Genomic DNA, 56,445 nt, shown 5'->3' with positions numbered 1-56,445 from the left:
AAGACACCCGAGCCCTCCGGCGTCGACCTCGCCAGGGTGGCGCTGCGTGCGGCCAAGGAACAGGCACGCGCGCGTGGGGACGCCGCGCAGCAGAAGAAGCAGGCCCGGCGCGGCGGACTGAGGTCCGGCGCGCGCGCCGATGGCCGGGATCCGCTGCCGCTCGGTTCGGCGATCAACCGTCTGATCACCGAGCGTGGCTGGGAGACGCCGGCCGCGGTGGGCGGTGTGATGGGCCGGTGGCCGCAGATCGTCGGCGACGACCTGGCCAATCACTGCGTACCGCAGCGGTACGACGAGGACGAGCGTGTCCTGACCGTGCAGTGCGACTCGACGGCATGGGCCACCCAGCTGCGCCTCATGGCCCCTCAGCTGGTCGCACGCCTCAACGAAGACCTGGGCCACGGCACCGTACGCCTCATCAAGGTGCTCGGCCCCGGAGGCCCCCCGCGCCGCTTCGGACCCTTGCGCGCGCCCGGTAGCACGGGCCCCGGGGACACCTACGGCTGAGCCCGTCGGTGTCGGTCGCTGGTGGTTGACGGCTCGAAGCGCTGAGTGCCGCTGTGAGCCCTTTGGAGCCCCGTTCCGCATATGGGGAGTCGGCCGAGTCCCGTTCAGGACGGCACATGCGGACTCAGGTACCGGCAAACCCCCATCACTGTCAGCGCTACCGGTAGACTGGAAGCTAATCCCGCCCCACTTGTGGGACGCACCGAGCAACGCTGACTATCGCTGAACGACGCAGCCGCTCCGGCCACCGCCGGGTGCTTGGCTTGTGCTGTGCCAGAAAGGGCGCTTCGTGGCCGATTCCGGCAACCCCAACGAGAACATCCCGTCCACCGCCGCCGGCGAGAACGGCGAGGCACCGCCCTCGTACGACGCCAGCGCGATCACCGTCCTCGAGGGTCTGGACGCAGTCCGCAAGCGACCGGGCATGTACATCGGCTCGACCGGTGAGCGTGGCCTGCACCACTTGGTGCAGGAGGTCGTCGACAACTCCGTCGACGAGGCCCTGGCCGGTCACGCGGACGCGATCGACGTCACGATCCTCGCCGACGGCGGCGTGCGCGTCATCGACAACGGCCGTGGCATCCCGGTGGGCATGCACCCTGTCGAGAAGAAGCCGGCCGTCGAGGTCGTGCTGACCGTGCTGCACGCAGGCGGCAAGTTCGGCGGCGGCGGTTACGCCGTCTCCGGTGGTCTGCACGGCGTCGGTGTCTCCGTGGTGAACGCGCTCTCCACCAAGCTCTCCGTCGAGATCAAGACCGACGGCTACCGCTGGACGCAGGACTACAAGAGCGGCGCCCCGACCGCGCCGCTCGAGCGGCACGAGGCCACCCAGGACACCGGCACGTCGGTCACCTTCTGGGCCGACGGCGACATCTTCGAGACCACCGAGTACTCCTTCGAGACGCTGGCACGGCGTTTCCAGGAGATGGCGTTCCTCAACAAGGGTTTGACGATCAAACTCACTGATGAGCGCGAGTCGGCGAAGGCCACGGCGGGTGCGGACTCGGCCGAGGCGACCGACGACGAGGCCGCCGAGGCCCGCACGGTCACGTACCACTACGAAGGCGGCATCGTCGACTTCGTGAAGTACCTCAACTCCCGCAAGGGAGAGGTCGTCCACCCGACCGTCATCGACGTCGAGGCCGAGGACAAGGAGCGCCTCCTCTCGGTCGAGATCGCGATGCAGTGGAACTCGCAGTACACCGAGGGCGTGTACTCCTTCGCGAACACGATCCACACGCACGAGGGCGGTACGCACGAAGAGGGCTTCAGGGCCGCGCTGACGGGCCTGGTCAACCGCTACGCGCGCGAGAAGAAGCTCCTTCGCGAGAAGGACGACAACCTCACGGGCGAGGACGTCCGCGAGGGCCTGACGGCGATCATCTCGGTCAAGCTCGGCGAGCCCCAGTTCGAGGGCCAGACGAAGACCAAGCTGGGCAACACGGAGGCGAAGACCTTCGTCCAGAAGGTCGTCCACGAGCACCTCACGGACTGGTTCGACCGGAACCCGAACGAGGCCGCGGACATCATCCGCAAGGGCATCCAGGCCGCCACCGCGCGCGTGGCCGCCCGCAAGGCGCGCGACCTGACCCGCCGCAAGGGCCTCCTGGAGACGGCGTCGCTGCCCGGCAAGCTCAGCGACTGCCAGTCGAACGACCCCACGAAGTGCGAGATCTTCATCGTCGAGGGTGACTCCGCCGGTGGTTCGGCGAAGTCCGGCCGCGACCCGATGTACCAGGCGATCCTGCCCATCCGAGGCAAGATCCTGAACGTCGAGAAGGCGCGCGTCGACAAGATCCTGCACAACCAGGAAGTCCAGGCCCTGATCTCGGCCTTCGGCACCGGTGTGCACGAGGACTTCGACATCGAGAAGCTCCGCTATCACAAGATCATCCTGATGGCGGACGCCGACGTCGACGGTCAGCACATCAACACGCTGCTCCTGACCTTCCTCTTCCGCTTCATGCGGCCGCTGGTCGAGCACGGGCACATCTACCTCTCGCGCCCGCCGCTCTACAAGATCAAGTGGTCGCGGGACGACTTCCAGTACGCGTACTCCGACCGCGAGCGTGACGCCCTGGTGGAGATCGGCCGCCAGGCCGGCAAGCGCATCAGGGACGACTCGGTCCAGCGCTTCAAGGGTCTCGGCGAGATGAACGCCGAGGAGCTGCGCATCACGACGATGGACCAGGAGCACCGCGTGCTCGGCCAGGTGACCCTGGACGACGCGGCACAGGCCGACGACCTCTTCTCGGTGCTGATGGGAGAGGACGTCGAGGCACGGCGCTCGTTCATCCAGCGCAATGCCAAGGACGTCCGTTTCCTCGACATCTGAGTCGGCCCGTACAAGCCGCACCTCGAAAGGACTTTGACCAGCAATGGCCGACGAGAACACCCCTGTGACGCCCGAAGAGGAACCCGTCGTTCCCGGTGTGGGCATGCGTGTCGAGCCCGTCGGGCTCGAGACGGAGATGCAGCGCTCCTATCTCGACTACGCGATGTCCGTCATCGTGTCCCGCGCGCTGCCCGACGTACGCGACGGTCTGAAGCCCGTCCACCGCCGCGTCCTGTACGCGATGTACGACGGCGGCTACCGCCCCGAGAAGGGCTTCTACAAGTGCGCCCGCGTCGTCGGCGACGTCATGGGTACGTACCACCCGCACGGCGACTCCTCCATCTACGACGCCCTGGTGCGCCTCGCCCAGCCGTGGTCGATGCGGATGCCGCTGGTGGACTCCAACGGCAACTTCGGGTCCCCGGGCAACGACCCGGCCGCCGCCATGCGGTACACCGAGTGCAAGATGGCGCCGCTGGCCATGGAGATGGTCCGTGACATCGACGAGGAGACCGTCGACTTCACGGACAACTACGACGGCCGCAACCAGGAGCCGACGGTCCTGCCGGCGCGCTTCCCGAACCTGCTGATCAACGGCTCTGCGGGCATCGCGGTCGGCATGGCCACCAACATCCCGCCGCACAACCTGCGCGAGGTCGCGGCGGGCGCCCAGTGGGCGCTGGAGCACCCCGACGCCTCGCACGAGGAGCTGCTCGACGCCCTCATCGAGCGCATCAAGGGCCCCGATTTCCCGACCGGCGCCCTGGTAGTGGGCCGAAAGGGCATCGAGGAGGCGTACCGCACGGGCCGTGGCTCCATCACGATGCGCGCGGTCGTCGCGGTCGAGGAGATCCAGAACCGCCAGTGCCTGGTGGTCACCGAACTCCCCTACCAGACCAACCCCGACAACCTCGCGCAGAAGATCGCCGATCTGGTCAAGGACGGCAAGGTCGGCGGCATCGCCGACGTCCGCGACGAGTCGTCCTCGCGCACCGGCCAGCGCCTCGTCATCGTCCTCAAGCGTGACGCGGTCGCCAAGGTCGTACTGAACAACCTCTACAAGCACACCGATCTGCAGTCGAACTTCAGCGCCAACATGCTGGCCCTGGTCGACGGTGTGCCGCGCACCCTCTCCCTGGACGCGTTCATCCGGCACTGGGTGACGCACCAGATCGAGGTCATCGTCCGGCGCACGAAGTTCCGGCTGCGCAAGGCCGAGGAGCGGGCGCACATCCTGCGCGGCCTCCTCAAGGCCCTGGACGCCATCGACGAGGTCATCGCGCTCATCCGCGGCAGCCAGACCGTCGACATCGCGCGCGAGGGCCTGATGGGCCTCCTGTCGATCGACGAGATCCAGGCCAACGCCATCCTCGAGATGCAGCTGCGCCGGCTCGCCGCCCTGGAGCGCCAGAAGATCGTCGCCGAGCACGACGAGCTCCAGGCAAAGATCAACGAGTACAACACGATCCTGGCCTCCCCCCAGAAGCAGCGCCAGATCATCAGCGACGAGCTCGCGGCGATCGTCGACAAGTTCGGCGAGGACCGTCGCTCCGCCCTGGTGCCCTTCGACGGCGACATGTCCATGGAGGACCTGATCGCCGAAGAGGACATCGTCGTCACCATCACGCGCGGTGGCTACATCAAGCGCACCAAGACCGAGGACTACCGCTCGCAGAAGCGCGGCGGCAAGGGCGTGCGCGGCACGAAGCTGAAGCAGGACGACATCGTCGACCACTTCTTCGTGTCGACGACACACCACTGGCTGCTGTTCTTCACGAACAAGGGCCGCGTCTACCGCGCGAAGGCGTACGAGCTGCCCGACGCCGGCCGCGACGCCCGCGGCCAGCACGTCGCGAACCTCCTCGCCTTCCAGCCGGACGAGCAGATCGCCGAGATCCTCGCGATCCGCGACTACGAAGCGGTGCCCTACCTGGTGCTCGCCACCAAGGGCGGCCTGGTCAAGAAGACCCCCCTCAAGGACTACGACTCGCCTCGCTCCGGTGGTGTCATCGCCATCAACCTCCGCGAGACGGACGACGGTTCGGACGACGAGCTGATCGGCGCCGAGCTCGTCTCGGCCGAGGACGACCTGCTGCTCATCAGCAAGAAGGCCCAGTCGATCCGGTTCACCGCAACGGACGACGCGCTGCGCCCGATGGGCCGCGCCACTTCGGGCGTCAAGGGAATGAGTTTCCGCGACGGCGACGAACTGCTCTCGATGAATGTCGTTCGTCCAGGTACGTTCGTGTTCACCGCCACCGACGGTGGGTACGCGAAGCGGACCAACGTCGACGAGTACCGCGTCCAGGGTCGCGGTGGCCTCGGCATCAAGGCCGCCAAGATCGTGGAGGACCGCGGCTCCCTCGTCGGCGCCCTGGTGGTCGAGGAGACCGACGAGATCCTCGCCATCACGCTGTCCGGCGGTGTGATTCGTACGCGAGTCAACGAGATCAGGGAGACGGGCCGTGACACCATGGGCGTCCAACTGATCAACCTGGGCAAGCGCGATGCCGTGGTCGGTATCGCTCGTAACGCCGAGGCCGGACGCGAGGCCGAGGAAGTCGACGGAGACATCGTCGTCGACGAATCGGACGGTGCCGAACCGGCCGCCGGTACGGACGAGGGCACGGACTCCTCGGCCGAGTAGCGCGAGGAGTGAGTCATCGTGAGTGGAGCCACGGGCGCCGGGGCGAATCGGACCGGCACTACCGGCACGGAAGGTGCCCGTGGCTCCGCCACTGATGCACACGACTCCGACGAGTCTCATGGATCCCAGGGGGGGACTGTGACGGACACCCGAGGGCCAGGGACCGCTGGTCAGACTGCCGACCAGTACGACGCCGCCTACGCGGCGGGCAAGGGCAAGGGCAAGGGCAAGAAGGCAGGCGGGGCGGCCGGGGCGCTGCCCGGGGAGCGACAGCCCGAGCAGAAGTCGTCCCAGCCGTACCACCCGCCACAGGCCTATCAGCAGGGCGCCCAGGCGGGCGCCGCGCGCCGGCCGCGGACCGGGGCGCGCACGACCCCGCGCACGCGCAAGGCGCGGCTCCGGGTGGCGAAGGCCGACCCGTGGTCGGTGATGAAGGTCAGCTTCCTGCTCTCCATCGCGCTCGGCATCTGCACGATCGTCGCGGCGGCCGTCCTGTGGATGGTCATGGACGCGATGGGCGTCTTCTCCACGGTCGGCGGCACGATCTCCGAGGCGACCGGCTCGAACGAGTCCAACGGCTTCGACCTGCAGTCCTTCCTGTCGCTGCCGCGCGTCCTGATGTTCACGTCGATCATCGCGGTCATCGACGTGATCCTGGCGACGGCTCTGGCCACGCTGGGCGCCTTCATCTACAACCTCTCCGCGGGCTTCGTGGGCGGCGTCGAGCTGACCCTGGCCGAGGACGAGTAGCCCTTTCGTAGCCGTGCCTCCCCCGCGCGTGGGCATCGATTTTGGGACTGGCCCCCAGGTGCGCTAATCTTCAGAGGTCAGCGCGCGGGACATACACCGCAGCGCGGCGGGGCTATAGCTCAGTTGGTTAGAGCGCATCCCTGATAAGGATGAGGCCACAGGTTCAAATCCTGTTAGCCCCACCAGCACGAAACCCCCAACCGGTCACGGTTGGGGGTTTTGGCGTTTGTGGGTGTCGCTGGTCGGCCTGTGAAGGATGGCTCTGGGTGATGGGTCAGTCCTGTGGGCGTAGGCGTGGGGCGTGGGCGGGGTCGGTCGGGTGTGAGGCTGCCGTCTGCGTCTGTCTCTTGGGGGTGTGCCGGGCTGAGGCTGGGGCTGGGCGTGTGGTGCGCCTGAGGAGGCCGGGTACGCGAGAAGACCCCCGGCCTGTGGTGGCCGGGGGTCTTCTGAGGCTTAGGAGGGCGCGTGCCCTGGGCGTGGGGCCCGGGTTACGGCTCTGAGGCGAGGCTCGGCTCATGTGCGGCGGACTCAGCCGCGGCGTCCGTGTCCGTCGGTGGCAGGTGCCGGCAGCTGGGGGACGAGCCGTGGGCCTCGGCGCGGATGCGCTGCTTCATCGTCGGGGGCAAGGACCGTTCGTACGCTGCCGCCCAGAGGGCCGTCATCGGGGCGGTCACGCACGCCGTGGCGTTGCGTGCGTTCGTGGCGTCCTGTACCGCCGTGGCCGCGGTGGCCGTCGTGGTGAATCCCAGCGCGGCGAAGAGCGCGAGGAAGGCGGTGACGATCGTGGTCCACAGCTTCATGGCCTTGTTGCCGGTCATGACCCCTCAATTCGGGTTGGGCGATTTGCGTACTTTCCTCATGATGTGTATGTGGGGTTGAGAGTGGGGGACCGACGCTCGCGTCGCGCCGATGTTCAGATCAACACCACCCGGATGGCCCCAAGGGCGCCGAGAAAGGGGCAAAGCGGCGAAACTCACAGTGGAGGGCGTCAAGGGCGGAGTTCCTGGGTCCGTTTCGACTGCTCTATAGAGGGCGGGAGTTGAGGCAGATCCAGGTCACCGATCGATATCGCTCGGTGTGTATAGTCGGGCGCCAGAAGTCCCCTACGTCAAGGAAAGACGAGGTCGCGCGGTGAAGAAGCTTCTCCTGGTCGCACTGGCCGCCATCGGCGGGCTCCTCGTGTACCGCCAGATCCAGGCGGATCGCGCCGAGCAGGATCTGTGGACGGAGGCGACTGACTCCGTGCCCACGGGTTCGTGAGTATCGACGACAGTCACTTCACAAGCCCCGGTCGCTTTTGCGGCCGGGGCTTTGTGCTGGGCGGGCATCTCTCGCGCTCCCACTACTCGCGCTCCACTCCTAGCGCTCCTACTCCTTGCGCTTGTTTTCGCTTTCGTGAAGTAGGTGCTTGCATGCGCAAATGTGAGGTTGGTGGCGCGGTTGCGCCGGTGGCCGACTCGTGGTGGTGTCCGCGGGGCGGTGGGCGGGCAGGACGGTCGGGATGGGTGGGACGGCTGGGTTCGCGGCGAGGAGTGACGCGTGATGGGGCTGAGCGGGCGGGGGGCAGCCGGGCGAGGCCGGGGCCGAGTTGGTACGGCTGCGGTCGTGGGCGCCGCGTTGTGCGTGGTGGCAGTACTTTCCGGCGAGGCCGGTGCCGCGGGGCCCACACCACGTCCGTACGCCTTTGCCGAGGGCGCCGAGATGGTCCAGGGCGCGACGAGCAACGTCGAGGGGTATCGCCTCAGACCCGGTAAGACGTACAGAAGCTCCCTCCCGCGCGTGGGACAGCGTTTCTACCGCCTGGAGCTGACGGCGGAGGAGAGCGCGTACGTCTCGGTCACCGCCGTCCCGAGGCCCGGCACGAGGGTCTCCTATGCCGACGGCGTCGAGGTGTCCGTACAAGACGCCGACGGCAACAACTGCAGCCCTCTGGAGGCGGAAGAGGCGCGGTTCGGCTCTTCGGAAAGCCCGCGTCCGATCACGGCCACAGCGGCGCGCAGGGTGAGCCCCAACGAGAAGAGCTGTGCGGGCGCCGGCACGTTCTACGTGATCGTCGAGCGGACCAGAGCCTCCAGTGCCGCTCTGGAGAACTGGGACCTGGAACTTCACGTCGCGTCAGAACCAGCCGTACGCGCGGGGAACGCGACGACCCCGCCGGAGTCGTGGGAATCCGCGCCCCCTGTACTGCCGTCCGGAGAGCGGAAGCCACGCGAGGGTGGCACGAGCTTCAACAGTGCCCGCGCGCTGGAGAACGGGGTGTGGGGAGCTGACATGCAGCCCGGGGAGACCCTCTTCTACCGCGTGCCGGTCGACTGGGGGCAGCAGATTTCGGTCGCCGCCGAACTCGGCAGTTCGGATGGCGGTGGCCTTGGGGGTGCAGGCGGTGCTGGCAGTACCGATGGCTCTGGCGGTGCTGGTGGCGTCCGCGGTGACACGGGGTACGTCTCGTCCGCCCTGGTCATGTCGCTGTCGAACCCGGTGCGTGCCCAGGTCGAAGACGCCGATACGGCGTACGACGGCAAGCAGAAGTCGACGGTTCTGGAACCGGTTCCGCCGGTCGCGTACGAGAACCGCTTCGCCCTCACCGACGAAGTCGCCGCGATGCGCTTTGCCGGCTGGCACTACCTGTCGGTCCACCTCAGCCCGGACGTCGCGGAGAAGTTCGGGGATACCCCGCTGGAGCTGACGTTGCGGGTGGACGTCGACGGTGAGCCGCGGCCGGGGCCTTCCTACGCGGGTAAGCACAAGCCCGCCGAGAACTTCGGCGTCACGGAGCGGGACACGGAGGCGGCGAGGCGCGGGGATACGGCGGCGGTCGAGGACGGTGCGAGTTCCGGTGGGGACGACGATGAGCTGATGGTGGTCGTTGCTGCCGGGGGGATCGGGGCCGGGGTTGCCCTGCCGGTGATTCTCGGCTTGTGGACGCTGATCGCGCGGCGCAGGGCGGCGGTATCGGCATCGACGTCGGCACCGACATCGGCATCGGGTGCGGTGGGCAGTCGGCGTTGAGGCGGTAGACGGACCCTTGCCCCAACCGTGTCGACCGTCAGAGCTGTGTGAGCGCCCAGATGCCGATCGTGAGGCAGGCCAGCGCTATGAGCAGCATCGGCACCGCCACCTTCGCGGGCGGGCCAGGGCGCTTCAGCGGGGTGGAGGGTGCCGTGGGCTGGGGCTGCAGAACTGGGTGGTTCAGAGGCGGAACCTGGGCGGCGTGAGCGGTGTATGGATAAGTAGAGGCGTGACCGCGAGGCGCTGAGGACGTGACGGCTTGTGCGGGGTCGTGGCGTGCGGGTGCTGTCTGGTGGTGAGGAGGAGGGGGGATGTGAGGAGCCGGCACATACGTGGGTTCGGGCGCAGGCGCGTGCACGGGCATCGGAGTGGGGGGAGTGGACGGCTGGGGAGGCTGGAGGGGTTGAAGGGGAGGCGACAGGTGGAAGCCGCTGCTGTGCATGTGCCCGGAGGTGGACGGCGTCGGCTCGGGCTCCTGACCTGACGCCGGTGCGGGGGCCCGCCCCGGGGCCGGGGCTGTGCTCGAAGTCTGAGCCGGAGCCGGAGCCGGGCTCGGGGCCGGACCAGGGCCCGGTGTACGCGCCGGAGGCATGGGCGGATGCGGAGACGGCGTCGGAGGCATGGGCGCAGACGTCGGCGGAGGGGAAGACATCGGCGGATGCGGTGTCGACGCCGTCCCCGATACGCCGGCCCCAGGAGCTCGGCGCGCATGACGAGGCGCGGAACCCGAGCGAGACGTGGACGTGCGAGGGCCGTCGGGGGTGAAACCGATGGGCAGAGGGGGGAGTTGGTCGAAGATCTCGATGAGTTCGTCGTCCGGGCCCGGCTCGGGCAGCATCTCCGCGGCCGAGGCCAGCGCCTTGCGCGCTCCCGTGGCGGTCCGGAAGCGCGTCTGAGGGTTCGGTTGGAGAAGGGTGGCGATGACCTGCCAGAGGGGCTCGGGCACGCCCTGCGGGGCTTGCGGCGTGCCGTGTTCGGCGAAGTACTCGATCAGCGCTTTGGCGTCCGGCTTGGCGCCTTCCAGGAGGTAGAGGGCGACCAGGCCGACGGCGAAGAGATCGGCGGTGAAATCCGGTTCGGCGCCCAGCATTTGCTCGGGGGCGAAGTAGCCGGGCGTCCCCACCACGTAGTCGGTCTCGGTCAGCCGAGGCTCGCCCTTGCGCATCGAGATGCCGAAGTCGGACAGGCGCAGATGCGGGCGTCCGGCGCCGGTGGCTTCCAGCAGGATGTTGGCGGGCTTGATGTCACGGTGGACGACGCCTTCGGCGTGGACGGCCGCGAGGCCGGAGAGGAGTTGGTCGAGGAGGGTGCAGACGAATCGGGGCGGCAGCGGGCCGTAGTCCCCGATCACGTGTGCCAGTGAGCCGCCGCCGATCAGGTCCATGGTGAACAGGACCTTGTCGTCGTCGGCGGCCCAGCTGGCGGGCGCGAGGACATGAGGGTGGTCGATCCGCAGGGCCTGTTCCCGTACGAACCTCAACAGGGAGTGTGCGTCGCGCTGTTGCAGGACCTTGGCGGCCACGTACCGGTGTCGTCGGTGGTCCCAGGCGCGCCAGACCGCTCCGACTCCCCCGTGTCCGATCGGGTCGACCAGTTCGTACCGGCCGGCGAAGACCTCACCCATGGTCGCGCTCCGCTCCCCTTCCGGGCCGCGCGCGGCGGCCCGGTCGACGGCTCAGCTCTGGTGCGCCTCGTAGTGGGCGACCGCGTCCGCGGTGCGCCCGGCGCCGTACACCCGGAGGAACTCTGCCAGTTCCGGGTGGGTCGGGGCGAGGGAGTCGGCGGCATCGATGATGTCGCCGGCTGCGGCGACGGAGCGCAGCAGTGACTGGATCTCGCGCACCACGCGCTTCACCGTGGGTGCGCCGGAACTGGTCGCCGTCTGCGCGGTGTTGGTGAGGACGGAGCCGCCCTGGGACTTCTTGATCTCGTCCATGCGGTCGGTGGCCTCGGCGGCGCTGACGCTGCCGTCGGCGACCTGGCCCGCCAGTTCCTGGAGGAGCTGGACGCGCTGGACGACGGCGGGGTTGCCGATCTTGGCGCGCTGGCCGCTCATCAGCTGGGACAGCATGGGCGCGGACAGGCCGAGGACTCCGGCGAGGCGTGCCTGGTTCAGTCCCAGATCATCGATGAGGCGACGGAAGAGCGCCCCCAGCGGCTCCCCGTACCAGTTCCGCTGGAGCTCTCGTGCTCTCGCGGTGGTGTCCTGCTGTGCGGCGTCCATTGCGTCTCCCCATCGCTTCCCCTAAGACCGTGGTTCGCTGCCGCGAACCACGTCGTGCATCTTACGGAGCGTGGTCGTGGACCGGGACCCCCAATCCTTTTGCGAGATCTGGGGGGTGACCCGGTACTCTGGTCTGCGATGCACGCCGGGACGTGGTTCTTCCGGTTCGATGTATCACTCGCGGGGCCTTAGCTCAGTTGGTAGAGCGCTGTCTTTGCATGGCAGATGTCAGGGGTTCGACTCCCCTAGGCTCCACATCCATAGAGCCCCTCTGACCGGTGGAAACGCTGGTCAGAGGGGCTTTTGCGTAGGCGGGCGGGCCGGGCCGTCAGGCCGGGTGTCCGGCGGTGATGTCGCCCGCGTCGTCCAGGGAGAGCGGGGGCGCCTGCTGTTCGTCGGGGCCGGCCGGGGCGTGGGCGGCGACCGGGTCGAGCAGGAAAGCGACGTGGTCGCCTCCGTCGAAGCGGTCGTGGACCGTTCCGACAAACCAAGCGAGGGCATCGGAGAGGATGACGGCCCCATCCGGCCCTTCGTGCCAGTCCAGGTCCGAGAACTTGTCCGTCCGGTCGCTGCAGAGGGAACCGAACCGCTCGGCGAGGTCGTGCCGGTGCCGCGGCAGCAGGTGGACCGCGAGGGTGCGTGCCTTCCGGGCGAGGCGGTAGGTGTGGTTGGCCTTGGAGAGCCAGACGGCGAAACGGACGGGCTCCAGGGAGCACTGGCTGGCGAAGCCGACCAGGCAGCCCGCGCGCTGCCCGTCCGCCGCCGCGGTGACCACGTACACGGAAGGGTCCGTGAGCGCGGTGAAGGCCGCCATGTCCTTGTCCGTCCCCATGGTCATGCGGTGACGCGGACGGTGGTCAGCGAGTTGTCGGCGGCGTCAGGCAGGTTCATGCCGGCTCGTACGCCGGAGGTCAGGTAGTTCAGGACGGGTTCCGTCAGGCGTTCACCGGGCAGGACCACCGGGATTCCGGGCGGGTACGGGGTGATCATCTCCGCGGCGATGCGTCCGGTCGCCTGCTCCACGGGCACATCCTGGAGGTGGGCGAAGTAGGCGTCGCGCGGCAGTGATGCCTGTTCCATCCGCAGCTCTTCCGGGCCGGGCACGTCGACACCCGGCGCGTCGGCCAGGTCGGCGGCGTGCCGGGAGAGATCGCGCAGCGCGTCGAGGAGGCGGGCGACGGTGGACTCGTTGTCGGCGTAGGTGAGCTGGGCGCTGATCCGGCGGTGGTCGAAGAGGTGCATGTCGATGTGGTGCCGGGTGCGCAGCCAGTCGGCGGCGCGGTAACCGGTCGTACCCAGCGCGGAGAGGTCGATCACGACGGGCAGTGGGTCGAGGTCGGCCGCCCGTCCGGGACCGCAGTAGTCCTGGGCGTCGTCGACGTGCAGGCCGTCGATCTGACCGATCGCCGCGCGGGTGTCGGCGGCCAGGCGGAGGGCGTCGTCCAGGAGTTGCTCGCCCTGCTGGACCATCTGCCGGCGCCAGCCGTCCAGGCCGGCGTAGAGCAGGACCGAGGGGCTGGTGGTGCCCAGCAGGTCGGCCCGGGAGGCGAGGACGGCGGGGTCGATGAGGTCGCCCTGGAGGTGGAAGACCGAGCCCTGCTCCAGGCCGCTGCCCATCTTGTGGACGCTGGTCACGCAGATGTCCGCGCCCGCGTCCATCGCCCAGGTCGGCAGCTCGTCGTGGAAGGGCAGGTGGGCGCCCCAGGCCTCGTCGACGATCAGGGGCTTTCCGCGCCGGTGGCACACGTCGGCGATGCCGTGCAGGTCGGCCGTGGAGCCGTAGGGCGTGGGGCTGGTGACCAGGGCGCCGTCGGCGTCGGGGTTGGCCTCGAAGGCGGCCTCGAACGACTCGGCCGTCGGCGGGTGGGCGATATGGCGCTCTGGGTCGTAGGCGGGGCTCACCCAGACGGGCTCGACACCCGACAGGATCAGGCCCGCGATGACGGACTTGTGGGCGTCGCGCCCGACGAGGAGACGGCGGTGCGGCGACGTCACCGTCAGCATGGCCGCCTTGACCGACAGGGAGCTGCCGCACGTGGAGAAGTAGGTGTGCTCGGCATGCACCGCGTCGGCCATCAGCCGCTGGGCGCGTTCCAGGATCTGCTGGCGGCTCAGCCGGTCGTCGAGCCCGCCACTGGCGAGTACGTCGCCGAGGAACACCGCGTCGCCGAGCACCTTGGTGACGCGGGGGTCGGCGCCGCGGGCCTGCTTGTGGCCGGGCGGGGTGAAGGCGAGCTCGTCGGCTTCGTGGTACCGCTCCAGGGCCTCCAGGACGGGGGCCTCGTCGTGGTTCAAGCTTTCGTTCGCAGCCATGCCAGGTGCAGTTCCCGTTTCAGCGGGCACCAACCCGCGACTGCGCGGGCGGCGCGGAGTGGGTCGTTGTTTCACGTGAAACACCGCGGGGCGGGAGACTGAATGGCTCCCGCCCCACGGAGCCCTACCGTGTGCGGGTCCGCTGGTCCGTGCGGGTCCGCCGGTGCACAGAGGTGACGTCTCTGTGCGGGTCCGCCGGGTGCACAGAGGTGACGTCAGCTCCGCTTGTCGGGGTTCGTGCTGTCGGCCTCCGCCTCGGCCTGCTTGGCCTGCACCTCCGGGTCGAGAGCGGCCTGACCGCTGCCGTCGACGGAGGTCAGCGGCGTGCTGTCCGGGACCTCGGTGGCCGCGGGCGGCTCGACCAGCCAGTCGGGGTTGGCCTGCTTGTCCCACCACTTCCAGGCGGCCACCGCGCCGCCCGCGAGGATGCCGACCACGGCGAGCCTCTTGGCGAGACGTCCGGCCCTGGCGCGGCGCTGGTGCTTGCGGGCCAGCCGCTGGATCTCCTTCGCCGAGACCTGGCCGCGCAGCGCGGCGAGCGCCGCGGTGCCACGGGACGTGGCCTCGTCACGGACGGGCTGTGCGGCGGCGACCGCGGACTCGATGCGGGGCCTGGAGTAGTCGGCGGCCTGACGGGCGGCCTTGCGGGTGCGGACGGCGGCTTCGTGCGCGGCGTGGTCGACCTTCGGCGGCACATGCGTGCGGGCCTGCTCGACACGGGGGGCGACGTGGGCGCTGTACTGGACACGGGCCTGCTCAGCGGCCACCCGAGCTTGCTCGGCGGCCTGCTGGGCGGCAAGCGACACCTTGGGTGCGAGCCGTACGCGCGCTTCGTGGGCGTAGTGGGTGGCCCGGTCCTTGGCCGTGTCGGCGTAAGGCGCCACCGCGTCCGCGGCGTGACGCACGCTGTCCTTGGCAGAGCCGGTCGCGGCGCGCACGCTGTCGATGCGGGTCACGGGATCCTCCTCCTCGGTGGCGTATACGTATGTCACCTTTCCACCCTTTCAACGATCATGCCTTCCGGAACACTCCGAGGCATGCAAGGGCGGGCATCCGGGTCACGGGAGCTGACGCCGGCCAGTCAATTCGATTCAATTGGTGCGAGAAGAGCTCCCGGCCGACAATGCCATGGATCGCTTCGGCGCGCGCCCAGTCGGTGGCTACTCGTCCCAAACCGGTCCGTGCGAGGATCGGGGTGTCACAGAAGACAACGGAAGGCAGATCGTGGCTGAGCAGCTTTACGCCACCCTGAAGACCAACCAGGGCGACATCGAGATCCGGCTTCTGCCGCATCACGCGCCCAAGACGGTCAAGAACTTTGTTGAGCTCGCTCAGGGCGAGCGCGAGTGGGTTCACCCCGCGACCGGCAAGAAGACCACGGACCGCCTGTACGACGGAACGGTCTTCCACCGCGTGATCAGCGGCTTCATGATCCAGGGCGGCGACCCGCTGGGCAACGGCACGGGCGGCCCGGGCTACGAGTTCGCGGACGAGTTCCACCCGGACCTCGCCTTCAACAAGCCCTACCTCCTGGCGATGGCCAACGCCGGCCCGGGCACCAACGGCTCGCAGTTCTTCGTGACTGTCGCGCCGACGGCGTGGCTGACCGGCAAGCACACGATCTTCGGCGAGGTCACCAATGACGCCGGCAAGAAGGTCGTGGACGCCATCGCGGGCGCCCAGACCAACCCGCGCACCGACCGCCCGGTCAACGACGTGATCATCGAGTCCGTGGTCATCGAGACCCGCGACGCCTGACCCACGCAACCGCGCGTTTTCGCGAGGGAACCAAACCGCCCCGCCCATCCGTAAGGAAGGGCGGGGCGGCGCGTTGCCACGTGTGCCGTCACAGTGCCTTCGTACGGAGATTGAGGGGGACCCCATGGACCAGGCGCCAGGCAGCCCGCAGGAGCCACAGGGTGCGTCGGGCCTCCCCGGCTGCTACCGGCATCCGGACCGTGAGACCGGCATCAGCTGCACGCGCTGCGAGCGCCCCATCTGCCCCGAGTGCATGATCAGCGCCTCGGTCGGCTTCCAGTGCCCCGAGTGTGTCCGCACCGGCTCCGGTACCGGTCACGCCCCGACGGCCACTCAGCCGCGCACGGTCGCGGGCGGCGCGGTCACCGCTGATCCGCGCCTGGTCACCAAGGTCCTGATCGGGCTGAATCTCGCCCTGTTCCTGGTGCAGCTGGTGGTCGGAGACCGCTTCACCGACCGGTTCGATCTGCTGGGACGGGCCTTCGTGCCGGGGTTCGGCACGGTCGAAGGCGTCGCCGAGGGGCAGTGGTACCGCCTCATGACGGCGATGTTCCTGCACAGCAGCTACATGCACATCGCTTTCAACATGCTCAGCCTGTGGTGGATCGGCGGTCCGCTCGAAGCGGCCCTGGGCCGCGTCCGCTATCTCGCGCTGTACGTGGCCTCGGGCCTCGCGGGCAGTGCGCTGACGTATCTCCTCGAAGAGCCGTTCCGGCCCTCGGTCGGGGCGTCCGGCGCGATCTTCGGTCTGTTCGGCGCGACCGCCATCCTGATGCGGCGCCTGAACTACGACATGCGGCCCGTCATCGCCCTGCTGGCGATCAACATGGTGATCACCTTCTGGTGGCCCAACATCGCCTGGCAGGCGCACGTCGGCGGGCTCGTCGGAGGCATCATCGTGGGTTACGCGATGGTCCACGCGCCCCGCGAGCGGCGGAACCTCATCCAGTACGGCAGCTGTGCGCTGGTGCTCGTCGCGGCGGTGGTCATGGTCCTCGTGCGGACCGCGGAGCTCACCTGACGTACCCGGTTGTCCACAGCGTGTGCCGGATCTTGTGCATGCTGTGGGGAACAACCGTGCCCCTTGTCGCTGACCTGGGTTTTCCCAGGAAGGACAAGGGGCGAGCGGTGGAAGAGACCCGGTGGGTCAGTCACACCGGCGTCAACCGGCCGAGGGTTATCCACAGATCTTCAGACCTTTTTCCACTCATGTGGATAGCGCTGTGGATAACTCAGGGCAGGACTTGCGTCGGGCCTGCTACTTCCACTGCGTGGAGACGCCGAATCCCGCCGCGATGAAGCCGAAGCCGACCACGATGTTCCAGTTGCCCAGCGGATCGATCGGCAGCTTGCCGTCCGTGACGTAGAAGACGACGATCCAGGCGAGCCCGATGAGGAACATCGCCAGCATCACCGGCGCCACCCAGCTGCGATTCGTCAGCTTGATGCTCGTCGCCTTCTTCGCGGGCGGCGGGGTGTAGTCGTCTGCCTTCTTGCGGATACGTGACTTCGGCACGAGGGTCTCTCCTGTCGATGCGCTGCGTGGCCGCGCAGGTAACTGTGGTCTGGCGCCTGGCGGGGCACTACAAGGAGCTGAAGCCTCCCCCGGGCGTCCGTTAGCGTAGTGCTTCCAAGGCGCTGAAGGAGATAAGGGTACGTTGAGCAATTCTGCCGACCCCCACAAAGGTGCCGGTCGTCGGCCCCGATGGCGTCCGGTTCGGGTGCTTACGGGTGCTGTTTTCGCACTCGCCGGGTTGATCTTCTTCACCAGTTTCAACACGGCCAAGGGCACCAACATCCGTACCGATGCCTCCCTGCTGAAACTCTCCGACCTCATTCAGGAGCGCAGCCACAAGAACGGCAAGCTCGACGAGTCCAACGGCACCCTGCGCGACGACGTCGAATCGCTCGCCCAGCGCGACAGCGGCGCCACCGAGGCGGACGACGCCCGGCTCAAGGCGCTCGAGGACAACGCCGGCACCAAGAAGCTCAGCGGCAAGGCCATCACCGTCACCCTCGCCGACGCCCCGCCCGACGCGACCGCCAAACTCCCCGGCTACCCCGAGCCCCAGCCCAACGACCTGGTCATCCACCAGCAGGACCTGCAAGCCGTGGTCAACGCCCTCTGGCAGGGCGGCGCCAAGGGCATCAAGGTCATGGACCAGCGCCTGATCTCCACCAGCGCCGTGCGCTGCGTCGGCAACACCCTCATCCTCCAGGGCCGCGTCTACTCCCCGCCGTACAAGGTGACCGCCGTCGGCGACCCCGACAAGCTCAGGACCGCGCTCTCGGCGTCCCCCGAGATCCAGAACTACATGCTGTACGTCAACGCGTACGGGCTCGGCTGGAAAGTGGACGACGACGGGGCGGTGACTCTTCCCGGCTACTCGGGCACAGTGGATCTCCACCACGCGAAGCCGGTGGAATGACTGTGCAATGACCGTGGAGTAGCCGCCTCTGGGGGTCCGGTGTCCGTGCGTGTGATGGTCAGGACGTTCAGCGAACTGTGCATCACCGTCGGCACGTTGATCGTGCTCTTCGTTGTGTACGTCCTGTTCTGGACCGGCGTGAAGGCCGACAGCGCCATGGACGGCCAGATCGACGAGCTCCAGGACCGGTGGGCGGAGGGCGCGGTCTCGGCAGGGACGGACGATAAGCCGACCGAGACCTCGCCGCAGACGCCCGCCCCCTACAAGGACGGCAAGGCCTTCGCCGTCATGTACATCCCGCGGTTCGGTTTCACGTGGAACAAGCCCGTGCTCCACGGCACCGGCACCGAAGTCCTCAAGAAGGGCCTCGGCCACTACGCCTCCACCGCCCGGCTCGGACAGAAGGGCAACTTCTCCGTGGCGGGCCACCGCCGCACCTACGGCGATCCCTTCAAGGACTTCCCGAAACTGCGCCCAGGTGACGCCGTCGTCCTGACCGACGGCGTGACGTGGTTCACGTACCGCATCGACAGGAAGCCGTACAAGACGCTCCCGAGCGACATCGACGTCATTGATCCCGTGCCGCGCAAATCCGGCTATGACGGCCCGGGCCGTTACCTCACGCTTACGACCTGTGAACCAGAGTGGGGCCACAGTCACCGGCTGATCGCCTGGGCGCATCTGGACGCGACCCAGCCCGTGGAGGCAGGGAAACCGGAGGCGCTGCGCCGTTAGTCTGGTGCGGTACGGCGCGGGAGGCCGGGCCGTACGCGACGGAAGGGACGGCATGTACGGCTGGATCTGGCGGCATCTGCCGGGAAACGCATGGGTGAGGGCGCTGCTTTCCTTGGTGCTCGTCCTCGCGGTGGTCTATGTGCTGTTCCAGTACGTCTTCCCGTGGGCGGAGCCCCTGCTGCCCTTCAACGACGTCACGGTGGACGGCCAGTGAGCGCCGCCGGCGGCATGAGCCGCAGCCGCATTCTCGTCGTGGACAACTACGACAGCTTCGTCTTCAACCTCGTCCAGTACCTGTACCAGCTGGGTGCCGAGTGCGAGGTGCTGCGCAATGACGAGGTCGAGCTGCGGCACGCGCAGGACGGCTTCGACGGCGTCCTGCTGTCGCCCGGCCCCGGCACCCCGGAACAGGCGGGCGTCTGCGTCGAGATGGTCCGGCACTGCGCCACCACCGGCGTGCCCGTCTTCGGCGTCTGCCTCGGCATGCAGTCGATGGCGGTGGCGTACGGCGGTGTCGTGGATCGCGCCCCTGAGCTGCTGCACGGCAAGACCTCGGCCGTCCGGCACGAGGGCAAGGGCGTCTTCACGGGCCTGCCGTCCCCGTTCACCGCGACCCGCTACCACTCGCTGGCCGCCGAGCCCGCCACTGTCCCGGCGGAGCTGGAGGTCACCGCCCGCACGGAGGACGGCATCATCATGGGTCTGCGCCACCGTGAACTCGCCGTCGAGGGCGTGCAGTTCCATCCTGAGTCGGTCCTGACCGAGCACGGCCACCTCATGCTCGCCAACTGGCTGGCGGAGTGCGGCGACACCGGAGCCGTCGGGCGATCGAGTGGGCTGGCCCCGGTGGTGGGCCGGGCCACGGCGTGACCGCGGTGGGCCCCGAGAGCGGCTCCTCCGGAAGCTCGTACGACCCGCTGACGGATCCGCTCCCGGGGCAGCACCCCTCGCCGTGGTTCCGCAGCGCGCCCGCGGAGCCCGAAGAGACCCAGGCCCAGCCGCAGCCCCAGCCGCAGCCCCAGCCTGAGCCCACGTACGACGAGCTGTACGGCGCGTACGCCCCGGAACGGCCCGCACCGCCGCCCGCGTACGAGCCCGTCCAGGACGACGAGACGGTGGGGCTGCGGACCGCCGACACGCGGCGAATAGCAGCACCGGAGCCCGAGCGTCCCACCGAAGGCAGGGCCGCCCGGCGCAAGGCCGCCAAGAAGGGCGCCAAGCGCCCCGTGGAACCCCGCCCGGGCGTTCCCCTCAGCCGCCTCGAAGCCCGCCGCGCGGAGCGTGCCCGCAGGCCGTCTCCGGGAGCGGTGATCAGCCGGGGCCTCGGCGAGGTCTTCATCACCGTCGGCGTTTTGATGCTGCTCTTCGTCACGTACCAGCTGTGGTGGACGAACATCCGTGCCCAGCAGCAGGCGGACGGCGCCAAACACGACCTCCAGGAGAGCTGGGCCAAGGGCGAGGGCAAGCCCGGCACCTTCGAGCCGGGCCAGGGCTTCGCGCTGCTGCACATTCCGCGCCTCGACGTCGTCGTGCCGGTCGCCGAGGGCATCGACAAGCAGAAGGTCCTCGACCGCGGCATGGTCGGGCACTACAACGAGGGCGCCACCAAGACCGCGATGCCGGACGCCAAGACGGGCAACTTCGCGGTCGCCGGCCACCGCAACACGCACGGCGAGCCGTTCCGCTACATCAACCGTCTGGAGCCGGGCGACCCCATCGTCGTGGAGACGCAGGACACGTACTTCGTCTACAAGATGGCGAGCATCCTGCCGCAGACCCAGCCGAGCAACACGAGTGTGATCGGACCCGTTCCGCCGGGTTCGGGCTTCACCAAACCCGGCCGGTACATCACACTGACCACCTGTACCCCGGAATTCACGAGTAAGTATCGAATGATCGTCTGGGGCAAGATGGTCGAGGAACGGCCGCGCGACAAGGGAAAACCGAGCGCGCTCGTGAACTAGAACCGTGAACGAGAACGGTGAGAACGGGGCAGATCGAGTGGCAGCCACGACCGACGACGAGAAGCAGGCAGAGGCGCCGGCTCCGCCCCCGGACCCCGCACCACTCCGGCGCGGCCGCGGCCGCATCGCCGCGGTGGTCAGCGTCTTCGGTGAACTCCTCATCACCGCGGGCCTCGTGCTCGGCCTGTTCGTCGTCTACTCGCTCTGGTGGACGAACGTCGTGGCCGACCGCGAGGCGCACCGGCAGGGCGACCAGGTGCGCGACCACTGGGCGGAAGGCCGGGGCGGCCCGGGCGGCCTCGACACCAAGGGTGGCATCGGCTTCCTCCACGTACCCGCGATGGGCAACGGCGAGATCCTGGTCAAGGCGGGCACCGACAGCAAGCTCCTCAACGACGGCGTCGCGGGCTACTACAAGAAGCCCGTCAAGTCGGCCCTCCCCGAGGACAAGAAGGGCAACTTCTCGCTGGCCGCGCACCGCGACGGCCACGGCGCGAAGTTCCACAAGATCGACAAGATCAAGAAGGGCGACGCGATCGTCTACGAGTCCCGGGACAAGTGGTACGTCTACAAGGTGTACGCGACGCTGCCCGAGACCTCGAAGTACAACGTGAAGGTCCTCGACCCGATCCCGAAGGAGTCGGGCGCGAAGAAGGCGGGCCGCTACATCACGCTGACGACCTGCACGCCCGTCTATACGTCCCGCCACCGGTACGTGGTGTGGGGCGAGTTGGAGCGGATCGAGAAGGTCGACGACAAGCGGACGCCGCCGGCGGAGCTGCGGTAGCCCGAGGACGAGCTCTCACGACGGAGCCCCGGTGACCGCTCAGCGGCGGTCTACCGGGGCTCTGTCGTGCTGCGGGCCGGGCTGGTCAGTCGTCCCAGCCGTACGGATCGCGGTGGTCGCGGTTGTCGCGGTTCGACATGCCGCCGATGATGTCGCCCCATCCGCCGTTCCCGCCGCCACCGTTGTCGCCGCTGCCATTGCCGTTGTCTCCGCCGCCGCCCGCGGTGGTCAGGTTGACCGCGGTGCCGGGCTCGGCCTGCTGACCGGCGTTCGGCGTGGACAGGACCACGAGGGCGTCGTCGTCCTGCGGGCCGGTGATCGTGCCGACCGACAGGCCCGCGTCCTCGATGGCTTTGCGCGCGTCCTTGAGCTTCTGCCCGGTGAGGGGCGGGACGGTTGCCTCTTCGGCCTTCTTGGCTACCTGGACGGTGACGGTGGAGCCGGGGTCGGCTGAAGTGCCAGCCGTAGGCGTGGTCTGGATGACCTTGCCTTCCTCGACATCCTCGCTGGCCACGTCTTCACGCTGCGGAACGAGGTTGCTGTCCTCGATCTGCTTCTTGGCTTCTTCCCAGGTTTTGCCTGCGACGCTGGGGACGACTGCCTGTTCCTTCTTCTTGGCGACGATGAGCGTGATCTTGCTGCCCTTCTGGACCTCGCTGCCAGAGGTCGGGTCCTGCTCAAGCACCGTGCCCGGATCTTCGGTGGACTCTCGGAGCTTGGTCGTGACGTCGAACTGGTACTCGTTGCCTTCGAGCTTCTTCTTAGCGTCATCAGCGTTGATGCTGATGACGTTCGGCACCGCGACCTTGGGCGCACCCGTCGAGACCGTCACCGTGATGGTGGCGCCCTTCTTGACGTCGGCGTTCACCCCCGGCTCCTGGGAACAGACGTCACCCTTGGGGAAGTTCACACACTCCTTGCGCTTGCCGACCTCCAACTTGAGGCCGACGTTCGTGGCCGACCTCTTGGCCTCGGTCTCGGACTCACCGATGAGCTTCGGGGCCTTCATCGTCCCGTCGCCGCCGCCGTTCCCGCTGAACGTGTACTTCCCGATGAGGATCGCGCCCACCAGGACCAGGATGCCGGCGAGGACGAGCAGCCACGTCGACGTGTTGCTCTTCTTCTGGCGGCGGCCGCGGCCCTCGTCGTAGCCGTAACCCCCGTCGTCCGGGTTGACCGGCGGCATCATCGACGTCTGGCCGCCGCCGTTCTGCGGGCGGAGCATCGCGGTCTGCTGGTCATCAGGGTGGCCGCCGTAGCCGACCGCGCCCATGGCGGCGGTGGCCGCGACGGGCTGGCCGTCGAGGCAGGCCTCGATGTCGGCGCGCATCTCGTCGGCCGACTGGTAGCGGTAGTCCGGGTCCTTCGTGAGCGCCTTGAGGACGATCGCGTCCATCTCCGGCGTGATCTCGTTGTCGAAGACGCTCGGCGCCTGCGGCTCTTCCCGTACGTGCTGGTAGGCCACCGCGACAGGAGAGTCGCCGACGAACGGCGGCCGGACGGTGAGCAGCTCGTAGAGCAGACAGCCCGTGGAGTACAGGTCGGAGCGGGCGTCGACCTGCTCGCCCTTGGCCTGCTCCGGCGAGAGGTACTGTGCCGTGCCGATGACCGCGGCGGTCTGCGTCATCGTCATGCCGGAGTCGCCCATGGCGCGGGCGATGCCGAAGTCCATGACCTTGACCTGGCCGTTGCGCGTCAGCATGACGTTCGCGGGCTTGATGTCGCGGTGCACGATGCCGCTGCGGTGCGAGTACTCCAGGGCCTGGAGGATGCCGATCGTCATCTCCATGGCCCGCTCGGGCAGCAGCTTGCGGCCGGAGTGCAGGAGCTCGCGCAGGGTGGAACCGTCGACGTACTCCATCACGATGTACGGGATGGAGACGCCGTCGACGTAGTCCTCGCCGGTGTCGTAGACCGCGACGATCGCCGGGTGGTTGAGCGAGGCGGCAGACTGGGCCTCACGGCGGAACCGGGCCTGGAACGACGGGTCGCGGGCGAGGTCGACTCGCAGCGTCTTCACCGCCACGGTGCGACCGAGGCGGGTGTCGTGCGCGAGGTAGACCTCCGCCATCCCACCACGGCCGAGCACCTGGCCCAGCTCGTACCGGCCGCCGAGGCGACGCGGCTCTTCCATAGCTATTCCAGCCCTCTCCGTCGGTCCCGACCGCACCGTTGTGTGGTCCGGCGGTGTGCTGTCCGGGCATACGGTACCCGGCTCCACTTACGTGACCCGGCCGCGACCGTCACCCGATACCGGACCGGTACCGCAACGTGCACCGATGTGGAGGGGCCGTGACGGGGGTCACTTCTTGCTGTCCAGCACCGCCTGCATCACGTCCTTGGCGATGGGGGCGGCCAGGCCACCACCGGAGATGTCTTCCCGGCCGGCGTCGCTGTCCTCGACCACCACGGCGACGGCCACCGGCGAACCGGAGTCCGTCTTCGCGTACGAGATGAACCAGGCGTACGGGTTCTCGCTGTTCGCGACGCCGTGCTGCGCCGTACCCGTCTTGCCTCCGACGGTGACGCCGGGGATCTGCGCCTTGGTTCCGGTGCCCGTCTTGACGACCGTCTCCATCATTTCCTGGAGCTTCTGGGCGTTCTCCTTCGAGAGCGGCTCGCTCATCTCCTTGGGCGAGTGCTTCTCGATGACGTCGAGGTTGCGCGCCTGGAGCTCGCTGACCATGTACGGCTCCATGAGCGTGCCGTCATTGGCGATCGCCGAGGCGACCATGGCCATCTGCAGGGGCGTCGTGGCGGTCTCGAACTGGCCGATGGAGGACAGCGCGGTCTGCGGCTTGTCCATCTCCTCGGGGAAGTTGGAGGCGTTCGAGCGGACCGGGACGAACTGCTGCTCGTTGAAGCCGAACTTCTTCGCCGTCTCCAGCATCTTGTCCTTGCCGAGATCGGAGCCGATCTTGCCGAAGACGGTGTTGCAGGAGATGCGCAGCGCCTCGCGCAACGAGACGTTCTTGCAGGGGATGTTGTTCTCGTTCGGCAGCGGCGTCGTGGTGTTCGGCATCGTCCACGGCTGCGGCGAGCGCGTCTTCTCGTCGATGCTGTCGTAGAGGCCGTGCTCCAGGGCGGCCGCGGCCGTGACCACCTTGAAGGTGGAGCCCGGCGGGTAGGTCTCGCGCAGCGCGCGGTTGACCAGCGGCTTGTCCTTGTCCTTGTCGAGGGCGATGAACTTCTCGGCCTCTTCGTTGGTGTTGCCGGCGAAGTCACCCGGGTCGTACGACGGCGTGGAGGCCAGCGCCAGGATCGCGCCCGTCGACGGGTCGATCGCGGCGACAGCGCCCTTGCCGCGGCCCTTCAGCCCCTCGTACGCGGCCTTCTGAGCGGCGGAGTTGAGGGTCGTGACGACATTGCCGCCCTCCTGCTTCTCGCCGGTCAGCATGTCGAGGGTGCGGCGGAAGAAGAGCCGGTCGTCGTTGCCGGTGAGGATGCCGTCGTCGATGCTCTCCAGCTGGGTGGCGCCGATGCGCTGCGAGGAGTAGCCGGTGACGGGGGCCCACATGGGCCCGTCCTTCCAGGTGCGCTTGTACTTCAGGTCACTGCCCGGAGTGGCCTTGGAGCCGGTGATCGGCTTGCCGTCGACGATGATGTCGCCGCGCGGCTGGGAGTAGCGCTCGATGGTGACGCGGCGGTTCTTCTCGTGCTTGGCCAGGGTGTCGGCCTGGACGTACTGGAGCCAGTTGTCCCGTGCGAGCAGGGCGAGGACGAGCAGCCCACAGAAGATCGCGATCCGGCGCAGGGGCTTGTTCACGGTCGGACCACCTGGGTCATCTCGGCGTCGGGATTCGGGGCGGGGGACGGGGCCGGACGGCGAGCAGTGTCGCTGATCCGGAGCAGGATGCCGATGAGGGCCCAGTTGGCGATGACGGAGGAACCGCCGTACGCCAGGAAGGGCATGGTCATACCGGTCAGCGGGATCAGGCCCATGACGCCACCCGCGACGACGAAGACCTGGATGGCGAAGGCCCCGGAGAGGCCGATCGCCAGGAGCTTGCCGAACGGGTCGCGGGCGGCGAGCGCCGTGCGGACGCCGCGCTCCACGATCAGGCCGTAGATCAGCAGGATCGCCATCACACCGGCCAGACCCATCTCCTCGCCGAAGGTGGCGAGGATGAAGTCGGAGTTGGCGGCGAAGCCGATCAGGTCGGAGTGGCCCTGGCCGAGGCCGGTGCCGAGGACACCGCCGGAACCGAAGGCCATCAGGGACTGGGCGATCTGGTCACTGTTCTGCAGGATCACCGTGTCCGAGAACGGGTCGAGCCAGGCGTCCACACGCTGCTGGACGTGGGGCTCGAAAGAGGCCACGCCGACCGCGCCGACAGCGGACATCAGCAGACCGAACACGATCCAGCTGGTGCGCTCGGTGGCGACGTACAGCATCACGACGAACATGCCGAAGAACAGCAGCGACGTACCGAGGTCGGTCTCGAAGACGAGGATGAGGATCGACATCGCCCAGACGACGATGATCGGGCCGAGGTCGCGTCCGCGCGGGAGATAGAGCCCCATGAAGCGGCGGCTGGCCAGGGCGAGCGCGTCACGCTTCACCATCAGATAGCCGGCGAAGAAGATCGCGATGACGATCTTCGCGAACTCGCCCGGCTGGATGGAGAAACCACCGACGCTGATCCAGATCTTGGCACCGAACACGTTCATGCCGAGGCCCGGCACGAGCGGCAGGAGCAGCAGGATCAGGGCGCCGACCATGGAGATGTAGGTGTAGCGCTGCAGGACGCGGTGGTCCTTGAGCAGGAGCAGCACGCCCACGAAGAGCGCGACGCCGATCGCCGAGTACATCAGCTGGTTCGGCGCGGCCTCGACGAAGTTCTTGCGCTGCTGGAGCTTCTCCGACTGGTCGAGCCGCCAGATGATGACGAGCCCGAGGCCGTTCAGCAGCGTTGCCAGCGGCAGCAGCAGTGGGTCCGCGTACGCGGCGAACTTGCGTACGACGATGTGGCCGACGCCGGCGAGCAGGCCGAGCCCGACGCCGTAGCCCAGCATGCCGGACGGCAGCTTGCCGTCCAGCGCGAGGCCCACGTTCATGTAGGCGAACAACGGGATGACGACCGCGAAACCGAGCAGCGCGAGCTCGGTGTTGCGCCGGCTGGGCGCACCGATCGCGCCGATCGTCGACGTGTGTGTAGTACTGCTCATGGCGTGCAGAGGCCCCCAACGGCTGCTTACTGCTTACCGCACAGCGGGACCAGCTTCTGCTCATCCTCGGAGAGGCTGGGGCCGGGTGTGGGAGTCGGTGCGGTCTTGGACTTGTTCTTGTCGGTCGAGCTGTTCTTGTCGTTCTGGTCGTTCTCGGTGTTCTGGCCGGGCGTGGTCGGGTCCGGGGTCGGCGCCTTGCGCAGCCCGGTCGTGCCGCCCGCTTCGCCTTCGCCGGTCTTGGCGTTGTTCTCGCGCTCGACCTCGCGGCGCTCGGCGTCCTTCTTGCAGGCGGAGGCCTGCAGGCCCAGCTCCTCGATCTTGCTCTTGGCGTCGTCGAGGTTGTCCTCGGGGATGGTGCCCTCGACCTGCTTGCGCTGGTACGGCGGCAGGTACTTGAGTTCGATCTCGGGGTGGTCCTTCTCGACCTTCGACAGGCTGACCCACGCCAGGTCCTGGTCGATGCCGCGGTACAGGGCGATGTGCTTGTCGTTCGTGCCCACGTAGTACTGGGTCTGCGTCCAGCGGTAGCCCCCGTAGAGGCCGCCGCCGATGACGGCGAGTGCGAGTACCCCGTAGAGGGATCTCTTGAGCCACTTGCGGCCGCCGCCGGGCTTCACGAAGTCATCGTCGTCGTACGCCCCGAAGCTGCCCTCGGGGACGTACCCCGTGGTGTCGCCGCTGCCGGGCGGGCCGAAGCCGCCGCCCTGTCCGTGGGGGGCCTGCGGCGGCACCGGACGGCCGAGGCCCGACGCACGGCCCGCGGGGGTCTGCATGGCGCCGTCGTCCTGCGCCTGGAGCTGGTTCTCGGCGACCGCGCCGACGACCACCGGGGTGTCGGACAGCTGGCCCGCGAGGGTGTCACCGCTGTCGATGTCCAGGACGTCGGCGACGATCACCGTGATGTTGTCGGGGCCGCCGCCGCGCAGCGCGAGCTGAATGAGCTCTTGCACGGTCTCCTGCGGGCCCTGGTAGGAGGCGAGGGTGTCCTCCATGGTCTGGTGCGAGACGACTCCGGAGAGGCCGTCCGAGCAGATCAAGTACCGGTCACCAGCGCGGACTTCACGGATCGACAGGTCGGGCTCGACGTGGTCGCCGCTGCCCAGCGCGCGCATGAGGAGGGACCTCTGCGGGTGGGTGGTGGCCTCTTCCTCGGTGATGCGGCCCTCGTCGACGAGGCGCTGCACCCAGGTGTGGTCCTGGGTGATCTGCGTGAGGACGCCGTCCCGCAGGAGGTACGCCCGCGAGTCACCGACGTGGACGAGGCCGAGGCGCTGGCCCGTCCACAGCAGAGCGGTCAGGGTGGTCCCCATGCCCTCGAGCTGGGGGTCCTCCTCGACCATCATGCGCAGCTGGTCGTTGGCGCGCTGCACGGCGGTGCCGAGCGACGTCAGGATGTCGGAACCCGGGACGTCGTCGTCGAGCGTGACGAGCGTCGAGATGACCTCGGAGCTCGCCACCTCGCCCGCGGCCTGGCCCCCCATGCCGTCGGCGATCGCGAGGAGACGCGGGCCGGCGTAACCGGAGTCCTCGTTCCCCTCCCGGATCATGCCTTTGTGCGATCCGGCGGCGAAGCGCAAAGACAGACTCATGCGCACCTCGCCCGTCGGCTCCGGGTACATCCGCACGGTGCCCACCCTCCGGTCGGGAGCGCGCCGGCGTCCAGTGCCTGGACAGCCGTTTCGGCTCGCTCGCTCCGCTCGCGCTCTGTCATGACGTAGTACTACTTCCGCAGCTCGATGACGGTCTTGCCGATGCGGATCGGCGCGCCCAGCGGAACGGGCGTCGGGGTGGTGAGTCGGGTCCGGTCGAGATACGTGCCGTTGGTGGACCCGAGATCCTCGACGATCCACTGGCCGTCACGGTCCGGGTAGATCCTGGCATGCCTGCTGGAGGCGTAGTCGTCGTCCAGCACGATCGTGGAGTCGTGCGCCCGGCCGAGCGTGATGGTCTGGCCCTGCAGCGCGACCGTCGTCCCGGCGAGGATGCCCTCGGAGACGACGAGCTTGCTGGGGGCACCGCGCCGCTGGCGGCCGCCACCGCTCTGCTGCTGGCGCTGCTGAGGAGGTGCGGCCTGTTGCTGGCGGGCAGCCTGCTGCGGCCGCTCCCGCCGGGAACCGCGCTGTGTGACGCGCGTTCCGAACAGGTCGCTGCGGATGACCTGGACGGCCACGATCACGAACAGCCACAGAACAGCTAGGAAACCTAGCCGCATGACCGTCAGGGTCAGCTCTGACATTGCCCCCGCTTCACCCTTCGGCTTGCCGGTAAACGATGGTGGTTTGGCCCACGACGATCCGCGAGCCGTCGCGGAGCGTAGCGCGGGTGGTGTGCTGCCCGTCTACCACGATGCCGTTGGTAGACCCGAGATCCTGGATCGTCGAGGGCGTTCCGGTCCGGATCTCACAGTGCCGGCGGGATACGCCGGGGTCGTCGATCCGCACATCGGCGTCGGTGCTGCGTCCCAGCACCAGCGTCGGGCGGGAGATCTGATGGCGATTGCCGTTGATCTCGATCCAGCGCCGCACCTGGGCGCCCGGAAGTGGTCCGGCACCGGGGCCCTGAGGCCTGCTCGGAGCCGGGGACTGGCCACCGGGGCGGCCCGCGCCCGGCGGTGGTGCGGCGGGCATGGGAGGTGCGCCGCCGGGAGCCCCGGAGGGAGGCTGCGGGTAGCCATAACCGCCGGCGCCGCCCGCCCCCACACCGCCGCCCGCGCCGCGACCGGGGGCCGCCGGGCCGCCGGGGCCCGTGGGGGCGTGCTCGGGCGACTGGGAGCTGCTGGAGGCGAGGGTGCGGCTGCGCACGCGGTACAGCCCGGTGTCGAGGTCCTCGGCCTTCTCCAGGTGAACCTTGATGGGACCCATGAAGCTGTAGCGCTGCTGCTTCGCGTAGTCGCGCACCATGCTGGAGAGCTCGTCGCCGAGCTGGCCCGAGTACGGGCTCAGCCGCTCGAAGTCGGGGGCGCTGAGCTCCACGATGAAATCGTTGGGGACGACGGTCCGCTCGCGGTTCCAGATCGTCGCGTTGTTGTCGCACTCCCGCTGGAGCGCGCCGGCGATCTCGACAGGCTGAACCTCGGACTTGAACACCTTGGCGAAGGTGCCGTTGACCAGACCTTCAAGTCGCTGTTCGAACTTCTTCAGGACTCCCATGGGGCACCTCCTCCGTCGTAGTCATCCTGGTACTGCTTACTGATCGTATCCACGCGCCGGGAAATCGGCTGGTTCCCCCTGTCCGCCCAGTCGACGAGTGTCGCCTCTCACAAGACATGCCCGCACCAGCGTCCAGGGATCCTCGCAGGACCCCTGACGAGACCCTGATCTGTGGCCCCGGGAACCCCGTACGGGCAGCTGCTCGGGACGTCTGCTCGAGCCTCCTTTTACAACGGATCGTAGAGGGGGCCCAAAGCCAGTGTCCCGCACCTGGCTGTGGACCCGGGTGAGCCCGGCCGGGGCGGGTGAAGACGTGACCCGGGTGCTGGGCGCGACTGGTTCGGCCCGTCGGACGGATGGGACCCGGCCGGGGCCGGGCAAAGCTTCTGGGGCCAGGTGCCCGCCCCGAACGGATGTGAATCCACCCGCTGCAGCGTGCTAATCTTCTGGATGTCGGCAGGCGCTCGCACCACACAGTGAGAGACCCAAAGACAACACCCATGCGCGGGTGGCGGAATAGGCAGACGCGCTGGATTCAGGTTCCAGTGCCCGCAAGGGCGTGGGGGTTCAACTCCCCCCTCGCGCACCATGAGGAAGCGGTCCTCCTCCGGATGAAAGTCCGAAGGAGGGCCGCTTCTTTTTGTGCCCTTGAGTTGTTCCCTCGAACTGTGCCTTCGAGGCGCGTGTCGCGGACGTGGCGTGACGCGGTGATGTATGTCACCGAAGTTATCCACAGGCCCTCACGGCTTTCGGCGGGCGGCGGTACGGTCGAGGCCGGATCGGGGAATGGCCGATAGCCGACGGGGGCGATGGGCATGGGCAGGGGCATGGCGGAGCTCGACAGGAAGATTCCCGGGCAGCGGGAGCGGCAGGGCCTGGAGGGCCGGCGGGGGCAGTGGGGTGAGCGGCTGCCGCGGGTGCCGGGGTTCGCCGAGTGGCCGGGGCAGGGGTCGCCCAAGGGGGAGGGCAAGGCGCTCCGCCGCCAGGTGCCCCGCTCCGCGCACGCGGAGTTCGAGGTGGACGGCGGGCGGCCGGATCCCGTGGCCGCCGTGGAGGAGTCCAACCGCAGCCGGCTCTCCCAGCTCACGCCGATCCGGGTCGGCAGGATGGCCGCCTCACCCTTCGCGTTCCTGCGGGGCTCCGCGGGACTCATGGCGTACGACCTCGCGCGCACCCCGCTGTCCGGCATCGGCGCGCAGATATGCGGCGACGCGCACGCGGCGAACTTCGGGCTGTACGGGGACGCCCGGGGCGGCCTCGTCATCGACCTGAACGACTTCGACGAGACGGTGCACGGCCCCTGGGAGTGGGACCTCAAGCGGTTGGTCGCTTCCCTGGTTCTCGCGGGGCGCGAGGCCGGCGCCGGTGAGGATGCCTGTGCGGAGGCGGCGCTGGACGCCGCCGGGGCCTATCGCCGCACGATGCGGCTTCTCGCGAAGCTCCCGGTCCTCGACGCGTGGAACGCCATCGCGGACGAGCAGCTGGTCTCGCACACGGACGCGCGCGATCTCCTCGGCACTCTGGAGCGGGTCTCCGAGAAGGCGCGGCAGAACACGAGCGCCCGCTTCGCGGCGAAGGCCACGGAACGTGTCGAGGACAGTGACGGTGCCGAGGGGCGGCGGTTCGTCGACGCGCCGCCCGTACTGCGGCGCGTGCCGGACGCGGAGGCCGCCTCGGTGGCGGGCGCGCTCGCGGAGTATCTCGGCACGCTGGCCGAGGACAGGCTGCCGCTGCTCGCGCGGTACGCGATTCAGGACGTGGCGTTCCGCGTCGTCGGCACGGGCAGCGTCGGGCTCCGCTCGTATGTGGTGCTCCTGCTGGACCACCGGGGCGAGCCGCTGGTGCTGCAGGTCAAGGAGGCCCGGCCGTCCGCGCTGCTGCCACATCTGCCGGTGGCCGGCTTCAAGGCTCCGGAGACCATGCACGAAGGGCACCGGGTGGTGCTCGGCCAGAAGCGGATGCAGGTCGTCAGCGACTTCTTGCTGGGATGGACGACGGTCGACGGACTGCCCTACCAGGTAAGGCAGTTCAGGAACCGCAAGGGCAGCGTGGACCCGGCCGCGCTGGCCGCCGACGAGTTGGACGACTACGGCCGCATGACCGGCGCCCTGCTGGCCCGCGCGCACGCGCACAGCGCGGACCCGCGCCTCATAGCGGGGTACTGCGGCAAGAACGACGAGCTGGACGAGGCGTTGGCGCGGTTCGCGACGGCGTACGCGGATCGCACGGAGGCGGATCACGCGTTGCTGGTGAAGGCGGTCAAGGAGGGGCGGATGGCGGCGGAGACGGGGGTGTGAGGGGGGGGGGGAAGTCGGGCATGTGAGGGCGAGCGCTCGGGGCTGGGCTGTGCGGGCTCGGGTGCGGGCTTCGGTGCGGGTCTCGGTGCGGGCTTCATGAGCGGGGCGCCCGGTGGCCTACGCTGGACGAGTGACGATCCCGGAAGCCGAGCCGACGCAGCCCGAGACTCCTGAGACTCCCCAAGAGGGGGTCCGGCAGGCGGGTCCCGAAGGGCGGCTCAAGGACCAGCTGAAGGCGCGGCTCAAGGATCGGGCCGAGGCACGCTCTCAGGAGCGTTCCTCCTCCGAGGAGTCTCCTTCCGGCGAGCGGCCTTCCGCGGAGCGTCCTGAGGACCGGCTCGAGAGGGCTGTGCGCGCCGCCGAGCAGGCGTTGATCGAGTACGAGATCGCGCTGGAGACCTTCCGCGTGGAGGTGGAGAACTTCTCCCGCCTGCACCATCAGAAGCTCGGCCCCATGTACGCCCGCCTCGACGAGCTGGACGCGCAGATCGCCGAGGCCACCGCCGTCCGCACCGGTGACCCCGAGGATCGGCGCAAGGCGGAGGAGGCGCGGGCCCGGGTCATGCCGATGCCCGGCGTCGAGGAGCTGTTCCACGGCTGGATGGACAGCGAGGGGCTCTACCCCGAGGCCGCCGCGATGCTCACCGATCAGTCGGTGCGGCCGCCGCAGCGGGTGCGCCCCGGCGAGGAGGCCCGCAAGCTCTACCGCGAGCTGGCCCGCAAGGCGCATCCGGACCTGGCGCAGGAGGAGGGCGAGCGGCAGCGGCGCGAGGAGTTCATCACGCGCGTCAACGCCGCCTACGCCCGCGGTGACGAGGCGATGCTGCGGGAGCTTTCCGAGGAGTGGGCCGCGGGGCCCGTGCCCGAGGAGCAGCGGCTGACCCACAGCGAGGAGCTGTACGCCAGGCTCGAATGGCTGTCCCAGCGCAAGGAGCTCCTCTCGGTCCTCGCCAAGGAGCTGGAGGAGAGCGCCATCGGCGGGATGCTGCGGCTCGCTCCCGACGACCCGGACGCGCTGCTCGACGAGATCGCCGAGCAGCTGCTCGCCCAGGTCGCCGAGCGTGAGGCGGAGCTGGAGCGGCTGCGCGGTTGACGGCGCTGCCCGTCGGGTAGCGTCGGGGGCATGGTTTTCGGAACTCAGGTGCCCACGGTCGGCATCGACGACCTCGCGAGCGGTGACTTTCTGCTGGACGTCCGGGAGGACGAGGAGTGGCAGGCAGGTCACGCCGCGGGCGCGCTGCACATTCCGATGAGTGAATTCGTCTCCCGGTACGGCGAGTTGACCGAGGCGGCGCCGCAGGACGGCAAGGTCAACGTCATCTGCCGGTCCGGCGGGCGCTCCGCCCAGGTCACCATGTACCTCGGGCAGCAGGGCATCGACGCGGTGAACGTCGCGGGCGGCATGGAGGCCTGGGCGGCCGCCGGGCGTCCCGTCGTCGACGAGAAGGGCCAGCCGGGCACCGTGGTCTAGCGGACTTCGGCAAGCTGAGCCGAGTGGCAGCTCAACCGCTCAGCCCAGCGCGTGGGCGGCCAGCAGGTCGCCCAGTGCCTCCTCGTGCGCCGCTGCCGGGCCCAGGGAGAGCTCGAGCTGCTTGGCCCAGGCGTGATAGCGGTGCAGGGGGTAGTCGGTGTCGGCGCCGAAGCCGCCGTGCAGGTGCTGGGCCGTCTGCACGACCCTTCGCACGCCGTCCGACGCCCAGATCTTGGCGACGGCCACGTCTCCCGTCGCCGGCAGGGCGCCGTCCGGGCCTGTGCTGACGCGCCAGGCGGCCTGCCAGAGGGTGGCCTCCATCGCGCGCAGGTCGATGTAGCGGTCGGCGGCCTGCACGGCCACGGCCTGGAACGTGGCCACGGGGTGGCCGAACTGCTCGCGTTTGCTGGTGTATTCGCTGGTCATGCGGAGGACGCCCGCGCCGAGGCCGAGGGCGAGCGCGCAGGTCCCGGTGGCGAGCAGGTCGCGCAGCCGGTCCCAGGCGCCGTCGGCCTCGATGATGTCGGAGGCGGCGACGCGGACGGCTTCCAGGCGGAGTTCGCCGAGGCGCTCGCCGCTGGTGGAGAACTGCTCGGCGACGGTCAGGCCGTCGTGGACGCGAGGGACGAGCGCGAGGACGGTGTGCCCTTCGGGTGTGTGGGCGGGGACGAGGACGAGGTCGGCGTTCTGTATCCAGGGCACGCCCGTCTGGAGTCCGTCCAGGATCCAGCTGTCGCCGTCGCGCTGTGCGGTGACAGCCAGCTCGGCCGGGTCGTGTCCGGTGCGGCCGTTGGCGGCGACCGTCAGGACGAGGTCACCACGGGCGGCCGCGGGGAGGACCTTTCGCCTCAACTCGGTCCCGCCATGGGCCTGTACGGCGGCTGCGGCGGAGCTGCTCTCCAGGAGCGGGACCCGCGCGAGTACCTTCGCGGACTCGCGCAGGATCAGGCACAGGGCGATGGGGTCCAGACCCACGCCGCCGTACTCGGCGTCGATGAGCACGCCCAGGAGGTCGGCGTCGGCGAGCCGGGACCACAGGGCGCGGTCGAAGTCGTCGGCGACGGCGCCTGGCGTGAGAGCGGGACTCGGCACTCCGTCCGGTACGACGTCGGCGAAGAGAGCCTTCGCCGCTTCGACCACGGCCTGTTGTTCCTCGGTGAAGGTGAAGTCCACTGCCCGTCCTCCCGTGCCTGCCCCGGCCGACCGACGTGTTCGGCGTCAAGATAGAACAGGTTCTATTGGAAGGGAACAGACAGGGATGGTGCGGGGCGGTGAAGGGGCAGCGGTGACAGTGAGGTCGGTGGGGTCAGTGGAATCGGTGGGGTCAATGGGGTCCGTGCGCTGAGTGGGATCGGTGCGCTGAGTGGGCTTGGCGGTGTCAGGGGGTCAGCGGTCGAAGTCCAGCTCCACAGTGTCTGCCGCCGGACGGGACTGGCAGGCCAGTACGTAGCCGGCCTCTGTCTCCTCCGGCTCCAGTGCGAAGTTGCGGTCCATCCGCACTTCGCCGGAGACGCAGAACGCCCGGCACGTGCCGCACACCCCGCCCTTGCATGCGTAGGGAGCGTCGGCGCGGTTGCGCAACACCGTCTCGAGGAGCGTTTCGCCCTCCTGCACGGGCCATGTGCCGGAGCGGCCGTCGAGGGTCGCGGTCACCGTGCTGTGCGCGGGCGCCGGGGCTGGGGGTGCGGTGGGTACGCCCGCGTCGTCCACATGGAAGATCTCCTCGTGGATGCGGCCACGGGGGACGCCCAGGCCGCGCAGCGTCCGCCCCGCCCCTTGCACCAGACCGAACGGCCCGCACAGGAACCAGCCGTCGATGTCGGCCACGGGCAACAGCGCGGGCAGGAGCGTCGAGAGCCGCTCCTCGTCGAGCCGCCCGGAACCGAGGCCCGCCTGCTGCTCCTCCCGGGAGAGCACGGTCACCAGCTGGAACCGGTCGGGCCAGCGGTCCTTCAGATCCGCGACCTCTTCGAGGAACATCGTCGAGGCGGCGGTGCGGTCGCTGCGTATGAGGCAGAAGTCCGCCTTCGGTTCGCGCTCCAGGAGCGTCGTGACGATCGACAGCACGGGGGTGATGCCGCTGCCGCCGACGACCGCCGCATAACGTCCGGGGGCGGGGTCCAGCGTGAAGCGCCCGGCCGGTGTCATGACCTCCAGCTCGTCACCGATGGCGACTTCCTTGAACGCGTACGTGGAGAAGGCACCGTCCTCGACGAGGCGCACCCCGACGCGGAGGGATCCGGGGCCCTCCGGGGCTTCGGGGGGCGGGGCCGGGGAGCAGATCGAGTACGTACGCCGGATCTCCGTGCCGTCGACGAAGCGGCGGACGGCGAGGTGCTGGCCCGGAGCGAAGCGGTACTCCTCGCGCAGCGGCGGCGGCACGTCGAACGTCAGCGTCACGGAGTCGTCGGTGAGCCGGTCGACCGCCGCAACCCGGAGCGGGTGGAAGCGGGCCATCACAACTCCTTGAAGTGGTCGAAGGGTTCGCGGCAGGAGACGCAGCGGCGCAGTGCCTTGCAGGCCGTGGAGGAGAAGCGGCTGAGCAGTTCGGTGTCGGTCGAGCCGCAGTGCGGGCAGCGGATCGACAGGCTCAGCGGGACGGGGCCCTCCGCCGTGTGGGAGCGCGGGGGCGCTATGCCGAACTCGGCGAGTTTTCGGCGGCCCTCGGCGCTGATGTCGTCCGTCGACCAGGCGGGGGAGAGGACCGTCCGCACGGCGACCTCGGCCATGCCGTGGTCGTGCAGCACCTGCTCGATGTCGGCGGACATGGCCTCTATCGCCGGGCAGCCCGTGTACGTGGGGGTCAGCTCGACGTCGACCTTGCCCGGGGCGAGGATCCGCACGCCGCGCACCACGCCGAGTTCGCCCAGCGTCAGCACGGGCAGCTCGGGGTCGGGGACCGAGCCCGCGAGGGCCAGGAGCTCCGCCTCCAGCGCGGTGGGCGCGGTCGTCACCATGACGCCCCCGGGTGGCTGCGGTGCAGGTGCTGCATCTCGGCGAGCATCCGGCCGAACGGCTCGGTGTGCAGGCCCTGGCGCCCGGCACCTGCCGTCCACGCGCCGGACTGAGGTCCTTCGGGCACGGTCAGGGTCGCCCGCTCGATCACCGCCGTCACCGAGGAGGTCCAACTCTCGTGCATGGCTTGCCAGTCGGCGTCCAGGCCCGGGACCGGTTGGAACATCTCGCCGGTGAACCGCCACAGAGCGTCGAGGCCACGCTGCATGCGCTCGTGGCTCTCGTCCGTGCCGTCGCCGAGGCGCAGGGTCCACTGCTCGGCGTGGTCCTGGTGGTAGGCGACCTCCTTGACGGCCTTCGCGGCCAAGGGGGCGAACTCGCCGTCTCCGGCGGCCAACTGGCCGTACAGGAGCGTCTGGTAGGTGGAGAAGTAGAGCTGGCGGGCGATGGTGTGGGCGAAGTCGCCGTTCGGCTGCTCGACCAGTTGGAGGTTGCGGAAGGCGCGCTCCTCGCGGAGATACGCCAGCTCGTCCTCGTCGCCTGCCGTGGAGAGCAGGATGCGGGCCTGGCCGAGCAGGTCGAGGGCGATGTTCGCCAGGGCGACCTCCTCTTCGAGGACCGGTGCGTGTCCCGCCCACTCCCCCAGACGGTGGGAGAGCACCAGTGCGTCGTCGCCGAGGGCCAGGGCGGGGAGGGCCGCGGCTTCGGACAGGGCGGCTGTCACAGCGGTCACAGGTGCTTCACCCCTTCCGGGATCTCGTAGAACGTCGGGTGGCGGTAGGGCTTGTCGCCGGCCGGTTCGAAGAAGGAGTCCTTCTCGTCCGGGGAGGAGGCGGTGATCTCGGCGGACGGCACGACCCAGATGGAGACGCCCTCGCTCCTGCGCGTGTACAGATCGCGGGCGTTGCGCAGGGCCATCTCCGCGTCCGGCGCGTGCAGGCTGCCCGCGTGGGTGTGGGAGAGACCGCGACGGGAGCGGACGAACACCTCCCACAGCGGCCAGTCGGTCGAGCTGCTCATGCTGTCGCCTCTCCGTGCTGTGCGGGGCGCTCGTGGGTGCCGGGAGTGCTGCGGGTACCGGGGGTACCAGGGGTGACGTGGGTGTTCGGCTTGCCGGTCGCCTGCTTCGTGGCGTACGCCGCCGCGGCCTCCCTGACCCAGGCGCCCTCTTCGTGCGCGCGCCGGCGCTGGGTGATGCGCTGGTCGTTGCACGGGCCGTTGCCCTTGAGGACGTCCCAGAACTCGGTCCAGTCGATGGGGCCGAAGTCGTAGTGCCCCCGGGACTCGTTCCACACGAGGTCCGGGTCGGGGAGGGTCAGGCCGAGCGATTCGGCCTGGGGGACGCAGATGTCCACGAAGCGCTGGCGCAACTCGTCGTTCGAATGGCGCTTGATCTTCCACGTCATGGACTGCTCGGAGTGTGAGGACTCGTCGTCGGGCGGGCCGAACATCATCAGGGAGGGCCACCACCAGCGGTTCACCGCGTCCTGCGCCATGTCGTGCTGGGCCTGGGTGCCGCGGCTGAGGGCGAGCAACGACTCGTACCCCTGGCGCTGGTGGAAGGACTCCTCCTTGCAGACGCGGACCATCGCGCGTGCATACGGGCCGTACGAACAGCGGCACAGGGGGACCTGGTTGGTGATCGCCGCGCCGTCCACGAGCCAGCCGATCGCGCCGACGTCCGCCCAGGTCAGCGTGGGGTAGTTGAAGATCGACGAGTACTTCTGGCGGCCCGAGTGCAGCTTGTCGAGCAGCTCGTCGCGGCTGGTGCCGAGGGTCTCGGCCGCGCTGTACAGGTAGAGGCCGTGGCCGGCTTCGTCCTGCACCTTGGCCATGAGGATCGCCTTGCGCCGCAGGGAGGGGGCGCGCGTGATCCAGTTGGCCTCCGGCTGCATGCCGATGATCTCGGAGTGCGCGTGCTGGGCGATCTGGCGGACCAGGGACGCGCGATACGCGTCCGGCATCCAGTCGCGTGGCTCGATGCGCTCGTCGGCGGTGACCGCCGCGTCGAAGGCGGCCTGGTGCTCCGCCGTGCGCGCGGCGGTGTCCGCGGCGGGCACGGCCTCGTCCGGCTCCGTCCCCGCCGCCTGATGTGCGGCTGCTGTCGCCATCTCTCGGTCCCCCTAGACCCTGAGCGAACCGCCCGACCGATCGTTCGGTTCGTTGAATTCAATGGTGCGGCCCTCCGCCATAAGGTGTCAACCCTGTGGATAACTTCACGGACGCTGTGCGTGAGGGGCAGCCCTGAGTACCGTTCCGGCGGCAGGGTCCGGTGCGGGAACGGGGAACGGGGCGGAATGGACGGGTACGACAAGGGTTCGGGCGGCGAGGCCGCCGGGCCTGACGAGCCCGCGCCGATGGGGGAGCCAACGGAGTCGGCGGAGCCCGAGGGGTCGGCGGAGCCGAAGGAGGCGGCGGCACCGGTGGAGCAGGGGCAGTCGGTGGAGCCGGTCGCGCCGGGGATCGCCGGGCTCAAGCTCGGGTACCAGATCGCCGCCGCGTGTGCCCTGGCGGTCGTCGCGGTGGCCGCCTGCGTCCACGTCGGGATGCTCTTCCTCCATGTCGCACCCTCGAACACGCTGAGCAAGCAGCACGGGGACGTGATCGACGAGTGGATCTACCCCGAGTTCGAGCAGAACTGGAAGCTCTTCGCGCCCAACCCGTTGCAGCAGAACGTCGCGGTGCAGGCCCGCGCGGAGCTCCGTACGGCCGAAGGGGGCGTACGGACCACGGACTGGTACGAACTCTCCGCGCAGGACGGCGCCGACATCGACGGAAGCCTGCTGCCCAGCCACACGCAGCAGAACGAACTCCGCCGCGCCTGGGACTTCTACGTGGGCTCGCACGACTCGCAGAATCGTCCCGTCGGCCTGCGGGGCCAGCTCTCCGAGCGCTACATCCGCCGCATCGCGTACATGCGGCTCGACCGGGAAGAGCCGGGTGGCAAGGGGGACGAGATAGCGCGCGTGCAGCTGCGCTCGAAGACCACCAACGTGCGGCCGCCGAAGTGGAGCGACGAGAAGGTCTCCCTCAAGCCGGCCTACCGGGTCCTCCCCTGGTGGTCGGTGGAACCGGCCGACCTGCCGCTCGCCGGTGAGACGGACCGTGCGCGTCCGCACGCGGAGGGGACTGCCCGGTGATCCGTTTCGAGCGTCCGCCCACGCGGGGCATCAACAAGGTGACCGGGTTCGCCCTCGGCCCGTACCAGACCGCGGTGATCCGTATCGGATTCGCCGCCACCTGGCTGTTCTTCCTGCTGCGCGAACTCCCCCACCGCCATGAGATGTACGGCCCAGACGGGCCGTGGAACTGGGACATGGCGCAGCAGCTCATCGCGAGCAACGGCGCCTTCACCGCACTCATGTGGTCGGACGGGCAGGTCTGGTTCGAGATCGTCTACGCGCTGGGGATCGTCAGCAGCGTCCTGCTGCTGCTCGGCTGGCACACGCGTGCCATGTCCGTGCTCTTCATGGGCGGTGTCCTGTCGCTGCAGAACCGCAGCATCTTCATGGGGGACGGCGGCGACAACGTCATCCACCTCATGTCGACCTATCTGGTCTTCACGCGGTGCGGCCAGGTCTGGTCGCTGGACGCACGTCGTGCGGCACGCGTACGTGCACGCGCGCGCGTGGAGGGTGCGGAGGACGGGACCGGCGCGGAAGCGACCGTGCCGGTCGACCGGACGGGGGCCGTTCTGTGGTGGGTCCTCGGGCTCGGTCTGTCCGTCGTGACGTTCATGGGGGAGCTCAGCGGCGGGTGGCTGCTGTTCTTCTGGGGGCTGTGGCTGGTGCACGGCCTGTGGTGGGTCGTGGGGCGCCGGGCGCCGCGGAGCGAGCTGCGCAAGCTCCTCGACGTCGTGGCGAATCTGGCCCACAACGCGGGGCTGCTGGTCATCATGGTCGAGGCCTGTCTGATCTACGCGACGGCCGGCTGGTACAAGATCCAGGGCAGTCGCTGGCAGGACGGCACGGCCGTCTACTACCCGCTGAACCTCGACTACTTCTCTCCCTGGCCCGCGCTCTCCGAACTGCTCTCGTCCAGCGGCACCATGGTGCTGCTGGTGACGTACGGGACGGTCGCCGTGCAGGTGGCCTTCCCCTTCACGCTCTTCAACCGCCGGGTCAAGAACGTCCTGCTGGCCGCCATGATCGTCGAGCACGCCGTGATCGCGGTCGTGCTGGGGCTGCCGTTCTTCTCGCTCGCGATGATCGCGGCCGACGCGGTGTTCCTGCCGACGTCGTTCCTGCGTCGGCTGGGCGGATGGGCGGCACGCGCGCGTGGAGGGGTGGTTTCCCGTCTGCGGTCCGTCAGATTCGCCGGTTCCTCCCTTGGGCTCCGTAGCTCCGGTAGTAGCGGTAGTTCCGGTGAAGGTGCCGTGCCGGGTCCGCGTGCCGTGGGCGAGAAGCGGGGCAAGGAGCCCACCGAGCACGCGCGCGTAGGCTTCACCCCATGAACAGCACGGATGAGGCGGGCCCCGACGGCGCCGTACGCGCCTGGCACGGGCTCGCCGACACCTCCGTGCTGCTCGACGGGTTTCACGCGATCAAGCACGCCCTGCGGTTCGGCGCACGGGTGCCGGTCGCGCTGACCAGCGACCGGGCCGCCGCCCTGGCGCTCGCGGACGAGCTCGCGCCGGACGTGAAGGGCGCCCTCGACACGCTGCTGACGCAGGTCCCGGACGAGCGGCTGCGTGCCCTCGTGCCGCGGCTGCACCCCACGGCGGTGGCGGCCCTGGCAGTGCGTCCCTCCCGCGCGGACAACCTCGAGGCACTGGAACGGATGCCCAGGTCGGCGCCGGTCGTCGTGCTCGACGACCCTCGCAACCTGGGCAACGCGGGTGCCGTGATCCGGCTGGCCGCGGGGTTCGGGGCGACCGGCGTCGTCATGACCGGCACGCTCGACCCCTGGCATCCCACGGTCGTGCGCGGCGGTGCGGGTCTGCACTTCGCGACCGCCGTGGAGCGCGTGGACGTGACCGCGCTGCCGCCGGGCCCGGTGTTCGCCCTCGACGCGGAGGGTGCGGACATCAGAGGGCTGAAGCTCCCGGACGATGCCGTGCTCGCCTTCGGGTCCGAGCGCAGCGGCCTGTCGGCGGCGCTGCGGGAGCGCGCGGACCACCTGGTGTCCCTGCCGATGCGCCCCCAGGTCTCCAGCTACAACCTGGCGACGAGCGTCGGCATGACGCTCTTCCACTGGTCGGCGGGCAGGCCTCCCGGGCCGGAGACCTGAACCCGCCGGGCGTCACGCGTCCTTGCGGATCTCCACCACCCGGAAGCGGTTGGCGACGAACGCGCCGTCGCACAGTGCGGCGTTCGCCGCGGGGTTGCCGCCCGAGCCGTGGAAATCGGAGAACGCCGCTGTCTGGTTGACGTAGACGCCACCCGTGAGGTTCAGGGACAGCTGGGCGCACTCTTCGAGGCAGGTCTCCTCCACGGCGGCGGAGATCTCCTCCGACGTCGTGTACGCCCCGACGGTCATCGCTCCCTTGTCGCGCACCGTGCGGCGCAGCAGCTCCACCGCGTCCGTCGCGGAGTCGACGGCGACGGCGAAGGAGACCGGGCCGAAGCACTCGCTGAGGTAGGCCGCCTCGGCGTCCGGCTTGGCGCCGTCCAGCTTGACGATCACCGGGGTGCGGACCACGGCGTCCGGGAACTCGGAGTTGGCGATCTCCCTGGAGGGGAGGGCGACTTCGCCGAGGCCGGCGGCCGCTTCCAGGCGCGTCTTCACGTCGGGGTTGACCAGCGCACCGAGGATGCCGTTCGCCCGGGCGTCGTCGCCGAGCAGGCCGCTCACCGAGGACGCGAGGTCCGAGACCACGTCGTCGTACGACTTGGTGCCGGCGTCCGTCTCGATGCCGTCGCGCGGGATCAGCAGGTTCTGCGGGGTGGTGCACATCTGGCCGCTGTACAGGGACAGGGAGAAGGCGAGGTTGGCCAGCATTCCCTTGTAGTTGTCCGTGGACTCGACGACGACCGTGTTGACCCCGGCCTTTTCCGTGTACACCTGCGCCTGGCGGGCGTTGGCCTCCAGCCAGTCGCCGAACGACGTCGATCCCGTGTAGTCGATGATTTTGATCTCGGGGCGCACGGCGAGGGTCTTGGCGATGCCCTCGTCGGGGCGCTCGACGGCCAGACAGACGAGGTTCGGGTCGAAGCCCGCCTCGGCGAGGACCTCGCGGGCGATCCGCACCGTGAGCGCCAGGGGCAGGATCGCGCGCGGGTGCGGCTTGACCAGGACGGGGTTACCGGTGGCGAGCGAGGCGAAGAGCCCCGGATAGCCGTTCCACGTCGGGAAGGTGTTGCAGCCGATCATGAGCGAGATGCCGCGGGCGACGGGCGTGAACCGCTTGTTCAGCGCTATCGGGTCGCGCTTGCCCTGCGGCTTGGTCCACTCGGCGGCGTCGGGGGTGCGGGTCTGCTCGACGTACGCGTAGGCGACCGCTTCCAGGCCGCGGTCCTGGGCGTGCGGGCCGCCCGCCTGGAAGGCCATCATGAAGGCCTGTCCGCTGGTGTGCATGACCGCGTGCGCGAACTCGTGCGTACGGGCGCTGATCCGCGACAGGATCTCCAGACAGACCATCGCGCGCGCTTCCGGGCCCGCGTCGCGCCAGTCACGCATTCCGGCACGCATGGCGGGGAGCAGGGTGTCGATGTCCGGGTGGGGATACTTGATCCCCAACTCAGGGCCGTACGGCGACACTTCGCTGCCGACCCAGTCGTCCGTGCCGGGCTGGTCGAGGTCGAAGCGGGTGCCCTGGAGGGCGTCGAAGGCGGCCTTTCCCTCGGGCAGGCTCAGGCTGCCGTCTTCCCCGTACGCCTTCGGGTGCTCGGGGTGGGGAGACCAGTACGCACGCGTGCGGATGGTCTCCAGCGCCTGGTCGAGGGTGGGCCGGTGCTTGGCGATCAGCTGGTGCGCGGTGAGTTCGGCGGCCATGACGGGACCAACTCCTCCTCGGGCAGCTCTTCATCGAGCTGGCGAGCTGGGCAGGGACGGTGGGCAGGAACGCTCTGTCACAGCTAGAGTAACCGAACGATCGGTCGGGACAAGAGGGTCCGCGAAACCTGTGGACAACTTCTCCCCGGCCACCCCCGAACCCTCCGGTCGGCGGGCCGTGCGGGAGGATCGCGAGCATGACAGCACTCGAGCTCAGCAGCGCCGTTGCCGTGGTCGGTACCGGAACCATGGGGCAGGGCATCGCCCAGGTCGCCCTGGTCGCGGGCCACCCCGTGCGGCTGTACGACGCCGTGCCCGGCCGCGCACAGGAGGCCGCCGACGCCATCGGTGCCCGCCTGGACCGGCTCGTCGAGAAGGGCAGGATCACCGCCGAGGACCGTGCCGCGGCCGGCGCCCGGCTCACCCCTGCCGAGAGCCTCGCCGAACTCGCCGACTGCGGCCTCGTCATCGAGGCGATCCTGGAGCGTCTGGACGTCAAACAGCGGCTGTTCCAGGACCTCGAAGAGGTCGTCGCCGAGGACTGTCTGCTGGCAACCAACACTTCCTCCCTCTCCGTGACCGCCATCGCGGGCGCCCTGCGCGCGCCGGGCCGCTTCGTCGGCCTGCACTTCTTCAACCCGGCGCCCCTGCTCCCCCTCGTCGAGGTGGTCAGCGGCTTCGCGACGGACGGATCGGCGGCCACGCGCGCGTACGAGACCGCCAAGGCCTGGGGCAAGACCCCGGTGCGCTGCGCGGACACTCCCGGCTTCATCGTCAACCGCGTCGCGCGGCCCTTCTACGCCGAGGCGCTGCGCCTGTACGAGGAGCGGGTCGCCGACCCGGCCACGATCGACGCTGTCCTGCGCGAGTGCGGCGGCTTCAAGATGGGGCCCTTCGAGCTGACCGACCTCATCGGCCAGGACGTCAACGAAGCCGTCACGCGCTCCGTGTGGGAGTCCTTCTTCCAGGACCCCAAGTTCACGCCCTCACTGGCCCAGCGCCGCCTCGTCGAGTCACGCCGTCTTGGACGGAAGTCGGGGCAGGGCTGGTACGCGTACGGAGACGACGCCCCGCGCGCGGAGCCGCACACCGCGTCGGCCGAGAAGGCCCCGGCGTCCGTCGCCGTGCACGGTGACCTCTTCCCGGCGGACGCGCTGATCGACCTGATGGGGAAGGCGGGCGTGAAGGTCGGCCGCGGCAAGGGGGTACCGAGCTACCCCGGATACATAGAGCTCCCTAGTGGTGCCCGGCTCGCCCTGGCCGACGGTACGGCCGCCGACACCGCGGAGGAGCCCACGATCCACTTCGACCTCGCACTGGACTACCGCACCGCGACGAGGATCGCCCTCGCCGCGTCGAGCAGGGTGAGCGAGCAGTCCCTGAAGGAAGCGATCGGCCTCTTCCAGGCGCTCGGCAAGAAGGTCAGCGTCATCGGACACGCCCCGGGGATGATCGTGGCCCGCACGGTGTGGATGCTCGTCGACTTCGCCCTCGACGCGGTCGGGCGCGAGGTGGCGGACGCCGAGGACATCGACACCGCCATGCGCCTCGGCGTCAACTACCCGCTCGGGCCCATCGAATGGGGCCGCCGCCTCACCACGTACCGCGTGGCGGAGGCGCTCGACGTCCTGCACGACGAGTACCCCACAGGGCGGTACGCGCCCTCCCAGGCACTGCGGCGCCAGGCCGTGCGAGAGGAGTACTCATGACCACCGCCCGCCGGGACACGTACACCCCGGAGACGCTGCTCAGCGTGGCCGTCCGGGTCTTCAACGAGCGCGGATACGACGGCACCTCCATGGAGCACCTCTCCAAGGCGGCCGGCATCTCCAAGTCGTCGATCTACCACCACGTGGCGGGCAAGGAGGAGCTGCTGCGCCGCGCGGTGAGCCGAGCCCTCGACGGACTCTTCGGGATCCTCGCCGAGGAGCACGCGCGCGTGGGCAGTGCGGTGGAGCGCCTGGAGTACGTCACGCGCCGCACCGTGGAGGTGCTGGTCGCCGAACTGCCCTATGTGACGCTGCTGCTCCGGGTGCGCGGCAACACGGACACCGAGCGGTGGGCCATGGAGCGGCGCAGGGAGTTCGACCAGCAGGTGGCCGAGCTGCTCAAGGAGGCCGCCGCGGACGGAGACCTGCGCTCCGACGGCGACCTGCGGCTGGCCACCCGGCTGCTCTTCGGGATGATCAACTCCATCGTGGAGTGGTACCGGCCGGAGAGCCGGGGCGCCGCCAACGGCGAGCAGATCGCCGACGCGGTGGTGCAGCTGGCGTTCGCGGGCCTGCGCACCGACCGCTGAGCCCTGGCCGCCGCCGGGTCAGCTCTCTGGCTCCATGTCGTCCTCCTCGAAGACCAGCAACGTACGCGTGCTGAGTACTTCGGGGATGGCCTGCAGCCGGGTGAGCACCAGTTCCCGCAGCGCGCGGTTGTCCGGCGTGTGCACCAGGAGCAGGACGTCGAAGTCGCCGCTGACCAGCGCGATGTGGGACGCGCCGGGGAGCGCGCGCAGATGCTCGCGCACCGTGCGCCAGGTGTTCTGGACGATCTTGAGCGTGATGTATGCGGATGCCCCCTGACCGGCGCGCTCGTGGTTGATCCGCGCCCCGAACCCCCGGATGACGCCGTCGTCGATGAGGCGGTTGATGCGCGCGTACGCGTTGGCCCGCGATACGTGGACGCGCTCGGCCACGGCACGTATCGACGCGCGGCCGTCCGTGTACAGGATCTGCAGGATGTCGCGGTCGATGGCGTCCAAGGGGCGGGGGTCGGCGACCGGCGGCTCGTGGGGCCGAGGCTCGGGGGCCCGGGCCTCGGAGGCGCGGGTTTCAGGAACCCGGGGCTCCGGCTGGTCGCCGTCCTGGCCGTCGGCCATTCGTTCAGAAGCCATGTCCCCCCGCCTCCCTACCATGGACGTACTGCATCCATCCCAGGCTGTGCAGAACCGTTTGTCCACAGCCTGGAGGTGCCTGTAGCCAAAATGTGCCGTCGACCGAACAATCGGTAGGTGAGGCGCATCACGTCGGCGCCTCTTTTGCCACTCCCACAAGGAGACCGCTTCCCAGGAGGTGCCGTCATGACGGTCATGGAGCAGCGGGGTGCCTACCGGCCCGCCCCGCCCCCCGCTTGGCAGCCCAGGACCGACCCCGCGCCGCTGCTTCCGGACGCGGAGCCGTACCGCGTCCTCGGCACCCGGGCCGCCGAGAAGGCCGACCCGGCCCTGCTGCGCCGCCTGTACGCGGAACTGGTGCGCGGCCGGCGCTACAACACGCAGGCGACGGCCCTGACGAAGCAGGGCAGGCTGGCGGTCTATCCCTCCAGCACCGGGCAGGAGGCGTGCGAGGTCGCCGCCGCGCTCGCCCTGACGGAGCGGGACTGGCTCTTCCCCAGCTACCGGGACACGCTCGCCGTCGTCGCCCGCGGCCTCGACCCCGTGAGCGCGCTGACGCTGCTGCGCGGCGACTGGCACACCGGTTACGACCCGCGCGAGCACCGCATAGCGCCCCTGAGCACTCCTCTCGCGACCCAGCTGCCGCACGCGGTGGGGCTCGCGCACGCCGCCCGGCTCAAAGGTGACGACGTGGTCGCGCTCGCCATGGTCGGCGACGGCGGCACCAGTGAAGGCGACTTCCACGAGGCGCTGAACTTCGCCGCGGTGTGGCAGGCCCCCGTGGTCTTCCTCGTACAGAACAACGGCTTCGCGATCTCCGTGCCGCTCGCCAAGCAGACCGCCGCCCCCTCCCTCGCCCACAAGGCCGTGGGATACGGCATGCCGGGACGCCTGGTGGACGGCAACGACGCGGTGGCGATGCACGAGGTGCTGAGCGAAGCGGTATCCCGCGCGCGAAGGGGCGGTGGCCCGACGCTCGTCGAGGCCGTCACGTACCGCATGGAAGCCCACACGAACGCCGACGACGCCACGCGCTACCGCCAGGACGCCGACGTCGACGCCTGGCGCGACCACGACCCGATCCTGCTCCTGGAGCGGGAGTTGACGGAGCGCGGACTCCTGGACGACGAGACCAGGCGGCAGGCGAGCGACGACGCCGAGGCCATGGCGGCCGACCTGCGCGCACGCATGAACCAGGACCCCACGCTCGACCCGATGGACCTCTTCACGCACGTGTACGCCGAGCAGACCACGCAACTGCGTGAGCAGGCGGCACAGCTGCGCGCCGAGCTGGAAGTCGCCTCCGAAGAGGCGGAGGAGGAAGCACGATGACCACGGTCGCGGCGAAGCCCGCCACCAAACCGGCCACCATGGCGCAGGCCCTCGGGCGCGCGCTGCGGGACTCGATGGCCGACGACCCGTCCGTGCACGTCCTCGGAGAGGACGTGGGAGCGCTCGGCGGCGTCTTCAGGGTCACCGACGGGCTCGCCAAGGAGTTCGGCGAAGACCGCTGCACGGATACGCCGCTGGCCGAGGCCGGCATCCTCGGCACGGCGGTCGGCATGGCGATGTACGGGCTGCGGCCCGTCGTCGAGATGCAGTTCGACGCGTTCGCCTACCCCGCCTTCGAGCAGCTGATCTCGCACGTGGCCCGGATGCGGAACCGCACGCGCGGAGCCATGCCGCTGCCCATCACCGTCCGTGTGCCCTACGGCGGCGGCATCGGCGGCGTCGAGCACCACAGCGATTCCTCCGAGGCGTACTACATCGCGACGCCGGGCCTCCATGTCGTCACCCCCGCCACGGTCTCCGACGCCTACGGCCTGCTGCGCGCCTCCATCGCCTTCGACGACCCCGTCGTCTTCCTCGAGCCGAAGCGCCTCTACTGGTCCAAGGCCGACTGGAACCCGGAGGACCCGCAGACCGTTGAACCGATAGGCCGCGCGGTCGTGCGGCGCACCGGGCACAGCGCCACGCTCATCACGTACGGCCCGTCCGTGCCCGTCTGCCTGGAGGCGGCCGAGGCGGCGCGCGCCGAGGGCTGGGACCTCGAAGTGGTCGACCTGCGCTCGCTGGTGCCCTTCGACGACGAGACCGTCGCCGCGTCCGTGCGGCGTACGGGGCGTGCGGTCGTCGTGCACGAGTCGGGGGGCTTCGGCGGCCCCGGCGGCGAGATCGCCGCGCGGGTCACCGAGCGGTGCTTCCACCACCTGGAGGCGCCGGTGCTGCGGGTCGCGGGCTTCGACATCCCGTATCCGCCGCCCATGCTGGAGAAGCACCATCTGCCCGGCGTCGACCGGATCCTGGACGCGGTCGCACGGCTTCAGTGGGAGGCGGAGAACTGATGGCCGCTGCTTTCGATGTGAACAGTCTGGAATTCAAACTGCCCGACCTCGGGGAAGGGCTGACGGAGGCGGAGATCGTCCGCTGGCTCGTCGAGGTCGGTGACGTCGTCACCGTGGACCAGCCGGTCGTCGAGGTCGAGACGGCCAAGGCGATGGTCGAGGTGCCGTGTCCCTACGGAGGCGTGGTCACGGCCCGCTTCGGCGGGGAGGGTGAAGAACTTCCGGTGGGTGCTCCGCTGTTGACGGTCGCTGTCGGAGGCCCGGCCGAGTCCGGTGCGGCGGGCAGGGACGGCGCCCCGGAGGAGCCCGCCGAGCGGGCCCTGCAGACGGCCGAGGAGGAGTCCTCCGGGAACGTGCTGGTCGGGTACGGGACGGGGGCGGCGCCCAAGCGTCGTAGGAGGGTGCGGCCTGTCTCGACCGGGGCGGTCGCGTCCTCTCGGGGGGAGGGCCCGGCTGGTTCGGACGGGCCGGTCGTTTCGGACGGGCCGGTCGTTTCGGATGGGCCGGTTCCGGTGATCTCGCCTCTCGTACGGAAGTTGGCGCGGGAGAACGGGGTGGATCTACGGAACCTCGTCGGATCGGGGCCGGACGGGTTGATCACGCGGGCCGACGTCGAGTCGGCTATTTCGGGAGTTTCCGTCGTGGCCCCCCGTGTTCCCGTCGCCCCCGTCACTCCCAGCGGCTCCTCCGCCCCCGCCCACCCGCACGTCTCGGCGAGCGACGCCGAGACCGGCGCGGAGACCGGCGCCGCGGCGCGCAGGACTGCGGCGATCAAGGCGGCGGTCCGTGAGGACGACGAGCTGATCCGCGCGAACCGGGCCGAGGCGCGCCACCAGGTGGCGGCGGGGCAGGAGCCGCGGAACGCGGGCATAGAGTCCCGGCACCCGCTGACCGGCATCCGGGGCCTGGTCGCCGACAAGATGGCCCGCAGCCGGCGCGAGATACCGGAGGCGACCTGCTGGGTCGACGCCGACGCGACGGAGCTGCTCGCGGCCCGCAAGGCGATGAACGCGGCGATGACGGAACGCGACGGCCAGAAGGTCTCGCTGCTCGCGCTGCTCGCCCGGATCAGCGTCGCCGCGCTGACCCGGTTCCCCATGCTCAACTCGTCCGTGGACATGGAAGCGCGGGAGGTGCGGCAGTTCGCCGACATCCACCTCGGTTTCGCGGCGCAGACGCAGCGAGGACTGGTCGTCCCCGTGGTGCGGCACTCCCAGTCGCGGTCGACGGATTCGATCAACGCGGAGCTGATCCGGCTCACGGAGTGCGCGCGGGCGGGCACGCTCACGCCGGGGGAGCTTACCGGAGGGACCTTCACGCTCAACAACTACGGGGTGTTCGGGGTCGACGGTTCCACGCCGATCATCAACCACCCGGAGGCGGCCATGCTCGGCGTGGGCCGGATCGTGCCCAAGCCATGGGTCCACCAGGGGGAACTGGCGGTGCGGCACGTGGTGCAGCTGTCGCTCACCTTCGACCACCGGGTGTGCGACGGCGGTACGGCGGGCGGCTTCCTGCGCTACGTGGCGGACTGCGTCGAGCAGCCGGCGGTGCTGCTGCGGTCGGTATGAGCGGACCCCGCGTGAGCTAAGTCCCTTGCCCCTAGGGGCTTTTTCAGGGGTGTCAATGATCCTTCCTATGCCCATACTCGGAGGGTGACCAGAAACGAAGTCGGCTCGTACGACGCGGTCGTGCTCGCCGGGGGCGGTGCCGCGCGGCTCGGCGGTGCGGACAAGCCGGGGGTGCGGGTCGGGGGCCGGACGCTCCTCGACCGTGTCCTCGCGGCCTGTTCCGGCGCCGGGACCACCGTCGTCGTGGCCGCGCCGAGACCGACTTCGCGACCCGTGGTGTGGACGCGCGAGGAGCCCGCGGGCGGCGGCCCCCTCGCCGCGCTCGACGCGGGGCTCCGGCACGCCGGGGCGGAGCGCCTGGTGGTGCTCTCCGCCGACCTGCCGTTTCTGGGCGAGCAGACCGTGGGACGGCTCCTCACCGTCCTCGACGAGAGCGGCGCTGACGGGGCGGTCCTCACCGACCCCGACGGCCGTGACCAGCCGCTCGTCGCGGCCTATCGACGGGACACCCTTCAGCGGGAGATCGCGGCGGTCGCGGACGAGGCGGGCGGCGCGCTCGCCGGGCTGCCGTTGCGGCGGCTCACCGCGCGGCTGGAGCTCGCGCGGGTGGCCGACCCTGTCGCCGCTTTCGACTGCGACACCTGGGACGACGTTGCCACCGCCCGGGCGCGCATCAGGGAGCATGGCACCGTGTTGGATGAATGGATTTCCGCAGTCAAGGACGAGCTGGGCATCGACCTGGACGTCGACACCGGCGCCCTCCTCGACCTCGCTCGCGACGCCGCGCACGGTGTGGCGAGGCCCGCGGCACCGCTGACCACGTTCCTCGTCGGATACGCCGCGGCGCAGGCCGCCTCGCGGGCCGGGACGGCCGGCGAGGGTACGACCGGTGGTGCCGAGGCGGTGGCCGAGGCGACGCGCAAGGCCGTGGCGCTCGCGGCCCGCTGGGCGGACGAGGACCGGCAGGACGCGAAGCCCGACGCCACGCCGGGCGCGAAGCCCGACGCCAAGCCCGACGTCACCAGTACGCCTCCGGACGCCGGATGACCGGGCAGCCCGCGCCGGACGCCGAGCTCGACGAGGCACTCGCCCTGGTGAACGGGGACCGTGCGTACGCAGCGGCAGCCGCGTCGTCCTCCCAGCCGCAGCCGCAGCCGGAATCGGGGCCGGTGCCGCAGTCGTACCCCCGGTCGAGCCCGCAGTCGGACCCGGAAACCGCGTCCGCCCCGGCCGCCCCCTCTGCCCGCCTCGCCGGCACCGCACCGAGCCCCGGCCCCGGCATCAGCCCCGCCCCTGACCGTGCCGACGGCGAACACCGCGACATCACGCCCTGGCCCGCCGCACGCGCCCGCGCCGGTCGAGCCGCGCCGGGTCCCGCGAGCGACCCCGTCCCCGTGCCGCTGGACCGGGCCATCGGCCTGATCCTCGCCGCCCCGCTCACCGCCCTGACGGACCTGCCCTCCTTCGACACCTCCGCCATGGACGGCTGGGCCGTCGCGGGCCCCGGCCCCTGGCACGTACGGGCCGACGGCGTCCTGGCCGGACACGGCCGCCCCGACGCGCTCGCCGACGGAGAGGCGGTGCGCATCGCGACGGGCGCCCGCATCCCGCAGGACGCCACCGCGGTGCTCCGCAGCGAGCACGGCCGGACCGACGACAAGGCGAGGCTGCACGCCCTGCGCGAGGTCGTCCCCGGCCAGGACATCCGCCCGCGCGGCCAGGAGTGCCGCTCCGGTGACCACCTCCTGCCGGCCGGCGCCCTGGTGACGCCCGCCGTGCTCGGACTGGCCGCGGCCGCCGGGTACGACACGCTGCCGGTGGTCCGCAGACCGCGCGCCGAAGTCCTCGTCCTGGGCGACGAGTTGCTGACGGAGGGCCTCCCGCACGAGGGCCTCATCCGCGACGCGCTCGGCCCGATGCTGCCGCCCTGGCTGCACGCGCTCGGTGCCGAGGTGACCGCCGTCCGGCGCCTCGGGGACGACGCCGAAGCCCTGCACCGGGCGATCACCGGGTCCACCGCCGACCTGATCGTCACGACGGGCGGTACGGCGTCGGGGCCGGTCGACCACGTGCACCCCACCCTGCGCCGGATCGGCGCCGACCTGCTCGTGGACGGGGTCGCCGTCCGCCCCGGGCACCCCATGCTGCTGGCCCGCACCCGGCCCGGGCAGCACCTCGTCGGACTGCCCGGCAACCCGCTCGCCGCCGTCTCCGGACTGCTGACCCTGGCCGAGCCCCTGCTGCGCACGCTCTCCGGGCGCGCGTCCGGCTGCGGCGGCCCCTCCACGTACACCGCGCCCCTGCGCGACGACGTCCACGGCCACCCGTACGACACCCGGCTCGTCCCCGTCACCCTGCGCGCCGACCGGGCCGTGCCGCTGCGCTTCAACGGCCCGGCGATGCTGCGCGGCATCGCGGCGGCCGACGGCCTCGCGGTCGTGCCGCCCGGCGGGGCGCGCAAGGGGCAGGAGCTGGAGATCCTGGACCTGCCGTGGGCGGTGCCGGACGTGGGCGCGGGCATCGGCATGGGCAGTGGCACGGGCATGGGCAGTGGCACGGGTTCACACCCTGAACCCTTCGAAGGGTCCGGCACCGGAACCCGCACCAGCACCCGACCCGTCGCTGAACCCGGCGCTGAAGCCGGAGTCGAGACAGGCGTAGACGTCGAGGAGCGTTTCACGTGAAACTTCCCGGGCATGACGCCATCGCGCGTCACCCCGACGAGCACCATGCGACCCACCGGATCAAACTGCCCCAGCGTGCGGTCGTACGGCCGCTGCGGCAGGTCACCCGGCGTCTCGCGATGGCGCTGCTGGTGCTCGCTCTGACGACGTGCCTCGTCTGGATGGACCGCAGCGGGTACCACGACAACTCGGACCAGCACGTCGACTTCCTCGACTCGGCGTACTACGCGACGGTCACGCTCTCCACCACCGGATACGGCGACATCGTCCCGTACAGCGACAGTGCCCGGCTCACCAACATTCTCCTGATCACGCCGTTGCGCGTGCTCTTCCTGATCATCCTGGTCGGCACCACCCTCGAAGTGCTCACGGAACGGACGCGTGAGGAATGGCGTCTGTCCCGCTGGAGGTCCAACTTGCGTGAACACACTGTTGTCGTCGGCTTCGGTACGAAGGGTCGCTCGGCGATCCAGACCGTCTGTGCGACCGGCCTGAAGCCGGACCAGATCGTGGTCGTCGACCCCAGCGCGAAGGTGGTCGACGCGGCCACGGCGGAGGGGTTCGCGGGCGTCATCGGCGACGCGACGCGCAGCGATGTGCTGCTCCGCGCCGAGGTGCAGCGGGCCCGTCAGATCATCATCGCGACGCAGCGCGACGACACGGCAGTGCTGGTCGCCCTCACCGCGCGGCAGCTGAACCGCGGGGCGAAGATCGTGGCGGCGGTGCGCGAGGAGGAGAACGCGCCGTTGCTCCGTCAGTCCGGCGCGGACGCCGTGATCACCAGCGCCAGTGCGGCGGGCCGGCTGCTCGGTCTCTCCGTGCTCAGCCCGAGCGCGGGCATGGTGATGGAAGACCTGATCCAGCAGGGCAGCGGGCTCGATCTCGTCGAGCGGCCGGTGATAAAGGCCGAGGTGGGCCGGAGCGTGCGGGACACGGACGACCTGGTGGTGAGTGTCGTACGAGGTCACCGTGTCCTCGGTTACGACGATCCGGCCGTCGGCAAGCTGGAGTTGACGGACCGGCTGATCACCATCGTCCGCGCCTCCCCCGGCACGGCAGTCGCCCCGGACCTCAAGCCAATGCCGCCGAACTGAAACGGAACCCTGCCGCCGAACCGAGAGGGGCAGGTGCAAGGGCAGGGGCTGGGGCGGAGGCAGGCGCGTGGCGGGTGCGGAGTCGGGGGACGCGAGTAGCCTCGGCCGTATGTATGCGATCACGATTCCCGAACCCGGTGGTCCTGAAGCGCTCGTGTGGGCCGAGGTGTCCGATCCCGTGCCCGGTGAGGGCGAGGTGCTCGTCGACGTGGTGGCCAGCGCCGTGAACCGCGCCGATCTGCTGCAGCGGCAGGGGTTCTACAACCCGCCGCCCGGCGCCTCCCCGTACCCCGGCCTGGAGTGCTCGGGCCGGATCGCCGCGCTCGGCCCCGGCGTCTCCGGCTGGGCGGTCGGCGACGAGGTGTGCGCGCTGCTCTCGGGCGGCGGATACGCCGAGAAGGTCGTCGTGCCGGCCGGTCAGCTGATGCCCGTGCCCGACGGCGTCGACCTCGTCACGGCGGCCGCGCTGCCCGAGGTGACCTCGACGGTCTGGTCGAACGTCTTCATGATCGCCCACCTGCGGCCGGGCGAGACGCTGCTCGCGCACGGCGGTTCCAGCGGCATCGGCACCATGGCGATCCAGCTCGCCAAGGCCGTCGGCGCGAAGATCGCCGTCACGGCGGGCAGCAAGGAGAAGCTGGACTTCTGCGGGGAGCTGGGCGCCGACATCCTCATCAACTACCGCGAGCAGGACTTCGTCGAGGAGATCGAGCGGGCCACGGACGGGGCGGGCGCGGACGTCATCCTCGACAACATGGGCGCGAAATACCTGGACCGGAACGTCCAGGCCCTCGCCGTCAACGGCCGGCTCGCCATCATCGGCATGCAGGGCGGTGCCAAGGGCGAGCTGAACATCGGCGCGCTCCTCAACAAGAGGGGCGCCGTCACCGCCACCTCCCTGCGCGGCCGCCCGCCCGCCGAGAAGGCGTCCATCGTCGCGGCGGTGCGGGAGCACGTGTGGCCGTTGATCGGCGGGGGCCATGTGCGGCCCATCGTCGACCGGACGGTGCCGATGAGCGACGCGGCGGCGGCCCACCGGGTCCTGGAGGAGAGCAGCCACATCGGGAAGGTGCTCCTCACGCGGTAGCTCAGCGGCTCAGCGGCTCCGGGGCTCCGGGGCTCCGGGTCGAGATGCCGGATTCGTTGCACCATGTGACGCTTGTTGCTGGTGCAGTGAACCTTCTTGATCTCGGTCACCCGGCAGCGGGAGGGGGTCAGCACAGTGCAGGCTTCCCGGGCGTGCCGTCGCCCCCTCCTCCTCGTCGTGGCGCTGTTCGCGGTCCTGGCAGCGGTTTTTCCCGGCCTCGTCTCGTACGCGGCCGACGCCCCGCAGCGACGTCCCGTGACCACCGTCGACGAGACGTCCCGTGCCGGGAGCCGTCCCGGTGAGGGCCGCGAACGGCCCGGACGGGCCCAGCCCCCGCCCCCGGACCTGCCGCCCCGGCCCTACACCCCGCCCCGGATCCCGCCGCCCCCGCAACAGCCCATGCCGACGCCCGCGGCGCACCAGGACCCGGCGTTCGACCCCACGGGGCAGACGCCCGTCGGACCTGTCCTCCCGAACCTCCGCGTCCTGCCCCTCGGCGCGGGCCTGCTCCTGATCGGCCTGGGCCTCGGCTTCCTCGGTCTGCGGCTGCGCCGGGGCTGACGCGGCCGCGGCTGAGGGTGGATCAGTCCCGTACGGGGGCACCACCGATGTGTGATGTTCGCGTGCGAGAGAATGGCGGCATGGAGATGCCGAGGAACGAACGGTCGCCGGAGAGCCCCCAGGTCCTGGTCGTGGGCCAGGACGGAATGGCTCTCGGTGGCGGCGGAGACGACGAATCCCGCGAGGTCCCGGTGACGGAGATGGTCGAACAGCCGGCCAAGGTGATGCGCATCGGCAGCATGATCAAGCAGCTGCTCGAGGAGGTGCGGGCGGCTCCTCTCGACGAGGCGAGCCGGGTCCGCCTCAAGGAGATCCACGCCAGCTCGGTCAAGGAGCTCGAGGACGGCCTCGCCCCCGAGCTGGTCGAGGAGCTGGAGCGGCTCTCGCTGCCCTTCACCGAGGAGGCGACGCCGAGCGACGCGGAGCTGCGAATCGCGCAGGCCCAGCTGGTCGGCTGGCTCGAAGGCCTCTTCCACGGGATCCAGACGACCCTGTTCGCGCAGCAGATGGCGGCACGGGCCCAGCTGGAGCAGATGCGCAGGGCGCTGCCGCCCGGCGTGGGCGGCGGCGACGAGGAGGACGAGAGCGGCGGCATCGCGGGCCGCACGGGAGGCCCGTACCTGTAGCCGCCCCCCCCGCACACGTCCGAACAGCTACGCAGAACAGCTACGCCGAGGGGGGGGGGGGGGGGGGGGGGGGGGGCGGGGCCCGCCCCGCGCGGCGGGCGGGGGGAGAAAAATACCGCAGTGGGGGGGGGGCCGGGAGCAGGGGCTCAAGGGGTAAC

General features: G+C 69.9%; 52 protein-coding genes and 3 tRNA genes (1 of these 55 only partly in view). 34 read left to right on the top strand and 21 right to left on the bottom strand.

Features of this window, described 5'->3' with window-relative positions; genetic code table 11:
• The 5 genes from ACI2L3_RS26845 to ACI2L3_RS26825 all read left to right on the top strand — a co-directional run.
• Positions 1-507: the 3' portion of a DUF721 domain-containing protein gene (locus tag ACI2L3_RS26845; protein WP_404754950.1), read on the top strand. It extends 57 nt beyond the left edge of the window; the window shows 507 of its 564 coding nt (coding positions 58-564); its start codon lies beyond the left edge, outside the window; the stop codon is at positions 505-507.
• A 265-nt stretch (positions 508-772) separates the two neighbouring features.
• Entirely contained in the window at positions 773-2,842 is a 2,070-nt protein-coding gene (gene gyrB / locus ACI2L3_RS26840) for a DNA topoisomerase (ATP-hydrolyzing) subunit B (protein ID WP_404754949.1), read from the top strand.
• A 43-nt stretch (positions 2,843-2,885) separates the two neighbouring features.
• Complete coding sequence (gyrA, locus tag ACI2L3_RS26835) at positions 2,886-5,489, top strand: DNA gyrase subunit A (protein WP_404754948.1); 2,604 nt, start codon at positions 2,886-2,888, stop codon at positions 5,487-5,489.
• An 18-nt stretch (positions 5,490-5,507) separates the two neighbouring features.
• A complete protein-coding gene (locus ACI2L3_RS26830; protein ID WP_404754947.1) occupies positions 5,508-6,239 on the top strand; it encodes a DUF3566 domain-containing protein in 732 nt (243 codons plus the stop codon).
• A 108-nt stretch (positions 6,240-6,347) separates the two neighbouring features.
• Positions 6,348-6,424, top strand: a tRNA-Ile gene (locus tag ACI2L3_RS26825).
• Between the two features lie 303 nt (positions 6,425-6,727).
• Here ACI2L3_RS26825 and ACI2L3_RS26820 read toward each other — a convergent pair.
• Positions 6,728-7,057 (bottom strand): DUF6344 domain-containing protein, encoded by a 330-nt coding sequence (locus ACI2L3_RS26820; RefSeq protein ID WP_404754946.1) that lies wholly within the window; start codon positions 7,055-7,057, stop codon positions 6,728-6,730.
• Between the two features lie 313 nt (positions 7,058-7,370).
• Here ACI2L3_RS26820 and ACI2L3_RS26815 point away from each other — a divergent pair, with 313 nt between their 5' ends.
• Both ACI2L3_RS26815 and ACI2L3_RS26810 read left to right on the top strand, forming a co-directional pair.
• The gene (locus tag ACI2L3_RS26815) at positions 7,371-7,499 is read left to right on the top strand and encodes a DLW-39 family protein (RefSeq protein ID WP_003999697.1); all 129 of its coding nucleotides are present in this window, start codon (positions 7,371-7,373) and stop codon (positions 7,497-7,499) included.
• A 345-nt stretch (positions 7,500-7,844) separates the two neighbouring features.
• Positions 7,845-9,248: a hypothetical protein gene (locus ACI2L3_RS26810; protein WP_404754945.1), complete on the top strand. Its 1,404-nt coding sequence runs from the start codon at positions 7,845-7,847 to the stop codon at positions 9,246-9,248.
• 37 nt (positions 9,249-9,285) lie between these two features.
• Here ACI2L3_RS26810 and ACI2L3_RS26805 read toward each other — a convergent pair whose 3' ends face one another.
• Together ACI2L3_RS26805 and ACI2L3_RS26800 are read right to left on the bottom strand one after the other, a co-directional pair.
• Positions 9,286-10,872, bottom strand: a complete 1,587-nt coding sequence (locus ACI2L3_RS26805) for a serine/threonine-protein kinase (protein WP_404754944.1) — start codon at positions 10,870-10,872, stop codon at positions 9,286-9,288.
• Positions 10,873-10,923: 51 nt separating this feature from the next.
• Positions 10,924-11,472: a hypothetical protein gene (locus ACI2L3_RS26800; RefSeq protein WP_055527494.1), complete on the bottom strand. Its 549-nt coding sequence runs from the start codon at positions 11,470-11,472 to the stop codon at positions 10,924-10,926.
• 182 nt (positions 11,473-11,654) lie between these two features.
• Here ACI2L3_RS26800 and ACI2L3_RS26795 point away from each other — a divergent pair.
• A tRNA-Ala gene (locus tag ACI2L3_RS26795) sits at positions 11,655-11,727 on the top strand.
• Between the two features lie 73 nt (positions 11,728-11,800).
• Here the strand turns inward: ACI2L3_RS26795 and ACI2L3_RS26790 are convergent.
• From ACI2L3_RS26790 to ACI2L3_RS26780, 3 genes are all read right to left on the bottom strand, one after another.
• The gene (locus tag ACI2L3_RS26790) at positions 11,801-12,310 is read right to left on the bottom strand and encodes a flavin reductase family protein (protein ID WP_404754943.1); all 510 of its coding nucleotides are present in this window, start codon (positions 12,308-12,310) and stop codon (positions 11,801-11,803) included.
• Positions 12,307-13,785, bottom strand: a complete 1,479-nt coding sequence (locus ACI2L3_RS26785; protein ID WP_404754942.1) for an aminotransferase class I/II-fold pyridoxal phosphate-dependent enzyme — start codon at positions 13,783-13,785, stop codon at positions 12,307-12,309. Before ACI2L3_RS26785 ends, ACI2L3_RS26790 begins: the two co-directional genes overlap by 4 nt.
• A gap of 215 nt (positions 13,786-14,000) precedes the next feature.
• The gene (locus ACI2L3_RS26780; RefSeq protein ID WP_404755146.1) at positions 14,001-14,741 is read right to left on the bottom strand and encodes a DUF5324 family protein; all 741 of its coding nucleotides are present in this window, start codon (positions 14,739-14,741) and stop codon (positions 14,001-14,003) included.
• Positions 14,742-15,009: 268 nt separating this feature from the next.
• Between ACI2L3_RS26780 and ACI2L3_RS26775 the strand changes: the two genes are divergently transcribed.
• Together ACI2L3_RS26775 and ACI2L3_RS26770 are read left to right on the top strand one after the other, a co-directional pair.
• Complete coding sequence (locus ACI2L3_RS26775; RefSeq protein ID WP_404754941.1) at positions 15,010-15,543, top strand: peptidylprolyl isomerase; 534 nt, start codon at positions 15,010-15,012, stop codon at positions 15,541-15,543.
• A 124-nt stretch (positions 15,544-15,667) separates the two neighbouring features.
• Positions 15,668-16,564 carry a rhomboid family intramembrane serine protease gene (locus ACI2L3_RS26770; RefSeq protein WP_404754940.1) on the top strand — a complete coding sequence of 299 codons (897 nt, stop codon included), beginning with the start codon at positions 15,668-15,670 and terminating at the stop codon, positions 16,562-16,564.
• A 237-nt stretch (positions 16,565-16,801) separates the two neighbouring features.
• On the opposite strand, the gene crgA is transcribed toward ACI2L3_RS26770, so the two are convergent.
• Entirely contained in the window at positions 16,802-17,059 is a 258-nt protein-coding gene (gene crgA, locus ACI2L3_RS26765) for a cell division protein CrgA (protein ID WP_404754939.1), read from the bottom strand.
• A 142-nt stretch (positions 17,060-17,201) separates the two neighbouring features.
• On the opposite strand from crgA, the gene ACI2L3_RS26760 reads away from it, so the two are divergent.
• Genes ACI2L3_RS26760 through ACI2L3_RS26735 form a run of 6 tightly spaced genes read left to right on the top strand, consistent with a single transcriptional unit; the run spans position 17,202 to position 21,458 of the window.
• Positions 17,202-17,972 carry a DUF881 domain-containing protein gene (locus tag ACI2L3_RS26760; RefSeq protein WP_404754938.1) on the top strand — a complete coding sequence of 257 codons (771 nt, stop codon included), beginning with the start codon at positions 17,202-17,204 and terminating at the stop codon, positions 17,970-17,972.
• 45 nt (positions 17,973-18,017) lie between these two features.
• Positions 18,018-18,707 (top strand): class E sortase, encoded by a 690-nt coding sequence (locus tag ACI2L3_RS26755; RefSeq protein ID WP_404755145.1) that lies wholly within the window; start codon positions 18,018-18,020, stop codon positions 18,705-18,707.
• A 52-nt stretch (positions 18,708-18,759) separates the two neighbouring features.
• Positions 18,760-18,921, top strand: coding sequence for a hypothetical protein (locus tag ACI2L3_RS26750; RefSeq protein WP_361406175.1), 162 nt, complete (start codon positions 18,760-18,762; stop codon positions 18,919-18,921).
• Between the two features lie 14 nt (positions 18,922-18,935).
• The gene (locus ACI2L3_RS26745; protein ID WP_404754937.1) at positions 18,936-19,577 is read left to right on the top strand and encodes an aminodeoxychorismate/anthranilate synthase component II; all 642 of its coding nucleotides are present in this window, start codon (positions 18,936-18,938) and stop codon (positions 19,575-19,577) included.
• Positions 19,574-20,671 carry a class E sortase gene (locus tag ACI2L3_RS26740; protein ID WP_404754936.1) on the top strand — a complete coding sequence of 366 codons (1,098 nt, stop codon included), beginning with the start codon at positions 19,574-19,576 and terminating at the stop codon, positions 20,669-20,671. The genes ACI2L3_RS26745 and ACI2L3_RS26740 overlap by 4 nt, the downstream gene beginning before the upstream one ends.
• Positions 20,672-20,708: 37 nt before the next feature.
• A complete protein-coding gene (locus ACI2L3_RS26735; RefSeq protein ID WP_404754935.1) occupies positions 20,709-21,458 on the top strand; it encodes a class E sortase in 750 nt (249 codons plus the stop codon).
• Positions 21,459-21,543: 85 nt separating this feature from the next.
• Here the strand turns inward: ACI2L3_RS26735 and pknB are convergent, their stop codons facing one another.
• The 6 genes from pknB to ACI2L3_RS26705 all read right to left on the bottom strand — a co-directional run bounded on the left by pknB (position 21,544) and on the right by ACI2L3_RS26705 (position 29,776).
• A complete protein-coding gene (pknB, locus tag ACI2L3_RS26730; protein WP_404754934.1) occupies positions 21,544-23,592 on the bottom strand; it encodes a Stk1 family PASTA domain-containing Ser/Thr kinase in 2,049 nt (682 codons plus the stop codon).
• 168 nt (positions 23,593-23,760) lie between these two features.
• Positions 23,761-25,224, bottom strand: a complete 1,464-nt coding sequence (locus ACI2L3_RS26725; RefSeq protein WP_404754933.1) for a peptidoglycan D,D-transpeptidase FtsI family protein — start codon at positions 25,222-25,224, stop codon at positions 23,761-23,763.
• Entirely contained in the window at positions 25,221-26,627 is a 1,407-nt protein-coding gene (locus tag ACI2L3_RS26720) for an FtsW/RodA/SpoVE family cell cycle protein (protein ID WP_404754932.1), read from the bottom strand. Before ACI2L3_RS26720 ends, ACI2L3_RS26725 begins: the two co-directional genes overlap by 4 nt.
• Before the next feature lie 26 nt (positions 26,628-26,653).
• Positions 26,654-28,216 (bottom strand): Stp1/IreP family PP2C-type Ser/Thr phosphatase, encoded by a 1,563-nt coding sequence (locus ACI2L3_RS26715; protein WP_404754931.1) that lies wholly within the window; start codon positions 28,214-28,216, stop codon positions 26,654-26,656.
• Positions 28,217-28,347: 131 nt separating this feature from the next.
• Positions 28,348-28,863, bottom strand: coding sequence for an FHA domain-containing protein (locus ACI2L3_RS26710; RefSeq protein WP_362988186.1), 516 nt, complete (start codon positions 28,861-28,863; stop codon positions 28,348-28,350).
• Between the two features lie 10 nt (positions 28,864-28,873).
• A complete protein-coding gene (locus tag ACI2L3_RS26705) occupies positions 28,874-29,776 on the bottom strand; it encodes an FhaA domain-containing protein (RefSeq protein WP_404754930.1) in 903 nt (300 codons plus the stop codon).
• A 502-nt stretch (positions 29,777-30,278) separates the two neighbouring features.
• Between ACI2L3_RS26705 and ACI2L3_RS26700 the strand changes: the two genes are divergently transcribed.
• From ACI2L3_RS26700 to ACI2L3_RS26685, 4 genes are all read left to right on the top strand, one after another.
• Positions 30,279-30,365: transfer RNA gene (locus ACI2L3_RS26700), tRNA-Leu, on the top strand.
• A 238-nt stretch (positions 30,366-30,603) separates the two neighbouring features.
• Positions 30,604-32,073 carry a DUF2252 domain-containing protein gene (locus ACI2L3_RS26695; RefSeq protein WP_404754929.1) on the top strand — a complete coding sequence of 490 codons (1,470 nt, stop codon included), beginning with the start codon at positions 30,604-30,606 and terminating at the stop codon, positions 32,071-32,073.
• 349 nt (positions 32,074-32,422) lie between these two features.
• Positions 32,423-33,166 (top strand): hypothetical protein, encoded by a 744-nt coding sequence (locus ACI2L3_RS26690; RefSeq protein ID WP_404755144.1) that lies wholly within the window; start codon positions 32,423-32,425, stop codon positions 33,164-33,166.
• A gap of 48 nt (positions 33,167-33,214) precedes the next feature.
• Positions 33,215-33,544 (top strand): rhodanese-like domain-containing protein, encoded by a 330-nt coding sequence (locus ACI2L3_RS26685; RefSeq protein ID WP_404755143.1) that lies wholly within the window; start codon positions 33,215-33,217, stop codon positions 33,542-33,544.
• 39 nt (positions 33,545-33,583) lie between these two features.
• On the opposite strand, the gene ACI2L3_RS26680 is transcribed toward ACI2L3_RS26685, so the two are convergent.
• The 6 genes from ACI2L3_RS26680 to paaA form a co-directional block, all read right to left on the bottom strand.
• A complete protein-coding gene (locus ACI2L3_RS26680; RefSeq protein ID WP_404754928.1) occupies positions 33,584-34,717 on the bottom strand; it encodes an acyl-CoA dehydrogenase family protein in 1,134 nt (377 codons plus the stop codon).
• A 213-nt stretch (positions 34,718-34,930) separates the two neighbouring features.
• Positions 34,931-36,001 (bottom strand): 2Fe-2S iron-sulfur cluster-binding protein, encoded by a 1,071-nt coding sequence (locus ACI2L3_RS26675; RefSeq protein ID WP_404754927.1) that lies wholly within the window; start codon positions 35,999-36,001, stop codon positions 34,931-34,933.
• On the bottom strand, positions 36,001-36,501 hold the full coding sequence (gene paaD / locus ACI2L3_RS26670) for a 1,2-phenylacetyl-CoA epoxidase subunit PaaD (protein WP_404754926.1): 501 nt from the start codon (positions 36,499-36,501) through the stop codon (positions 36,001-36,003). The genes ACI2L3_RS26675 and paaD overlap by 1 nt, the downstream gene beginning before the upstream one ends.
• A complete protein-coding gene (gene paaC, locus ACI2L3_RS26665) occupies positions 36,495-37,232 on the bottom strand; it encodes a 1,2-phenylacetyl-CoA epoxidase subunit PaaC (protein WP_404754925.1) in 738 nt (245 codons plus the stop codon). The genes paaD and paaC overlap by 7 nt, the downstream gene beginning before the upstream one ends.
• Positions 37,229-37,519, bottom strand: coding sequence for a 1,2-phenylacetyl-CoA epoxidase subunit PaaB (gene paaB / locus ACI2L3_RS26660; RefSeq protein WP_055569192.1), 291 nt, complete (start codon positions 37,517-37,519; stop codon positions 37,229-37,231). Before paaB ends, paaC begins: the two co-directional genes overlap by 4 nt.
• The gene (gene paaA / locus ACI2L3_RS26655) at positions 37,516-38,610 is read right to left on the bottom strand and encodes a 1,2-phenylacetyl-CoA epoxidase subunit PaaA (RefSeq protein WP_404754924.1); all 1,095 of its coding nucleotides are present in this window, start codon (positions 38,608-38,610) and stop codon (positions 37,516-37,518) included. Before paaA ends, paaB begins: the two co-directional genes overlap by 4 nt.
• 186 nt (positions 38,611-38,796) lie before the next feature.
• Here paaA and ACI2L3_RS26650 point away from each other — a divergent pair, with 186 nt between their 5' ends.
• Genes ACI2L3_RS26650 through ACI2L3_RS26640 form a run of 3 tightly spaced genes read left to right on the top strand, consistent with a single transcriptional unit; the run spans position 38,797 to position 41,728 of the window.
• Positions 38,797-39,639 (top strand): DUF5819 family protein, encoded by an 843-nt coding sequence (locus ACI2L3_RS26650; RefSeq protein ID WP_404754923.1) that lies wholly within the window; start codon positions 38,797-38,799, stop codon positions 39,637-39,639.
• Positions 39,636-40,952: an HTTM domain-containing protein gene (locus tag ACI2L3_RS26645; RefSeq protein ID WP_404754922.1), complete on the top strand. Its 1,317-nt coding sequence runs from the start codon at positions 39,636-39,638 to the stop codon at positions 40,950-40,952. The genes ACI2L3_RS26650 and ACI2L3_RS26645 overlap by 4 nt, the downstream gene beginning before the upstream one ends.
• Positions 40,949-41,728: a TrmH family RNA methyltransferase gene (locus tag ACI2L3_RS26640; RefSeq protein ID WP_404754921.1), complete on the top strand. Its 780-nt coding sequence runs from the start codon at positions 40,949-40,951 to the stop codon at positions 41,726-41,728. Before ACI2L3_RS26645 ends, ACI2L3_RS26640 begins: the two co-directional genes overlap by 4 nt.
• Before the next feature lie 12 nt (positions 41,729-41,740).
• Here ACI2L3_RS26640 and paaN read toward each other — a convergent pair whose 3' ends face one another.
• Positions 41,741-43,432, bottom strand: coding sequence for a phenylacetic acid degradation protein PaaN (gene paaN / locus ACI2L3_RS26635; protein WP_404754920.1), 1,692 nt, complete (start codon positions 43,430-43,432; stop codon positions 41,741-41,743).
• 197 nt (positions 43,433-43,629) lie between these two features.
• Here paaN and ACI2L3_RS26630 point away from each other — a divergent pair, with 197 nt between their 5' ends.
• Together ACI2L3_RS26630 and ACI2L3_RS26625 are read left to right on the top strand one after the other, a co-directional pair.
• Positions 43,630-45,141, top strand: a complete 1,512-nt coding sequence (locus ACI2L3_RS26630; protein WP_404754919.1) for a 3-hydroxyacyl-CoA dehydrogenase — start codon at positions 43,630-43,632, stop codon at positions 45,139-45,141.
• On the top strand, positions 45,138-45,731 hold the full coding sequence (locus tag ACI2L3_RS26625; protein WP_404754918.1) for a TetR/AcrR family transcriptional regulator: 594 nt from the start codon (positions 45,138-45,140) through the stop codon (positions 45,729-45,731). The genes ACI2L3_RS26630 and ACI2L3_RS26625 overlap by 4 nt, the downstream gene beginning before the upstream one ends.
• 18 nt (positions 45,732-45,749) lie before the next feature.
• Here the strand turns inward: ACI2L3_RS26625 and ACI2L3_RS26620 are convergent, their stop codons facing one another.
• A complete protein-coding gene (locus tag ACI2L3_RS26620; protein ID WP_404754917.1) occupies positions 45,750-46,319 on the bottom strand; it encodes an Lrp/AsnC family transcriptional regulator in 570 nt (189 codons plus the stop codon).
• Between the two features lie 186 nt (positions 46,320-46,505).
• Here ACI2L3_RS26620 and pdhA point away from each other — a divergent pair, with 186 nt between their 5' ends.
• The 9 genes from pdhA (at position 46,506) to ACI2L3_RS26575 (ending at position 56,287) form a co-directional block, all read left to right on the top strand.
• Positions 46,506-47,651, top strand: coding sequence for a pyruvate dehydrogenase (acetyl-transferring) E1 component subunit alpha (gene pdhA / locus ACI2L3_RS26615; protein ID WP_404754916.1), 1,146 nt, complete (start codon positions 46,506-46,508; stop codon positions 47,649-47,651).
• Positions 47,648-48,664 (top strand): alpha-ketoacid dehydrogenase subunit beta, encoded by a 1,017-nt coding sequence (locus ACI2L3_RS26610; RefSeq protein WP_404754915.1) that lies wholly within the window; start codon positions 47,648-47,650, stop codon positions 48,662-48,664. The genes pdhA and ACI2L3_RS26610 overlap by 4 nt, the downstream gene beginning before the upstream one ends.
• Positions 48,664-50,235: a dihydrolipoamide acetyltransferase family protein gene (locus ACI2L3_RS26605; protein ID WP_404754914.1), complete on the top strand. Its 1,572-nt coding sequence runs from the start codon at positions 48,664-48,666 to the stop codon at positions 50,233-50,235. The genes ACI2L3_RS26610 and ACI2L3_RS26605 overlap by 1 nt, the downstream gene beginning before the upstream one ends.
• 84 nt (positions 50,236-50,319) lie before the next feature.
• Positions 50,320-51,282, top strand: a complete 963-nt coding sequence (locus tag ACI2L3_RS26600; protein ID WP_404754913.1) for an NTP transferase domain-containing protein — start codon at positions 50,320-50,322, stop codon at positions 51,280-51,282.
• Positions 51,279-52,919, top strand: coding sequence for a molybdopterin molybdotransferase MoeA (locus tag ACI2L3_RS26595; protein ID WP_404754912.1), 1,641 nt, complete (start codon positions 51,279-51,281; stop codon positions 52,917-52,919). Before ACI2L3_RS26600 ends, ACI2L3_RS26595 begins: the two co-directional genes overlap by 4 nt.
• On the top strand, positions 52,916-54,013 hold the full coding sequence (locus tag ACI2L3_RS26590; protein ID WP_404754911.1) for a potassium channel family protein: 1,098 nt from the start codon (positions 52,916-52,918) through the stop codon (positions 54,011-54,013). Before ACI2L3_RS26595 ends, ACI2L3_RS26590 begins: the two co-directional genes overlap by 4 nt.
• Positions 54,014-54,122: 109 nt before the next feature.
• Entirely contained in the window at positions 54,123-55,100 is a 978-nt protein-coding gene (locus tag ACI2L3_RS26585; protein ID WP_404754910.1) for an NAD(P)H-quinone oxidoreductase, read from the top strand.
• A 135-nt stretch (positions 55,101-55,235) separates the two neighbouring features.
• Entirely contained in the window at positions 55,236-55,661 is a 426-nt protein-coding gene (locus ACI2L3_RS26580; protein ID WP_404754909.1) for a hypothetical protein, read from the top strand.
• An 80-nt stretch (positions 55,662-55,741) separates the two neighbouring features.
• Positions 55,742-56,287 carry a bacterial proteasome activator family protein gene (locus ACI2L3_RS26575; RefSeq protein ID WP_404754908.1) on the top strand — a complete coding sequence of 182 codons (546 nt, stop codon included), beginning with the start codon at positions 55,742-55,744 and terminating at the stop codon, positions 56,285-56,287.
• The last annotated feature ends 158 nt before the right edge of the window (positions 56,288-56,445 follow it).

This window comes from Streptomyces sp. NPDC029674 (assembly GCF_044903205.1).
Classification (GTDB): Bacteria; Actinomycetota; Actinomycetes; order Streptomycetales; family Streptomycetaceae; genus Streptomyces.
The sequence above is the reverse complement of the archived record's forward strand: the minus strand, read 5'-3'. Positions and strand labels throughout refer to the sequence as shown.

Coding starts and splice junctions, on each gene's coding strand:
- ACI2L3_RS26695 (WP_404754929.1), top strand. CDS start 30,604: ATGGCGGAGCTCGACAGGAAGATTCCCGGGCAGCGGGAGCGGCAGGGC.
- pdhA (WP_404754916.1), top strand. CDS start 46,506: ATGACGGTCATGGAGCAGCGGGGTGCCTACCGGCCCGCCCCGCCCCCC.
- ACI2L3_RS26575 (WP_404754908.1), top strand. CDS start 55,742: ATGGAGATGCCGAGGAACGAACGGTCGCCGGAGAGCCCCCAGGTCCTG.
- ACI2L3_RS26720 (WP_404754932.1), bottom strand. CDS start 26,627: ATGAGCAGTACTACACACACGTCGACGATCGGCGCGATCGGTGCGCCC.
- ACI2L3_RS26705 (WP_404754930.1), bottom strand. CDS start 29,776: ATGGGAGTCCTGAAGAAGTTCGAACAGCGACTTGAAGGTCTGGTCAAC.
- ACI2L3_RS26605 (WP_404754914.1), top strand. CDS start 48,664: ATGGCCGCTGCTTTCGATGTGAACAGTCTGGAATTCAAACTGCCCGAC.
- ACI2L3_RS26710 (WP_362988186.1), bottom strand. CDS start 28,863: ATGTCAGAGCTGACCCTGACGGTCATGCGGCTAGGTTTCCTAGCTGTT.
- ACI2L3_RS26585 (WP_404754910.1), top strand. CDS start 54,123: ATGTATGCGATCACGATTCCCGAACCCGGTGGTCCTGAAGCGCTCGTG.
- ACI2L3_RS26625 (WP_404754918.1), top strand. CDS start 45,138: ATGACCACCGCCCGCCGGGACACGTACACCCCGGAGACGCTGCTCAGC.
- gyrA (WP_404754948.1), top strand. CDS start 2,886: ATGGCCGACGAGAACACCCCTGTGACGCCCGAAGAGGAACCCGTCGTT.
- ACI2L3_RS26640 (WP_404754921.1), top strand. CDS start 40,949: ATGAACAGCACGGATGAGGCGGGCCCCGACGGCGCCGTACGCGCCTGG.
- ACI2L3_RS26610 (WP_404754915.1), top strand. CDS start 47,648: ATGACCACGGTCGCGGCGAAGCCCGCCACCAAACCGGCCACCATGGCG.
- ACI2L3_RS26820 (WP_404754946.1), bottom strand. CDS start 7,057: ATGACCGGCAACAAGGCCATGAAGCTGTGGACCACGATCGTCACCGCC.
- ACI2L3_RS26595 (WP_404754912.1), top strand. CDS start 51,279: ATGACCGGGCAGCCCGCGCCGGACGCCGAGCTCGACGAGGCACTCGCC.
- ACI2L3_RS26630 (WP_404754919.1), top strand. CDS start 43,630: ATGACAGCACTCGAGCTCAGCAGCGCCGTTGCCGTGGTCGGTACCGGA.
- ACI2L3_RS26805 (WP_404754944.1), bottom strand. CDS start 10,872: ATGGGTGAGGTCTTCGCCGGCCGGTACGAACTGGTCGACCCGATCGGA.
- ACI2L3_RS26750 (WP_361406175.1), top strand. CDS start 18,760: ATGTACGGCTGGATCTGGCGGCATCTGCCGGGAAACGCATGGGTGAGG.
- ACI2L3_RS26715 (WP_404754931.1), bottom strand. CDS start 28,216: ATGAGTCTGTCTTTGCGCTTCGCCGCCGGATCGCACAAAGGCATGATC.
- ACI2L3_RS26790 (WP_404754943.1), bottom strand. CDS start 12,310: ATGACCATGGGGACGGACAAGGACATGGCGGCCTTCACCGCGCTCACG.
- ACI2L3_RS26785 (WP_404754942.1), bottom strand. CDS start 13,785: ATGGCTGCGAACGAAAGCTTGAACCACGACGAGGCCCCCGTCCTGGAG.
- paaA (WP_404754924.1), bottom strand. CDS start 38,610: ATGGCGACAGCAGCCGCACATCAGGCGGCGGGGACGGAGCCGGACGAG.
- ACI2L3_RS26745 (WP_404754937.1), top strand. CDS start 18,936: ATGAGCCGCAGCCGCATTCTCGTCGTGGACAACTACGACAGCTTCGTC.
- ACI2L3_RS26800 (WP_055527494.1), bottom strand. CDS start 11,472: ATGGACGCCGCACAGCAGGACACCACCGCGAGAGCACGAGAGCTCCAG.
- paaN (WP_404754920.1), bottom strand. CDS start 43,432: ATGGCCGCCGAACTCACCGCGCACCAGCTGATCGCCAAGCACCGGCCC.
- pknB (WP_404754934.1), bottom strand. CDS start 23,592: ATGGAAGAGCCGCGTCGCCTCGGCGGCCGGTACGAGCTGGGCCAGGTG.
- ACI2L3_RS26675 (WP_404754927.1), bottom strand. CDS start 36,001: ATGGCCCGCTTCCACCCGCTCCGGGTTGCGGCGGTCGACCGGCTCACC.
- ACI2L3_RS26650 (WP_404754923.1), top strand. CDS start 38,797: ATGGACGGGTACGACAAGGGTTCGGGCGGCGAGGCCGCCGGGCCTGAC.
- ACI2L3_RS26620 (WP_404754917.1), bottom strand. CDS start 46,319: ATGGCTTCTGAACGAATGGCCGACGGCCAGGACGGCGACCAGCCGGAG.
- ACI2L3_RS26770 (WP_404754940.1), top strand. CDS start 15,668: ATGGACCAGGCGCCAGGCAGCCCGCAGGAGCCACAGGGTGCGTCGGGC.
- paaB (WP_055569192.1), bottom strand. CDS start 37,519: ATGAGCAGCTCGACCGACTGGCCGCTGTGGGAGGTGTTCGTCCGCTCC.
- paaD (WP_404754926.1), bottom strand. CDS start 36,501: ATGGTGACGACCGCGCCCACCGCGCTGGAGGCGGAGCTCCTGGCCCTC.